This window comes from Pseudomonas sp. PAMC 29040, assembly GCF_003994535.1.
In the GTDB taxonomy this organism is placed as follows: domain Bacteria; phylum Pseudomonadota; class Gammaproteobacteria; order Pseudomonadales; family Pseudomonadaceae; genus Aquipseudomonas; species Aquipseudomonas paraversuta.
Genome location: NZ_RZAA01000001.1, coordinates 634,387 through 688,045 on the forward strand (window position 1 = coordinate 634,387; position 53,659 = coordinate 688,045).

Genomic DNA, 53,659 nt, shown 5'->3' on the forward strand with positions numbered 1-53,659 from the left:
TGAGGATGAGTACGGCGGTTCGCTGGAAAACCGCGCCCGGCTGCTGCTGCAGATCATCGCTGCCGTGCGGGCCAAAGTCGGCTCGCAATTTGCCGTATGGCTGCGTCTGGACGCCGAAGAACTGCATACCCCCGGCGGCATCAGCCTGGACGACGCCAAGGCGGTGGCACGCATGGCCGAAGCGGCAGGCGTGGATGCGGTCAGTGTGTCGGCCAGTGCGCGGATCACCAGCGGCGTGGTGTTTACCGAAGCACCGCTGGTGCATCAAGCCGGCGGCTTCATGGAATGGACTGCGGCGATCAAGCGCAGCGTGCAGGTGCCGGTAATCGCCGTAGGCCGTATCGAACCCCAGGCCGGTGAAGCCGCCCTGAAGCGTGGTGATTGCGACTTTATCGCCATGGCCCGCAAGCTGCTGGCCGATCCCGAACTGCCGAACAAATTGCTCAACGATCAGGAAAGCAGCATCCGCCCGTGCATCTACTGCTACGTGTGCGTGAGCCAGATCTTCGTCAACGAGCGGGTCAAGTGTGCGGTCAACCCCATGACCGGCCACGAATTCGAATACGTCATCAGCCCCACCGCCAGCCCCAGACATATTGCGGTCATCGGTGCCGGGCCTGCCGGCATGGAGGCCGCAAGAATAGCTGCCCTGCGCGGGCATCGGGTGACCCTGATCGAACGCAGCGACCGCCTCGGCGGGACCCTGTTCTTTGCCGGGCTGGCCTATGCCGAAAACGCCCGCTTGCTGGACAACCTCAAGGTTCAGGTGCAGCAATCTTCGATTGATCTGCGCCTCAATACTGAGGCCAGCCCTGCCCTGCTCCGCGACCTGGGCGCAGACCAGGTGCTGGTGGCCGTCGGTGCCGAGCGTGCGGCCCCCGACATCCCCGGTGCAGATCAGGACCATGTCTGGAGCGGTGATGAACTGCGACGCCTGATGACCGGCGACCGGGCGGAGGAAATTGCCAAGCGTAAATTGTCCTTCACCCAGCGCACCCTGATGAAAGCCGGCAACCTGGCGGGGGTCACCGACAGCAGCGAGGCCATGCAAAAACTGTCACGGGTATGGATGCCCTTGGGCAAGCGCGTGACCATCATCGGTGGCGGCCTGGTTGGCCTGGAACTGGCGGAGTTCCTGATCGCCCGCGGACGCCAGGTGACCGTACTGGAAAGCGGTAGCCATCTTGCCCGCGAACTGGCCATCGTGCGCCGCTGGCGGGTGCTGCATGAAATACGCGTGCATGGCGGACAGCTGATCACCGGTGCCAGTGTGATAGCCATTGAAGGCAATCGCGTGCGCTATCAACTGGCAGATGGCAGTTCAGGACAGAGCGAAGCAGACTCCGTGGTACTGGCCATTGGCGCACAACCCGACACCCGTTTGCTGGATGAACTGACCCGCGCAGGGTTATCGGCCAGCAGCATTGGTGACTGTCAGAGCATTGGCTACATCGAAGGGGCAATCAGCGCCGGCCATAAAGCCGGACGCGAGGCCTGAACCCGCCGGGGGCGGCATCCCGCCCCCGGCGTTGACCTGTGTTACTTCCTGAGTGCAGCTATAGTGCTGAGTTTCAAGGAGATAACCATGACTACCGACCCCCGCCATTATCGAATCGACAACATCGAATTCAACGTCCACGACATAGCGCGCAGCAAAGCCTTCTATGGCGCCGTGTTTGGCTGGACGTTCACCGACTATGGCCCTGCCTACACCGAATTCAGCGACGGCCGTTTGAGCGGCGGCTTCACCACTGGCGAGCCGGTGCGCCCGGGTGGCCCGCTGATCATTCTGTACGCCGACGACCTGGCCCTTGCCCGACAGGCCATCCTCCAGGCCGGAGGCAGCATCTCCCGCCCCGAATTCCCCTTCCCGGGCGGCAGCCGCCTGCATTTCACCGACCCGGATGGCTATGAACTGGCGGTCTGGACCCAGGGCTAGAATATAAAACTGCGCCATGACCATCGCTGGCAAGCCAGCTCCCACAGGCTCTGTAACCCCGATCACATATTTCATCCAATTGTGGGAGCTGGCTTGCCAGCGATAAAGGCAACCCGACAGACAGATAATTTCATCTGTAGGAGCGAGCTTGCTCGCGAGCTTCTCAAGCAGTCCACAGTCACCCGGCCTTCAATACGAGCCCGATAAAAAGCTCGCGAGCAAGCTCGCTCCTACAGGGGATATCGCTTGCCGGCGAGAATGTGAAACTGCGCCATGAGCATCGCTGGCAAGCCAGCTCCCACAGGCTCTGTAACCCCAATCACATATTTCATCTGTAGGAGCGAGCTTGCTCGCGAGCTTCTCAAACATTCCGCAGTCACCAGGTGTTCAGTATGAGGCCGATAAAAAGCTCGCGAGCAAGCTCGCTCCTACAGGGGATGTGGCTTGCCGGCGAGAATGTGAAACTGCACCATGACCATCGCTGGCAAGCCAGCTCCTACAGGTTCTGCAACCCCGATCGCATCCCATTGTGGGAGCTGGCTTGCCAGCGATAAAGGCAACCCGACAGACAGATAATTTCATCTGTAGGAGCGAGCTTGCTCGCGAGCTTCTCAAGCAGTCCACAGTCACCAGGTGTTCAATATGAGGCCGATAAAAAGCTCGCGAGCAAGCTCGCTCCTACAAGGGATGTGGCTTGCCGGCGAGAATGTAAAAACTGCGCCATGACCATCGCTGGCAAGCCAGCTCCCACAGGTTCTGCAACCCCCATCACATCCCATTGTGGGAGCTGGCTTGCCAGCGATAAAGACAACCCGGCAACCCGTTACAGCGGTAAAAACAAAAAGCCCCGTCGTTAACCGACAGGGCTCTTGCTGTTACTTGCAGCTGTTAGCTTATGACCACTTGCTTAACGCCCCATCGCCCGCGCAGCATCGGCGGTGTATTGGTCGGGAGTGAATTTGCCTTCATTGAGAATCGGGCCTTTCTTGGCTTCGTTGGTCATGCCGTAGCCGGTGTATTGCCCCGAGTTCAAGTCCATGAAGAACTGGGAACCCGCCTGCCAGCCACTCATGTCAGGGTGGTAGTAGTAGTTGACCATCGCGTGCTTCCACAATTGCCCACGGGCATCGTAGTTGTCCGCCATCACCGCGTTCCAGGTGTCTTCGTCGATGAACAGCACGCGCTTGCCGTACAGGTGGCGATAGCCTTCTTTCAGATCGGCTTCCACCACCCACACACGACGCAGTTCATAACGCATCAGGTCCGGGTTGGGATGGTTGGGGGTCAGCATGTCGGCGTATTTCACCGTCCCCGCGTTCGGCTTGTAGGCGTTGGCCGGGCTGTAGATTTCACGCTTGCCCAGCAGCTTCCAGGTGTAGCGCTCCGGCGAGCCGTTGAACAGGCGGTCTTCATCCACTGTCATGGTGCCGTTGGTGCCGATCATCGGCTGGTCATAGCCATAGCCGGGCAGCAAGCGCACGCGGCGGGTCGAGGGGCTGTAGCTCCAGGCCTGACGCGGGTTGGTCTGAAAGTCGTAGGGTTCGTGGGAGATGCTGATCACACCGTTGTCACGCGCCGGTTTAAGGGTGGTGTTGTTGCCCATGGCCTGAATTTTGTCTTCGGTTTTGGGTTCAACAATCGGTGAGTTGGCCTGCGACAGGCCCCGGGCATAGGCACGCCCCCAGCCAATGCTGCCATTGGGCAGAACCGAGGCCAGATCACTGGTTTTTTCTTCGGTCCAGGCACGGGCCGGCAACTGGTGGTTCCACAACACTTCCATACCGCTTTTAGGGATAGGGAACGGGACCTGGCCCAAACCTTCAATGCCCATGCCATCGTTCACCAGCTTGGCGTTCAGGGCGTTGCTCATGGCGCGCCGGCACACGTAGTCCGGGTAGCGGAAATCACGGTGGCCCGGGTAGATGTTCATCTTGTAAGTGGTCGGATAACGCTTGAACAGCGCTTTCTGGCCTTCGGTGAGTTTGTCTTCGTACTGGGCCATGTTTTGCGCGGTGATCACCACAATCGGCTTTTCAGCGGCATAGGGATCCACTGGCTGGTCACCGGAGAATTTAACGTGGTTCCAACCCGGTACTTCGCCCAGGTATTTGCCGGTGTACGGCGGGATGGTGCCCGCCGCATTACCGGCCTGCTCAGCACCGACACAGGTCAGCTCCTTGCCCAGTTTGGCTGCCTCTGCGCCAGACACCTGGGCAAAAGCCGGACCGATGGCCAGTACGTTGACGGACATGGCGGCTGCGAGCATTACGCCTGTTCTTGTTATTTTCATGTATTGCCTCCTACGCGTAAAAGCTTGCTAAGGGGTATGCGTCCATTCTTCGCCATTTGCCGGCGACTACATCGTCCACAAAGACTACTCAGGGCGTTACCAACAACTCTTTAAGCAAACCTTTGAGCATCTTGCCCGACGCATTGCGGGCAAAAGGGGTGTGCTGGACATGGATCTGCGCCGGCACTTTGAAACTCGCCAGACGCTGGGCGATAAAGCTGCGCACCGCCTCGCTGTCCGGGGTGTCGGACGGGTCACCGCGCACCACCAGAAACACCACTTCCCCCAGCACATCGTCCGGCACCGAAAAGGCGGCGGCTTCGATCACGCCAGGCATTTCACAGGCGCAGGACTCCACTTCGGCTGCGGATATTTTCTCCCCTCCACGGTTGATCAAATCCTTGGCCCGGTCGGTGATATAGAGAAATCCTTCGTCATCCAGCAGGCCGATGTCACCGGTGTCGAGCCAGCCATCGCGCAAGGTCTGGGCGCTGGCCTGGGGCAGGTTCCAGTAACCGCTCATCAAGGTCGGTGAACGGATCCAGATCAGCCCGCTGACGCCATTGGGCAGTGGCCGGTCCGGACTGTCACCGATACGCACATCGACGATCGGCAATGGCCAGCCGGCAGCAGCCGGTTTGTAAACAAACTGATCACCGCCGATGGCCGCGCAAATCCCGTTGCTTTCGGTCAGGCCGTAACCACTGCCACCCACCGCTTCCGGTTTGCGCTGGGTCAGATGCGCCAACAGACTGCTGGACGGCGCCGCGCCCCCCAGCCCCAGGCCGAACAGGCTCTTGGTGTCGGACGTGCCGAAACGTGGCGAGGTCAGCAGTTGCTGCATCATCACCGGCGCGCCGTTGAACTGGGTGCAATGTTCATCGCGGATCAGGTCCAGAGCCTTTTCCACGTCCCACTTGTACATCAGCAACAAGCGGCGACCGCTGCGCAAGGCCAGCAGGAATTGCGCATGCAGGCCGCTGACATGGAACAACGGCACTGCCATCAAGGTGGTTGGGGCATAGCCGCAGTTGATCACCACGCTGATACGCTCCGGCGAGCTCAGGGCACAGAACGCCCCCTGAAACTCCAGTGCCACCAGGGCCTGGCACACCGCGCCATGGGTCGACAGCACGCCCTTGGCCAAGCTGGTGGTGCCTGAGGTATAGAGGATCATGGCCGGGTCATCGGCCGTCACTTTCAGGGCCGGTGCAGTCAGCACCGGGGCCGCCAGCAGATCTTCCAGACGCTGGCAGTGTTCAGCCAGCAACTGGCCGGCGGACAGACCGACCACAATCGTCGCCAACCCCTGTTCGCGCAAGTCGCCATCGAGCAAGTGCAGGCGCGGCTCGTCACACAGCAACAGCCGTGCACCGCTGTCCTGCAGACCATGAAACAGCTCGTCGCGCAGGCCCCAGCTGTTGAGGGGGACGCACACCCCGCCGCAACGCTGAATGGCCGCAAACGCCACCAGCCACGCGGGCTGATTGCGCATGGCAATCGCCACCCGGTCGCCCTGACGCACGCCGAAACGATGCACCAGCTGGCCGGCCAGCCGGTCCACCTGATCGAAAAACTGGCTGAAGGTCAGACGCTGTTGTTCCCACACCAGAAACTCGCGGTCGCCATGCACCCGGCCACTGTCGATTGCAGCCCAGACGTGGGCAGCGGTATGCCGAAAATGTTTCGATCCGCTCCCCGGCTGGGTGACCACTTCAAAAGGTGAGCCGGCACCAGTCAATTGCTGCCAGGCGCTCTGCCACTGTTCAAGCTTCATCTTATTATTCTCCTGACTGGCAATCGGCCTAGGCGTGCGCGGGCATCAGATCTGCGTAGCGCTCGCAGTGGTAATCGGCATCCCCCAGACTCGCCTGGGCTACCCGTATGCGTTTCAGAAACAGCCCCACGTCCAGCTCATCGGTTACGCCAATACCGCCGTGCATTTGCACCGCTTCATTGGCGACATTGAGGGCCATCTGCCCCGCTTTCCACTTCGCCAGACTGGCAAAGCGCTGGCGCTCGGCGGCGCTCAGACGGCTGTCGTCCAGCGCCGCAAGCCCGGCCATCACCGCACTGCGCGCCAGTTGTATCTGCACGTACAGCTCGGCAGAGCGATGCTGCAGTGACTGAAAGGAGCCGATCTTGACGTCAAACTGAACCCGGGTTTTCAGGTAGTCGAGGGTCATGGCGAAGAGCTTCTCGGCCATGCCCAGCATTTCGCCAGCCAGGCACACGCGGCCGCGGTCCAGGGCAATCTCGAGCGCCGGGCCTGCGGATCCGGGTTCACCCAGCAGCGCGTCATGCCCGACCTGGACCTGGTCCAGCTGCAGTCGCGCATGATTGCGCGAGTCGATCAGCGGCAGGGCCTGGACGCTCAGGCCCGGGGCATCAGCGGCCACCAGAAACAGACTAAGGCCCGCTCCTGCGCCCTTGGCGACCACCAGGTAGGCATCCGCACCCACGCCGTCGATGACAAAATATTTGTTGCCGCTCAAGCTGTAGCCGTTTGCATTCGGCACCGCCTGCAACGCCACGTTCGCCGGGTTGTGGCGTGAGCCTTCGTCCAGGGCCAGGGCCAGGCGGCGCTCGCCGCTGATAGACGCCGATAACCAGCGATCCTGTTGCCCGGCGTTACCCTGCAGGTGCAGCAACGAGCCGCTGAGCACCACGCTTGAAAGCAGCGGCGAGGCACTGAGGTTGCTGCCAATGGACTCAAATATCGGCCCCAGGCCCATGCAGCCGAAATCCAGGCCGCCGAGATTTTCCGGGAACGGAATCGCGCTCCAGCCCAGCGCCACAGCGTCCTGCCACAGTTGCGGGTCAAAACCGTTGATACCGCCCTCATCGCGCAGTGCGCGCTGGCGCGATACGGGGCTGCGCGCGGCCAGGAACTCTCGGGCGCTGTCGGCCAACAACCGGTGATCTTCGCTATAAACCAGGTTCATGCTGAGTTCCTTACTTCACGTCAGGCAGGCCAAGGACCCGCTTGGCGATAACATTGAGCTGGATTTCCGACGCACCGCCGGAAATCGTCAGGGCAAAGCTGTTTAACCAGCCGCGGGTGATGGCCTGTTCCTGGGGGCTGAAAGCGCCCTTGTCCCAGCCCAGAGCGTGATACCCCATCACGTCCAGCAACACCTCGAACTTGTCGCGTTCCTGTTCGGTGTGCACCAGTTTCATGATCGACATCAGCCCGCTGACGTCCTGCCCGGCACGGGCCTCCTGGCCCATGCGCTGGACTGTCAGGTTGTAGCTTTGCTCGTTCATGGCGCAGGCCACGGCACGGGCTGCAAGGGCCAACTCGCCCTGGCCGGATGGCTCGGGCAGGTACTCGTTGACCAGTGGCAGCAAGTGGAAATGCGTCGGCAGGCTGAACTCGCCGAATTTGGACATGGCTTTGCGTTCGTGTTGCAACAGGCGCTTGGCCAGGTTCCAGCCACCGTGCAACGGACCGATGAGCTGGCTTTTAGGCACTTTGACTGAGTCGAAAAACACCTGACAGAACGCCGATTTGCCGCTGATCAAATCAATGGGCGCAACGCTGACCCCGGGGCTCTTCATGTCCAGAACAATCAGGCTGATCCCCGTGTGCTTGCTGGCCGCAGGATCAGTGCGCACCAGGGCGTACATCCAGTCCGACTTGTCACCATAGGAGGTCCAGATCTTGCTGCCATCCACCACGAAGTGATCGCCGGCATCCCGGGCCGAGGTTTTCAGGCTCGCCAGATCCGAGCCGGCATTGGGCTCGGAAAAACCCTGACACCAGCGCACTTCGCCACGGGTCATCGGGGTCAGGAGGTTTTTCTTTTGTTCTTCAGTGCCGAATTCCAGCAATACCGGGCCGAGCATCCAGATGCCCAGATTGATTTGCGGCGGCCGGCATTTAAGACGGCGCAGCTCGCTTTCCAGCACCGCGTTGTATTCCTCGCTCAGCCCGGCGCCGCCATACGCCTGTGGCCAGTCCGGACAGAACCAGCCCTTGTCGCGCATGCGTTCGAACCACAGCCGGGCGTCGGCATCGGGAAACTCGACCTCGTTCGCACCCCACACCAGCTCGCCTTCAGGAATGGCTTTACGCTGCGAGGGCGGACAGTTGGCCTCAAGCCAGCTGCGGGTTTGCTCTCTGAACTGATCAATGGCGTTCATGGGTTTCACCTGTAAATGGTCACCTGCTGACACAACACCTGCAGGAACGAGCTATTTGTCGAGAACAGCTCGCTCCTGCGGTTAGGTGATGGGGGTCAGCGTTGGGTACGCGGCATGCCCAGGCCGAACTGGGCAATCAACTCGCGCTGAATCTCGTTGGTGCCGCCACCAAAGGTCAGGGTCACCGAGGCACGTACTTCGTACTCCAACTCGCCTTGCAACAACGACGCCGCCGAGCCGCCTTGAATCAGTCCGTTGGCCCCGACGATGTTGCTCAGCAGCCGCAGAATCTCGATCGCCGACTCCGAGCCGTAAACCTTGGTGGTCGACGCCAGCGCAACGTCCATGCGCTCACGCTCCAGGTCAGCGGCAATCCGCAGGTTGATCAGGCGCATGGCTTCGAGCCGCGCATAACATTGCGCCAGACCGGCCCGCACCCACGCTTTGTCGGTGGCGCGAACACCTTGCTCGTCGGCCTCACGGGCCCACATGAAGACCTTGCGAAACAGCCCTGCCACCTTGTCGGACCATGCCCCCAGGCCCAGCCGCTCATGGTTGAGCTGCGCCGTGATCAACTTCCAGCCACCGTGCAACTCGCCCACCAGCATGTCCCGGGGCACCTGCACGTTGTCGTAGTAAGTGGCGGCGGTCGGGTTGCTGGTGGTCGGGATCACAGTGGTCGTAAAACCTTCAGCCGCTGTGTCCAGAATCAGGATCGATACGCCCTTGTGCCGTGGGCGCTCAGGGTCGGTACGGGCCGCCAGCCAGATGTAATCGGCCGATTCGGCGCCCGAGGTCCAGAGCTTGGTGCCATTGACCACAAACTCGTCGCCTTGCAGCCGGGCGGTGGTTTTCAGCACCGCCAGGTCGCTGCCGGCATCCGGCTCGGAATAGCCGATGGCAAAAATGATTTCGCCCGCGGCGATGCCCGGCAAGAATTTGGCTTTTTGCAGCTCGGTACCGTGGGCCATCAGCGCCGGCCCCACGGTGCTGATGGTCACGAACGGCAGCGGCGCACCGGCAATATTGGCTTCTTCAAAGAAGATGAATTGCTCGGTAGGACCATAACCCTGGCCGCCGTGCTCCTTGGGCCAGCCCACCGCCAGCCAGCCGTCACGGCCCATCTGGCGGATGGTGTCGCGGTATAGCTCGCCGCCCTCTTTGCCGCGCAATTGTTCACGCAGCTGCGGGGTCATCAGGTTCTGGAAATAGTCCCGCACCTTGAGGCGCAGGGCGTGTTGTTCGGGTGTGAGGTCGACGAACATGTGAGCTCCTTAGGCCGTACCAAGAATCAGGCCGCTGGTGGGTACGCCGGTACCGGCGGTCACCAGCACGTTCTCCACGCTGTCGACCTGGTTGACCGCAGTGCCACGCACCTGGCGTACGGCTTCAGCCACGCCGTTCATGCCGTGGATGTAGGCCTCGCCCAATTGTCCGCCGTGGGTATTGATCGGAAACTTGCCGCCGCGGGCATGGTGCCCGGCGCGGATGAATTCCTTGGCTTCGCCGCGTTCGCACAGGCCGAACTCTTCGAGCTGGGGCAGTACAAACGGCGTGAAATGGTCGTAAATGATCGCCGTTTGCAGCGCCTCGGGCCCTAGACCCGACTGGCGATACAACTCTTTGGCAACCACGCCCATTTCCGGCAGGCCGGTAATGTCGTCGCGGTAGAACGAGGTCATGATTTGCTGGCCCGAGGTAATCCCCTGCGAACCGGCCTTGATCGTCACCGGCTTCTGGCGCAGGTCTTTGGCCCGCTCGGCCGAGGTGATCACCATGGCCACGGCACCGTCGGATTCCTGGCAGCAGTCGAGCAAATGCAGCGGCTCGCAAATCCAGCGTGAAGCCTGATGTTCTTCAAGGGTGATCGGCTTGCCGTAAAAGAATGCGGCCGGGTTGGTCGCGGCAAAATCACGTACCGCCACCGCAACCCGACCGAAGTCTTCGGAGGTGGCGCCATAGGTGTGCATGTAGCGCTGGGCAAACATGCCCACCCATGACGCCGGGGTGTGCAGGCCGTGGGGCATGTACCAGCCGTAGTTGACGTTTTCGAAAATCGGCGTCGAGGCGAAACCGTAGCTGCCGCTGCCGAAGCGATACCACGAACGCTCGTTCATGGCGCGGTACACCACCACAACCTTGGCCACACCGGTGGCCACGGCCATGGCCGCGTGCATGATCGGCGCACAGGCGGCCCCCCCGCCATGGGGCACCTGGGAGAAGAACTTGACGTCCTTGCAGCCCAGCAAGCGGGCGATTTCGTATTCAGGGACTTTATCCACCGAGTAAGAGCTGAAACCTTCAACTTCGGACGGGTCGATTCCGGCGTCTTTAAGGGCGGCCAGGGTCGCTTCAAGTGCCAGACGCAGCTCGGTGCGCCCTGAATTTTTCGAGAATTCGGTCGCACCCAGGCCAACAATGGCGGCGCTACCGGAAAGTGACGATTGCGTCATGTGTGCTGTCTCCCGCTATCAGGGCAGAACCAGCGTGACCGTACCGGTCACGTGGTTGCCCATCGAATTTTTGCCGCCAAGGGTTATTTCCACCGTGCGGGTGGCAGCATCCAGTCCGGTGACTGCGCCATTGAAGGTCATGCTGTCGCCGGGGTAATTCGGCGCGCCGAGCTTGATCTTCAGCGAGGCAAAACGCGCCTCGGGGCCCGCCCACTCTTCGACATAACGCTGCACCAGACCGTTGGTGGTAAGGATGTTCATAAAAATGTGCGGCGAGCCCAGGGCCTGGGCAGCGTTCAAATCATGGTGACCCGGGAAGTAGTCACGGGTGGCAATGGCGCCGCCGGTAACCAGACCCACGGTGATCGGGATCGCCAGGGCCGGCAAGGTTTCGCCGGGGCGCACATCGTCAAAGCGCTTGGTGTTCTGCAAGGTCATATTTCCATCCCAGCTTGTCGTTATGGCTCAGCCAGTCGCCGAGGCGTTCCAGGCATGCTGCCGATCCACCCAGGGCACAGCCCAAAGCGCGGCTCCAGTAGAGAAAGCGATGCATCGGGTACGTCAGATCGACGCCAATGCCGCCGTGTACGTGCTGGGCGTTGTGCCCGATCAGATGACCTGCTTCGCAGGCATGCCAGGCGGTGGCCAGGGCCTCGGACGGCGCGGGCAAGCCGGCATCCAGGCGATAGCACAACTGCCACAGATTGCTGCGCAACGCCTCAAGGGCGATGTGCGCGTTGGCCATGCTCATTTGCACCGCCTGAAAACTGCCGATGCTGCGTTCGAACTGACGTCGCTCGCTGACATACTCCACGGTGCGACGGATCTGCTCGGCGCTGACCCCCAGCTGCAATGCCGCCAGTGCCGCGATGCTGCGTGGTTCCAGCCAGTCCAGGGCGCAGGCCGGCAGCAACTGTTGCGAAGTGATAAACAGCCCGTCGATGGACAAGTCAGCCACCGCTTCGCCATGGGTCATACGGCCCGGCACATGGCTGATCGCCGCAGCGCCCAGCTCGACAAATGCCAGCCGCGGCTGACCCTCGACGCTCACCAGCAGCAACGCCGCCTGTGACTGTCCGGCCAGAGCCAGGCCGGCCACCCGACCGTCAAGGCTCCAGCCCTGGCCCTGCGCAGTGGCCTGTAATTGCAGGCCCCGCGCACCGCTCATGCCCCCAAGGTCGAGGGTCAACAAGACGCGACCGGCAGCCGCATCCGTGGCCCATGCCTGCAAGACCGGATCAGCCCAAGCGGCCAGGGTTGCTGCGGCCAGTTGATGGCGCCACAACGGCACTTGCCCCAGAGCCCTGCCCTGGGCCTCGAGCACCGTCAGCAACTCGGTCATGCCCAGCCCGCTGCCGCCATGGCTTTCAGGGATGGCCAGGGCCTGCAGCCCGGTCTCTGTGCACAGTTGCCACAGCGGCTCCATAAAGGCATGTTCGCTGGTGTCGAACTGACGCAAGCGGTCATCGGTGCAGTAGTCGGCAAATACGCTACCGGCCATTTCGGCGATAGCGTGTTGATCTTCGGTGAATTCGAAATCCATGCTCGCTCCTTACTCGGCTGCCGGTAAAGAAAGTGCCCGGAACAACGGCAACGTCAGTTCGCCGTCGAAGGTCTTGAACTCAAGTTGCAAGGGCATGCCGATGCTCAGTTCTTCGCGCTTGACTCCCACCAGTCCGGCCACCAGGCGTACGCCCTCTTCCAGCTCGATCAGGCCGATCGGGTTGGGATGGTCGAACGGCGCGACTTCGGGGTAATGCATGATCACGAACGAATACAGGCTGGCGCGGCCGCTGGCCTGCACGCTGTCCCAGTCGAACGAATGGCACTCGATGCATACCGGCGCCGGTGGATGGCGCAGGGTCTGGCACTGGGTACAGCGCTGGATCAACAACTTGCCCGCATCGCAGCCTTCCCAGAAAAACCGCGTGTCATCGCTCATGCCCGGCTTGGGGCGCTTGACCACAGGGGCGGTTTCAACTTTTGCCGCGGCCGCTTCAGCCGCCTTGGGGTTGGCCGGACGGAATTTGAATACCCGGAACAGCAACTCGCCGACTTCCTCGTCACCGCTTTTGTGCTCAACGAAGTAGCTCATCACCAGGGTGACAAAAAATCCGGTACCAAGACCGGTGGTTTTTTCGTCGCCCACCGAGTCCAGCCGGGTGGTGTAGTAGAGCTTTTCCCCCGGACGGACGTTGCGCTTGAACGTCAGTTCGGAGTTGACCGCCACCACCGAGCCATAGCCATACGACTCAATCAGCTTGAGCACTTCGTAGGGGTTTTCGGTGGTCGAGCCCGGTGCATAGTTGTTCAGGTGAAAGCCTTCCATGCACCACACCTGCAGCATTGCAGGCGGCGCCACCAGCCCGTCCTGCACGCTGTTGGCGGCAAACAGCGGGTCGGTATAAAGCGGGTTGTCCACGCCCATGATCTCGCACCACTGGCGGATCATCGGGGCGTTGACTTCGTCCCAGGCGTAGACGCGACCATATTCACGCCCCACCAGGGCGCGCACGTCGGTTAGCAATTGAGAATCAGCCAAGTTCGTCTCCTGCAAATTGAGAGCGGCAACCCACTGGCCGCCGCTGAAGGTCGATCAGTGAGCAGCGGTTTGCGCCGCACCCAAAAATGCCGGACGTTCGCCGCCGCCGTGCAGCAGCAGATTGCAGCCGCTGGCATACCCCGCCATGGGCGAGGCGATAAACAGACAGGCGTTACCGATGTCCTCGGGCAGCGCCATGCGCCCTGCCGGGATCCCGGCGCTGACTGCGGCAATGCCGTGTTCATCGCCGTAATGCAGATGCGCCTGCTCGGTGCGTACCAGCCCCGGGCTGACCGCCACCACGCGCACTTTGGGCGCCCACTCCACCGCCAGCGATTGCACCAGTGCCAGTATCCCGGCCTTGGCCGCGCCATAGGCCGCGGTCCCCGGGGAAGCGCGCAAGGCGCTGATACTGCCGATAAACACAATGCAACCGCCGCCATCCTGTTGCTGCATCAAGGCATTGGCCTGTTGCGCGACATTCAGCGGGGCGATCAGGTTGAGGCGGATAATGCCTTCGTGAAAACGTGGCGAAGCGCTGCCGGCATCGGCGGACGGACTGCCACCGGCGTTGTTGATGACCACATCGAGGCGACCGAAGTCGGCAGCAATCCCCGCAAACATGGCTTTAAGCGAATCCACATCACGCACGTCGCAAGCCATGAACAGCGCTTGCGCAGAACCTGCCTGCGGCAACGCCTCAGGTGCAGTCCTGCCGCACACGATCACCTGCGCCCCGGCCTCCAGAAAGCTGCGGGCAATGCCTGCACCGATGCCTTTGGTACCGCCGGTGACCAGCACCACTTTGCCGCTGTAGTCCAGCCCTGAGAGTTGGCCCATGACGAGCTCCTTTTTCTACTGATGGAGCCACTCTAGGGGCAATCCGGGGGCTGCTCGTCGTCTGAACGGACGATGAAGCGCCCTCTTGCGAACGCAACAATCCAGCGCACGCTGTGGTGACAGCCCCTGTTAATGAGGAACCCCATGTCAGACCCATCTGCCGCGCCGGTACTGCTTGAATTCCCGGCCCCGGGCGTCGCTTTGCTGCGGCTAAATCGCCCCCAGGCCACTAACGCCCTGAGCCTTGAGCTGCAAGCCTTGCTGTCACGCTATTTCACAGAGCTGGCCGAAAACCCCGAAGTGCGCTGCATCCTGCTGACTGGCGGCGACAAGGTGTTTGCTGCGGGCGGCGATATCAACAGCATGGCCGGTGTCGGCCCGATCGATATTTACCAGCGCCATACCGAGCGGGTCTGGGCCCCCATCCAGCACTGCCCCAAGCCGGTGATCGCGGCGGTGTGCGGTTACGCCTACGGCGGCGGCTGTGAACTGGCGATGCTGGCCGACATTATTGTGGCCGGGCGCAGCGCGAAATTTTGCCAGCCGGAAATCCGCATCGGGATCATGCCGGGAATCGGCGGCACCCAGCGTCTGGTGCGCGCCGTGGGCAAGGCCAAAGCCATGCGCATGGCATTGACCGGGCAGCCGATCACCGCCGAGGAAGCCTGGATCTCCGGGCTGGTCAGCGACCTCGTGGATGATGACCAGGTGCAGGCCCAGGCACTGAAGATGGCGACGTTGATCGCTGCGATGCCGCCACTGGCTGCCGAGCAAATCAAGGAAGTGATTCTGGCCGGGGTCGATGCCCCGCTGGAGACCGGCCTGGCCCTGGAGCGTAAAGCCAATGCGTTGCTGTTTGCTTCACGGGACCAGAAGGAAGGCATGCAGGCGTTTATTGAAAAACGTGCGGCGGTGTTTGAAGGCAAGTAAGGGCGCGCGCTCGCTTCGAAGACAATGCTGGCGATGATCCACGCAATCAGCCAGGTCGCTGCAGGAAACCCGCCGCAGTCTCATGAACTGCGGCAGGTTAGCCCGGCACGCACCAGCCGCTTTATTCCAGAGCGGCCCTAACGTCGTACATTCATGAAATTATTAAAGTAATTTGTCCTGAACGCTCCGCCTATGGTCCAGGCGACTTCGTCTGCAGCAACAGGAACCACATAATCAAAAAACGCCCTGTTGACCGGGTTCATCATAGTTCGAAAGCTGATACCTGCTGCATGCCTTCTGAATTCCGGGGTGAAGGTTCTCAAGCTTTCAGGATCGATCCCGTTGAGGTGCAAATCCACCGGCAGGTTTCTGGCCCGGCCATGGGTTGCGATTACCCTGACCTCACGGACATAAGATGGGTTGTTGGCGAACACAGGTAGATTGACACCGCCGCTGGTAAAGGTGTGACCGGGTACAGTATTGAGTGGCAAGGGTAATGTTGGCCTTGGATGTGCGCCTTGATAATAGGCTCGCACTTCGTTGAATGCCTCCATGCTGCTGATACTGTGGTGATAGGCCGAAACAGGAGCCGCACGGCTCAATGGGTCTGCTGATCCGGCAATGTCCATATGGCGAATTGCGCGCCATGCCTCGCCCTGATCCACGGCCTGGAAAGCCAGAGTTCGCAGGCTCAAGGGCTGGAATCTGCCGGGTGGAAACCCCTGGCCCCTGCCCCCTGCATGTTGCAGTTTGTACTGCCAGCTGCCCACGAACTTGCCGGCACTTTTGACTCCCTTGGCCGCAGCCCCGGCCATCGACGGGGCCGCCGAAGCCAGCCCGGTTGCCATCCCCACCCAGCCCAGAATCCGCCCGGCATTCTCATTGCCACTGGCCAGCAAGGCTATCGAGGCCACGTCCGCTGCCAGTGACACCACACTCAAGGTCGCGGTGGTGACGGCCGTTACATAGCTGGCGGTCAGCGCCGCCGTAGGCGCCGCCAACGCACCCAGGGAGGCCACGGTGCCGACCAGTGCCAGCGCGAGACCGGCCGCCGGTAACAGCCAGTCCAGCCACGAATGACCCGATGGATCGATGCGGTTGACCGGATCCCCGGCGCAGTAGGCATAGCCATTGAGGCCGCCTTCGCCGAAGGGGCTGAGGCTGTCACGGCTGTGAAAACGCATCAGTGCGGGGTTGTAGATGCGGTAATCACCCAGGAAATACCAGCCGCTGTCCTGTTCGCGCAAGGCGCCGGCGTAGCCCAGTCGGCTGGTGCCGGGCTGGCTCTGGCCGTAGGCGCCGTAGACCGGTGTATTGATCCCGTTATAGGCCTCAGTGGTTATCGAGCCCTGGGCATCGGTGCCCAGCAGCATCACTTCGCGCACTGCCGTTGCAAGACGGCTTTCAGCCACCGGGACGTCACCGGCCCGCACCCAGCGGGTCTGGGTGTCTTCACCCATCTCGCAGCTGAGCTGGCCGCCGGTGTGGTAACGCCAGCGCGGGCCATTAGTGTCCTCGGTCTTGATGATGTTGCCCGCCGGGCCGTAGTGCCAGCGGCGTTCGCCGGTAGGCAGGGTTACACCGATCAGTCGGCCCAGGGCGTCGTAGTGCAGTGGATTACCGCGCTCGTCGCGTTTGAGATTGCCCAGCGCGTCGTACTCCAGGGTTACCGGTGCCGGATAATCGGCGCGACTGTGGCTGACGCTGAGTAACTGGGTAAGGTCGGCGGGGTTATAGGTAAATGTACTGATATTGCTGGCGCTGGCGTCGGCAAACACCGTTTCCAGACGCAGGACGTTGTCGAGGGCGTCGTATTGAAAGTGCTGCTCGCGGTAGGTTTTGCCGTGGGCATCTTCGGGCAACGACGGGCCTGCAAGGCGATGGGCAATCATCCGTCCGCGATTGTCGTAGTCGAAGCTTTCACTACGGACCAGAACACCGTCACGGGTCAGTTCACGCTGGGTCAGCTTGCCGTCCTGGCGCCATTGCTGGGTCTGCACTTCTACATGCTGTGCATTCGGCGTTCGGGTAGAGGTTTCTCGGCGGGCCGGGCGGCCAAGGCTGTCGTAGCCAAGGGTTACGGTCATGTCCCGCGAGCCATCGTTTGATTGGGTTCGCTGCTGATGAATCCGCGACGCTGCATCGTAAGTAATGCTGATGCTCACATCGGGACCTTGCTGCACGCTCAAACGCCCGAATTCATCGTACTGGCAGCGTTGTTCGGCACCGTCGGCATCGGTCAGGCGCGTTACTGTGCCCGCCGGTGTGGTGCTTTGCTGTTGCGAGCGCGGCTGATCACCTTGCCAGGCGTAGTCGGCTTTGCTCAGTTGGCCGGACGGTGACCAGTGATCTTTTTGCAGACCCAGATTGCCTTGGGATTCCAGCAAACGGCCGCTTAGCGGATCGTATTTATTGAATACGCTGATCCCGGGCGCTTGCAGCGACAGCAACGCGCCGCCCAGTTCCGGTTGGTGTTCACTCTGCACCCGGGTACCGTCGGGCAGAACCTGGGTATGGGCGTGGATTTCTCCTTCGGCATATTCCCATTTGGAGACACCTTGCCCGACCTTTTCCCACACCAGTCGGCCCAGACCATCGTATTTACGCTCGCCCAGCAGGACTTCATTAGTGCCCAAAGACGGATGAGTGATCGATACCGTGGCCGGTAAATCACTGTCATGGCCTTGGGCATAGGTGCGCTTGATGACACTGCCGTCAGGCAGCGTGGTCGATACCAGCCGGTCAAGGACATCCCACTCTTGCAAGGTTGTGCGGCCCATGGCATCGGACTGGCTGATGCAGCGGCCAAGGCCGTCATAGCTCCAGCTAAGTTCGTGCTGAAGTACGCCATCGGCGCAATAGAGTTGTTCTTTAAGGGGGCGTCCATCGAGGCTATGGGTGGTCACGGTTCTGGCCCCGGCCACACCCTTGGCATCGGTCTGCCAACTGCTGCCGGTCAGGGCTACCGGGTCGGCCAGGGTGTGTTGGGTGACACCGTCCGCGCCGGTTTCAGTCAGCACATTGCCCCAGTCATCAAAAGTGCGTTCGGTGGTCAGGCTCAGGGCCGGGACGTCTTCGTTACCGGGATCGTAAGCCGTTTCACGGAATACTCGACCCAGCACGTCATATTCGGCGGTCCAGGCGGTATAGGTCTCACCGCTGTCGGTTTGTTTTTCACGGCGGATTTCCCGGGCCATGCCATCGAGCCAGACAGTTTCCTTACGTCCGGAAGCGCCGATTCGGGTCTGGCAGCGCTCGCTGGCCGACAACGAATAGGCCCAGTTGACCTCAGCCTCGAACGCCGAATCCGGGGCCGCGACTTCCTGAGTCACACGGCCCAGGGCATCGTGGGCAAAGGCCATGCGCAGCTGCTCGTCGGTCTGCTCGGTGACCATCAGGCCGGAGTACAAATCCTGCGACGATTGCGCAACAGTTGACTGGCCATCGTGACCTGTAATGGTGACCTTTTCCTGCAGGACTGCGCGCTCAAGTGCACGGGCGTTTGGGGCTTGGGTCAGGCTGTAGCTGTAAACCCGGGTAGTGCTTTTACCCTCTACCGTCTGGGTTTCGCTGAGCATGCGAGCGTGATGGGGCGAGGCCGGATCGTTAATGAAACTTTGAGTCGAGCGGCCCAGCTCACTAAATTTTTCACCTTCGACCAGCAGTAGCTGTTCCTCGCTGCTTTGAACAAAGGTAGGCAAGGCAAACCCCGGAGCATCCTGACGCACCGGTAGCGCCTGATAACGGTAGCGGGTCTGTTTGACCGGCCCTTCGGTGCCGGGTGGCGGGCTGACCGTACGACTTTTCAGACGGGCGATGCGGCCCAGAGGGTCGGCCGGGCAGTCGTCGCTCTCACCGGTTACCGGGTAGTACTCCGACTCTTCTACTCCACCCAGGGCATTGCGGTGCCACATCGGGTTACCCAGCTCGTCGTAGCGGGTTTCTTCCTCGGTAACAAGTTCTCGCAGCACCCGTTGGCCATCCAGCTGCGCCTTGCGGGTAATGACTTTATGCGGGAACTGGAAATACGGCAGTTGCCGGGCAATGGGCAGCCAGGGCTCATCGTAATAGGTGGTCTCGGTTTCCTGCAGGGTCTGGCCCTGCAAGGTGCGTTCACGGGTCAGCAGGTGGAAGCGGTTAAAGGTGCGGCTGATGGTTTGCAGGGGCGTGCCCCTAGCATCCATCAGGGTTTCGGTGGAGCCATAGAGAAAATCCCCGGCACCGGTCAGGTGGTAAAGGTTGTCTTCGCGATTACGCCACTGACGTACCGCCGGCCAACCAAAATAGTTGTTGCTGCCGTACAGGCCGTAGTCATAACGAACCAGCTGCACCGGCTGGCCGTCCCCCGGATCCTTGCGGGTCTGACTGACCACCGGCATCCGCGCAAACGGCGCCCCTGCAGGCAGGTTGAGGCCGTTGGCCTCGCTGTAAGTCACTTCCTCGGTGCTGCCGGTGGGCTGGGTGCATTTGTTCAGCAGCAACAGACCTGAATCACTGCGGGTGTATTCAAACTGCCAGCCATTATCGGGCAGGCCGTCCACCGTCACCCGGCGCAACTGCCCGGAGACCCGGTGAAAAGACATCACCACCTGTGCGGGGGTATCCGGCTGTAAGGTCAGATGGGTTGTCACGCCCTCGTAGGCCAGAGCCAGCACAGTGCGGCCTTGGGCATCACTGACTTTTTGCAGGTACGCCGCGTTGCCAACTGAACGCCAGTCAAAATTCAGGGCGCTGCCGTCGGCACCCACCAGGGTGCTGACCACCCACAGGCTGGCATGCCCCGGCAACGGCGCGAGTCGTTCACAAGTGCCCTCGTTATGCCGGACCCACATTTCCTGACGCTGAACGGTCACTGCGATTACCGGCAAACGCACATCCGGGAAACGCATGCTCTGGCCGACAATCTCACCGCGAAAGCGCTCGCCGGAATTGAGTTGCAGTTGCTGGCTGGCTCCATCCCAGGAAGTGGTGCCGAGCATCCAGCCCAGACCAAAGCCCTGATCGGCAGTCATCAACGGGCTATGGCTCAGGCGCAACTGGCTGATGGGCCCGCGCAAATCATTGGCGGCGCCGGTGGGCAGGGTTATCGAGGCAGAGAACGCACCGGTGCGCGCATCGACCCCGGCGCTGATGCTGCTCATAAAGTTGTAGGCCCCGGAATATACGTCGCCACTGCTAAGCAGGCTGGCGGCGGACTGGATATCGGGGGTGTGCTCAGATAAATCAGGCATGTTCGCTACTCCTTGGTTCGCTGAAAGGAGTCGCAAAATAGAATCTCTGACTTGAGGGTAACAATGAGCAAGGGCTGTAAGTGATGCCGCTACAGAAAGAAATGAGAGCCGGATCAGTTCCTCAACGACAGCAGAGTTCAGAACGCTGCACCCACACAAACTTTGAGAGTAATCCTATATAAGCACATTTCCTTACTCGCTAACTTACCAGGCTGCAGACTTGCTACATTGAACAGCAACCGTTCATTTATAGACTTGCCAATAACCCTATTGAAATTTGCCCATGGCATCCAATGAACGGCCACCTGCCACTCACCACAACTAAACAATGACCGATATATTACCCAGGGAGACGGGGATGGGCGGCATCATTTACAGGCATAAATTTGTTTTCATCAAGTCGATCAACCCTGCGGCGGAGCATGCCATTCTCTTCGCTCACGGAGGCATCAGACGCTCTCAGAAGGCCTATGCGACACCGGTGATTGTGCCTAAAGGAAGAAAACTGGTTTATTACGCCTACCACTCTGAAGATACAAACACCGACGTGGGGTGGCGCCTGCTATTGAATAACAGTACTTACAACCCCGCACGCGAACCTAAAAACATTAATCCTAAAGAATTCATCCACGCAGACAACACCACGTTTAACTACACACTGAGCAACGCATTCGAATCAGAGCTGGCATTACCCACTGCTCATCATGATGTAATCGGTGTCATCACAAGAACCTATATGCAAGAGGTTTTTGAAGCGATATCAATTTACCGGCCAGCCATTAAATATATTCACTGCATACATTGCAGGGCCGTTTACAGGCACCGTGGCAGTGAGCGACTGTATTTCGAACAACCTCAGATTTATGACGAGGTGGTTCGAAGTACTCAAACGCAAAAAGGGTATTACGACCGAGCCTGGGAGTACCTGTTCGGTTAATAAAAACCGATCGAAGGTTCTGCTGCCATGACCCGGACATGTATTTCTGCCAAAGCTGATTATTGACCCTGCGGTTTCAAGCGGGGGGACAGGCGCTTGGGAGCAGAGCGCAGGTGCTGTGGTGGTTAGCCCCAAACACCTGCCTGCCAACCGGCCCGGCAGTTGCACGCAACAGCGTAACGGGCAATCGAAATGCGGTTCCTAAACAATCAGGGACCGCAGCTCATTCTTCGCCACCTTGTTCGATGCATTGACCGGCAACGCCTCGTAGAACCTCACCATGCGCGGCACTTTGTAGTTGGCCATATGTTCCCGGGCCCACAGAATCAGACCCGCTTCGTCCAGCCGCTGTTCATGGCGCAGCACCACACAGGCACAGCCCACTTCGCCCATGCGCTCGTCCGGCACGCCAATCACCGCCACCTGGGCGATGGCCGGGTGTTCGATCAGGCCTGCTTCAATTTCCGCCGGGTAGCAGTTGAAACCCCCGACGATAAACATGTCCTTGAGGCGATCGGTGATGCGCAAGTTGCCCGCAGTATCCAGCTGGCCAATGTCGCCGGTGTGCAACCAGCCTTCACTGTCGATGGTTTCGGCAGTGGCCCGGGGATCTTCAAAGTAACCCTGCATCACGTGAAAACCTCGCAGGCAGATTTCTCCGGTATCCCCCGCTGCCAGGGCCCGGTTTTGCGGATCACGGATGCTCACTTCGGTGCCGGCAATGGCCCGCCCGCTGGTGCTGGCAATGGTCTGCGCCGGGTCATCCGGGTTGCAAATGGTGGCCAGGCCGCCGCACTCGGTGAGGCCGTAGGCCGTAGTGACCACCGCAAAGCCCAGTTCGCGACGCATCCGTTCGATCAGGCTCGGGGCAATGGTCGCCGCCCCTGTGACGGCAATGCGCAAGCTCGAGAGGTCGGTTTGCGCCAGTTTGGGGTGCGCCAGCATCGACAGATACAGGGTCGGCGGCCCCGGCAGTACGTTGATATTCTCGGCCGCAATGCGCTGGAAGACGGCTTCGGCGTCAAACACCGGGTGCGGCAAAATGGTTGCCCCGGCCAGCAGGCACGTCAACCAGCCCGCCTTGTAGCCGAAAGCATGGAAAAACGGGTTGATCACCAAATAACGGTCACCGGCCCGCAAACCAATCACCTTCACGTATTCGCTGAATGCCCGGATGTTCTGCCCGTGGGCACTCATTACCCCTTTGGGTTTACCGGTGGTGCCAGAGGTAAACAGCAGGTCGCTCAAATCATCGGCACTGACCCCGGCGGCCCGCTGCCTGGCGTCGGTTTCGCTGACGCCGGCCCCCGATGCCAGAAATTCATTCCAGGCCGGGGCATCTCCCAGCAGCACCAGCCCCTCAAGGCTGTCTGGGCGATGCGGGGCGAGCAAGGCCAGGTAGTCGGTGCCTAAAAACTTCGGCTGGACGAATAACAGCCGGCTGGAACTGCGCTGCAGAATATCCGCTGCCTCGTTGCCTTTCATCCGGGTGTTGACCGGCACCATTACCGCCCCTGCGCAATGAATGCCCAGTGCCGCAATGATCCAGTCCCGGCCATTGGGGGCCCAGATGGCCACCCGGTCACCCTTGCCGATGCCCCGGGCCATCAGGCTGCGGGTCACGGCCAGGGCCAGGCGCGGCAAATCGCGGTAGTCGGTGCACACGCCGTTTTCTTCAATGGCGGTACGTCCTGCGTGTTGCTGCGCGGCGCCAAGCAGTAACTCGGGAATAGTCGTAGGGCTGAAAGTCATCGATCACTCGTCCGGCTGATTATTCGGGGAAGCACACCCGCAGGTGTTCGCTGTTGGGCACGGACTGGCATGCCAGGACCCAGCCGTCATTGAGTTCCTGTTGGTCAAGGGCATCGTTGCGCAGCATCTCGACACTGCCCCGCTCCACGGTGCACATGCAGGTGGCGCAGGACCCCACCAGACAGGAACTGGGGGGTTTCAACCCGGCGCGCAGCATGGCATTGAGCACCGTTTCGCCTTCGGCGCAGGGCACTTCGAACTCCTCGCCATCCAGGCGCACCGAGAGCTGGCTGCCGATTACATCAGTGTTGACCGGGGCCGGGGCTGCGATGCTGCCCTCTTGCGGCAACGAAACAAAACGTTCGACGTGGATGCGCCCATGTTCCATGCCGATGTCATGCAAAGCACTGACAGCGGCATCCATGAACGGCCCCGGACCACAGATAAAGGCCTGGGCATGCACAAACGGCCTGGCCATTTGCGCCAGTTGCGCAACCGAAGGAATCCCTTGTACCGAGTCCAGCCAGTGGATCACCTGCAGGCGCTGCGGGTAGGCGCTGGCCAGGGCCTTGAGTTCGTCGGCAAAAATCACCGAGGCCTCGTCGCGGTTGGCATAGATCAGCAGGACCCGACCGCTGCCGGCGATCAACGCCGAACGCAAAATCGACAGCACCGGGGTTACCCCGCTACCGCCGCCAAACAACAGGAAATCATCATCGAAATGGCGCGGCACAAAGACCCCGGCCGGAACCAGCACCTGCAGTTGGTCGCCTTCGCGCAACTGCTGGCATAACCAGTTGGAAGCGCGACCGTCACGCACCTGCTTGATCGTGACCCGCAGCGGTTCATCCACCAGCGGCGTGCTCGACAACGAATAGCAGCGCGGCAACCAGCCGCCTTCAAACGGCACCCGCAGGGTCAGAAACTGGCCGCTCTTATAGGCAAACTGCTCGCGCAAGTCCTGGGGCACCTCAAACACCAGCGATCTGGAGTCCGCGGTTTCAGTGACGATTTGTGCCACGCGCAGAGAAATATAGGCAGGTGAATTCATATCAAATACTCATTACAAACTGGCCACTGTCGATCCGCAGTTCGATACCGTTGATTGCACGTGACTCGTCGCTGGCAAGAAACAGCACACTGGCAGCGACATCTTCAGGCAGGCACATGCGTCCCATGGGGTCGGCATCGATGGTCAGGCTCCAGGGGTCCAGGCCCGCCGGCAGGGTGGCCGTGGTCATGGGGGTGAGAATGCCGTCCGGGTGCAGGGAGTTGCAGCGGATGCGATATTTGCGACGCCGGCACATCACCGCCACGGTGCGCGACAGCGCTGCTACGGCACCTTTGGAGGCGCTATAGGCGGCGTAGTCATCACGCCCGGCCACACCGGCGATGGAGGACATATTGATGATCGAACCGCCGGCCCCCTGTTTCATCAGGCCAATGGCGGCGCGACACCCCAGAAATACGCTGTCGGAGTTGATCCGCTGCACCCGCTGCCAGTCGCTCAGGCTGGTGTTTTCAATGTCGCCCTTGAGCAGGATTCCGGCATTGTTGAACAGGATGTCCAGCTGGCCATGGCGCTGGCCAATGGTTTCGATGACCCGCGTCCACTGCGCTTCACAGGCCGCATCGTGCTCGATGAACAGCGCCTGGGGGCCGATTTCTTCAGCCAGGGCCAGGCCTGACGCCACATCGATATCACTGATCACCACGCGCGCGCCTTCGCGGGCCAGGAGCAGCGCGCTGGCCCTGCCCACGCCACTGGCGCCGCCAGTGATCAGGGCAACCTTGCCTTCAACTCGTGTGCTCATGCTGCAGTCCTTGTTGGATAGAAGTGCCGGTGGACGCCCGCTGGCCCGCCACCGGTTCATCGCGTTCGAGATCACTGCCAGCGGTGCTGGCCCGCCCTGCCCGGCGTCCCGAAAACACGCAGTCGGCAAGGGACAGGCCACTGATATACAGGTGTGAGGCCACGCCTATTGCGGTACGCCCGGCGCTGTACAACCCGGCAATCGGCTGGCTGTTGTCATCCAGCACCGCGCCCGTGTTTTCATCGACTTTAAGCCCGCCCAGGGTCAAGGCCCCCAGCGGAAATACCGGGTTGTCGACGCTGATATTGCAGGCGTAGAAGGGTCCTTTATCCAGCACCTGGCGACTGCCTTCAGACTTGCCGAAGGGGTCCGCCACTTCGCCCCGGGCAGCGGCGTTATACCCCCGCAGCGAGCTGCTCAATTCACCGGACTGCATGCCGCAGACCTGGGCCAGCCGGTCAGGGTTATCGCCCTTGCGCACCCGCAGCAGCATCAGGGCCAGTGCCGGCAGGCTCTGAAACCACCAGTAACCACCGAACAGGGCCTGGCGGATCGCCTGCTTGCGCAAGCGCGCATCCAGCACCAGCCATGCCTGACCGCCCTGCTCTTCGCACAACGGCTGGCCCAGGGTGGCGCCATAAACTTCCTCATTGCAGAAACGCTGCCCCTGGGCGTTGACCACAATCCCCTTGGGCCAGCAAAACGGCGGGTTGATAAAGCGCCAGGCCGATACCCGGCTCAGGCGTTCGCTTTTGCCCCCCACTGACTGTCCGAGGCGCAGGCCGCTACCATCGCAACCGGTGGCACCGACCTTGAAATTACGGCGGAATTTGGGGGCATGTTCACGGATCAAATCGCGATTGAAGATAAAACCGCCGGTGCTCAGAATCACTCCGCGCCGGGCCCGGACCAGCACAGGTTGCCCATGGTCACGTTCAAGGCGGCTGATCTTTTGCCGCAGGCGATCGCAATAACCGGGGGCAAAGTTTTGCCAGCGCTCGGCACGGGCTGCCAGACGCGCATGTACACGGGCTTCGCGGGTGCCCTCGGGCAAACGCCAAAGCTCGGCACCCAGCACGCGCCCGTTGTCATCCACCACCAGGCGGCGCGCCGCCGATTGCAACAAGGGTTGTACCCCGGCGCGCAGGCAGGCGGCTTGCAAATGGCCATAGAGCACGGCACCGCATTGCCCCTTGCCAACGGTGCGATGCCCGCGGGGTGCCGCGGGGTGCTCGCCACTATGGGACGGCACCAGTTCGTTGCCGGAGTAATACAGAAAATAGCCATCGGCCGGATATGAGGTTTTGCCACCCGGTGGCAGGCTGTGGGCATAGCGTGCGCCATGGCTTTCGAGCCAGCGCAGGTTGTCGGCACTGTCATCGCAAAACTTGCGCAGGGTGTCGTCGCTGATCACGCCCCGGGTTTCGTGCTTGAGGTAGTCAAACATCGCTTGCGGGGTATCGCTGAACCCGGCGTCCTGCTGTTGGCGGGTACCGCCACCGGCATACACCACCCCGCCACTTTTGGCGCTGGCACCGCCGCCGGTAAAACGGTCGGCAACAATCACTTCAGCCCCCTGGCTGCGCGCTTCCAGCGCAGCACAGGCACCGGCGGCGCCCCAACCGATAACCAGGACATCGCAGCTGTAGTCCCAGCCCCGGCCATCCAGGCGGTCGGCCTGTAACGGGGCCAGGATTTTGGTATTGCTGCCGGAACGGGGCCGGCTCATGACAGCGCCTCGGCGATGGCGCCCGCCGCCACCGGTACGTTGCTGCTGGCAATATGGTTGGCGGCGATATAGCCAAAGGTCATGGCCGGGCCAAGGGTGCCGCCGGCACCGGGGTAGCTGGTACCCATGACCGAAGCGGAGCAGTTGCCAATGGCATACAGGCCGCTGATGGGCTGGCCGTCTTCACGTACCACCTGGGCGTAGCGGTTAGTCAGCAATCCGCCCTTGGTGCCAATGTCTCCGGCATCCAGGCGCATGGCGTAATACGGACCTTTGCGCAGCGGCGCCAGGCACGGATTGGGCTTGATATTGCTGTCACCGTAGTAACGGTCAAACACATTGGCGCCGCGCTCGAAGTCAAGGTCGACACCGGTTTTTGCGTATTCATTGACCTTGTTTACGGTGCTGGTCAAGCCGGCACCATCAACGCCAATCTGCAAGGCCAGTTGCTCAAGGCTGTCGGCCTTCCAGTACAGGGTATTGAGCCATTCTTTGCGCAGACGGCTGTCTGGCATCACCTGGGCCGGCATCAGCGGGCCCATGGCGTAATGGAAACGGAAATGGCCATCAAAGATCACCCATGACGGCACCGTGCGGCCGCCGGTTTTCTGGTTGTCCTTGTACATGGCATCAACGAATTCAAGATACGGCGCAGCTTCGTTCACAAAGCGATGGCCCAGGCTGTTGACCACAATGGCCCCCGGAAACGCACGCTCGGCAAACACGCCGCGGGGTTTTTCTTCACCGGGCACGGCAATGGTCGGCGCCCACCACGCCCAGTCCATCAACGCCGTGGCCGCGCCGATATTGAGCCCCGCTTCCAGTGCGGCCCCGGTGTTGTTGCCCGGTGGCGTGGCACTCCAGCCGGCCTTGGTGGGTTGCGGCAGGAATTTTTCCCGCAGGGTCTGATTCTGCTCGAAACCACCCGAGCCAAAGATCACCCCACGCCGGGCCTTGAGTTCGAGAATCTTGCCCCCCGTGGCGACCTTGATCCCGCAAACGCGATCACCGTCCAGCAGCACGTCCTGGAAATCGGTGTTGAGCCACAACGGCACATTGCGATCCATCAGCGAGCGGCGCAGGGACGCCACCAGGGAACTGCCCAGTGCCGCACGACGGTCGTACTTGCTCTTGCGCCGCCACTTGAAGTCCATCTTGTAGCGGGCCATCAGCCTGAAGATCAGCCATTGCCAACCGAAGCTGCGGGCCATGGCCTTGTGTGCATCGCGGGCAGTCCAGGCAATACGCCCCATCAGCAGGGTCGAGGGCGAAGGCTTGCGCAGGTTGGGCAGTTCTTCTTCGAGCAAACTGGTGTCGAACAGCTCGGGGTCAAGGGTCCGCCCGCCCGGCAAGGCGCCGGGCAGTTGCGGGTAATAATCCGGATATTTGTCGGCCACGGCATAGCGCACCCGGCTATTGGCGGTGAGCTTTTTGATCATCGGCGCAGCGTTATCCAGATACGCCTGCAGGCGCACCGGATCGCCGTGTTCGCCGGTAGCGGCCTTGAGGTATTGCATTGACAGCTCAGCGCTGTCCCGCCCGCCGATGGCAGCGAAGTAATGGTTGTTCGGAATCCAGATACCGCCGCCGGAAATTGCCGATGTACCGCCGTATTTGTCGCTCTTCTCGACAATCAGAACTGAAAGGCCCTGATCGGCAGCAAACAGGGCCGAGGTCATCGCCCCCGCACCGGAGCCGACCACGATTACGTCATAGCTGGACTGAGACTGAACTTGAGCCGTCATTATTGTTATGCCATCCGCTGAGGTCAGAAAGTCATTACTCGATCAAACAAAAGGGTCCGAGTTGGGTAAACCCAATTGCACCACGCCATAGCTGCGGCGATAGGCCGCCTCGTTGTTGGCGATATGCCCGCGCGCCTGATGCAGGTCGCGGAAATAACGGGCCACCGGGTTGGTGTTGTACAAACCCGAGGCTGCCATGCAACGCAGCAGGTCGCTGACCCGGTCGGCGCAGACATTGGTCACATGGGATGACTGGTAGCGATACAACAGGCGGGTTTCAACGTCCGGATACTCGCCTGCAGCAGCCAGCGCCATGAGGTGTGCGTAATTGCGCATCAGCACCAGCTTGAGCGAATCAACGGTGATGGTGGCCTCGGCGACTGCCGCCTGGGCTGCCGGGTCTTCGGCGGTTTTGGCGCCATGCTTGCCGATATGCGCAGCGGCGTTGGTCCGGAACTCGTTGATCGCCCCTTGCAATGCACCCAGCGCCGAGGTGGATACCGCGCGGGCAAATACCTGGGCAAACGGGATGGAGTACATCGGGTTGGTGTTGACCAGCCGTCCCGGGGTGGCTTCGATGCTGTAGTTGTTGGTGCGTTGCACCCGGTGTGCAGGGACAAAGGCATCTTCAACGATGATGTCGTGACTGCCGCTGCCGCGCAGGCCCAGTACGTCCCAGTTCTGTTCGATCCGATAGTCAGAAGCCGGGATCAGGAAGGTGCCGTGTTCGGTCGGTCCGGTTTCATCTTGCGGCACGATGCCGCCCAGCAGGCACCATTGCGCATGCTGGCTGCCACTGGAGAAACCCCAGCGCCCGCTGACCCGGTATCCGCCCTTGACCGGAGTCACTTTGGCCACAGGCATATAGGTCGAAGCCACCAGCGTGGAGCTGTCTTCGCCCCAGACATCGCGTTGTGCTTCTACCGGGTAACGCGCCAGTTGCCACGGGTGAACACCGACCACACCAAAGACCCAGGCAGTGGACATGCAGCCCTCGGCCAGGATCATCTGAATTTCAAAGAAGGTGCGCAGATCCACTTCATGACCGCCCCACATCTTCGGCTGCAGGGCACGAAACAAGCCGGCCTCCTGCATGTCGCGAACGGTATCGTCGGGCAGTTTGCAATCCTTGTCCGCCTGGGCTGAACGGCTTTTTAGCGCAGGTATCAGATTGCGCGCGCGTTCCAGCAGCTCAAGCTCTATCGGACTTTTCTCTCGTATCTGATCCATCCGTCTGTTCTCCGTCAGTCTCTCGCTGCGCGAATGCGCGGGCGCTGTATGACGAATAATCCGGCCTGGCGCGCTGCTGATCATCGTCAAAGCGGACTAGGCGTTACGCCACCAACCCCCGCAGGGGTTGAAGAACTGCGCGAGGCTGCGATCGATTGCGCAGCGATGGCGGACCCTGCCAGCCGGGGTTACCGATCGCAGCCTCGCGCTGCTTGTCAGCGACTACAGACACTGCAATGGGTTATCAAACAGTGGGCAATTTCGCCCACGGCCGGTCCTGCTCGATTTGTGCGCTCAGACGCAACAGCACGTCTTCGCCGCCCAATGGCCCGGTAAACATCATGCCGATCGGCAAGCCGTTGTCGCTCATGCCCACCGGCAACGAGATCGCCGGCTGCCCGCTGACGTTGGCCAGTACGGTAAACGCCGCGCTGCCCATGGCGTTGTGGGCGTAGCTTTCCCAGGGCTGGTTGAGGCTGAGCAGGCCCAGTTCCGGGGTGACGTTGGCGGTGACCGGCGACAGGATCACGTCGTAGGTGTCGAACTGCTGCTCCATGTAGCCACCAATGCTTTCAAACGACTGCCGTGCCCGGTACAGGCCCTCGCCCGTGACTTTCTTGCCATTGTCCAGCACCACCTGGGTGATGCGTTCAAAGTCATCGGCAGTGGCCGGCCGGCCCATCGCCTGTTCGCGGTCGTGAACCAGGGTCAGCAAGGCGTCGCCGATCACCGATCCGTGGGCTCCGAACAACTGGCGCGGGTCGATATTCAAACGCAACTCTTCAACGTTGTGCCCCATCGCGCTCAGGCGTCTGGCCGTATCGTCCAGCACCTTTGCAACTGCAGGGTCCAGTGGCGAACCGGTCAGTGAATCCCGTACCAGGCCGATGCGCAAACGCCCGGGGGCGGTGCGCAGCTCTTCGATATACGGGCGTACCAGCGGCTTTGCCCAGTACGGGCTGCCTGGCTCATGACCCTGACCGACATCCAGAAACAATGCCATGTCGCGGATATTGCGCGATACCACGTTGCCGACGCTGGCACCGAACCAGCCTTCATATTTGCCCGGGCCGCTGGGGGTACGGTAACGGGTGGGCTTGAGGCCAACCACACCGCAATAGGAGGCCGGAATACGGATCGAGCCGCCGCCGTCAGTGGCATGGGCCACCGGCACAATGCCGGCCGCCACTGCCGAAGCCGCACCACCGGAGGAGCCCCCTGCGCTTCTGCCCAGGTTCCACGGGTTGCGGGTTTGCCCCCAGAGCAGGGATTCGGTGGTGGTGGTAAGACCAAACTCCGGGCACGCGGTTTTGCCGAAGGGTACAGCGCCAGCCGCCTGATAGCGGGCAATCAGAGTGCTGGTTTGTGGCGCCGGCGGTGCATCCTTGAACAGACGGCAACCATTGGTGGTGCGGGTACCTTCAAGGTAGGTGTTGAGGTCCTTGATCAGGATGGGCACGCCAGCCAGCGCGCCGGTGGCAGGTGCCCCTGCGGCGCGACGGGTCTGGAGCAGCGCACGGGCGTACTCGTCGTGACGCATGTTGACCGCATTGACCTTGGGATTGACCGCATCACAACGGGCCATGGCCGCAGCCAGCAGGTGCTCGGGAGTGAGTTCACCCTTTTGCACGGCCCGGGCCATGTCGGTGGCGTCCATCGCCAGATATTCGTTGGATGATACGGCGCTCGAACCCGCCGCACCGGCATAGCGGCCGAGCAGACCGGCGCCTGCGGCCAGGACACCGGCCTTGAGTACGTGGCGGCGTTGCCAGCCGGCCGGGGTCTGGGTGTCTTCTGGGGTAGCAGCAGGGATTGGCAAAATATCTCTCCGGATCACATCTTGTTGTTATGGGCAGGAGCAACCGCTCGACACTGGATTGCCCGCGATTGCGACACCCCGACCGGTCTGAACCGCCGGGTTGCCGGCATCGCGAGCAAGCACGCTCCTGCAGGGTTGATTTATTTCTGGGTGGAATCAGTCAGGGGTGACCATCGACTGCATGGTCGCCTGGAAGTGTTCGCCATAGGGCGGCAACATGCCCCACTCGCGGCGCGGATCATGGGCCGCAGCCTTGAAAACGGTGCGCATGTGGCTGAACTCGAGGAAGCCTTCACGGCCGTGGTAATGCCCCATGCCGGAGGCACCAATGCCACCAAACGGCGCGTCGTGCATGGCCGCGTGCATCATCACGTCGTTGATGGTCACGCCGCCCGAGATAGTGCGCTGCAGTACATGACGCCGCTCTTCTTCGCTCTGGCCAAAGTAATACAGGGCCAACGGCCGATCCCGTGAATTGATGTCCGCCAGCGCCCGGTCGATCTCATCGTAGGGCAGCACCACCAGCGCCGGCCCAAAGATTTCTTCCTGCATGATCAGGCTGTCACGGGGCGGATCGATCACCACTTGCAGGGGGCGACGCCGCGCCTGGGGATCAGCCTCCAGCTCTCGCGGGAAGCTCTCCACCCGGGCGCCCCGCTGTCGGGCGTCCTGCACGTAGCTTTCTATGCGTTGCAAGTGCCGGGCGTTGACCACGGCCACCACATCCGGATTGTCGGCCACGGTCGGCAACAGCTCGTTGTAAGCCGCACCAAGGGCGCCGATAAAGTCCCCCAATTGCTCTCGGGGCACGTACACCACGTCCGGATTGATACAAATCTGCCCACCGTTGTTGGCTTTGGCCACGGCAATGCTGAATGCAGCCTTGGCCAGATCGGCGCTGCGGGAAATGATCACCGGCGATTTGCCCCCGAGTTCAAGGGTCAGCGGCACCAGATTTTCGGCCGCATTGCGCATCACCGAGCGCGCCACGGCAGTGCTGCCGGTAAATACCAGATGGTCAAAGGGCTGCGAAGTAAACGCCTGGGCCAGGTCTGCATCACCGAGCACCACCGCGACTTCCAGCGAATCGAACAATTCACCGAAGGCCCGGGCCAGCACCTCGGCTGTGCGCGGTACCACTTCCGAGGGTTTGAGAATGGCCCGGTTACCCGCGGCCAGCACGCAGGCCAGCGGACTGAGCAAGGTGAACAGCGGCGCGTTCCAGGTGCCCATGATCCCGATCGAGCCCTTGGGCTGATGCATCACCCAGGCCTTAGCGCCCAACTGGTCATAGGGGGCGAATACCTCGCGCGGCTCGTCCTGCACCCAGTGCGCAACATGGTCGCGGGCATATTTGAGCGATGCCAGTGAACCCAGCACATCATTCATCAACGAAAAACCCTGGGGTCGGCCACCAAAGTCCGCATCCATGGCTTCAACCAACGGCTGCTGATAACGCACCAGCAGCTCTATCACCCGCTGGATCCGTTGCTGACGCTGTTCAACGCTGACCGGACCGGCCTCGATAAAGGCTTTTTTTTGCGCTGCCAACAGGCTGGACAGCTGTTCTGGGGCCGTACTGCTGCATGTCATGGATCAGTCCTCTTGGCATCGTTTTAATGCGCCGACGCTAGACAATTACGACCCACCACGCCTCGTCCGATCGGACGATAATCGGCTGTATTCGTTAGTCCATTAAGACGATGTAGGGCCCCACTGCGAGGGGAATACTGCAAGCACGAAAATTCAATCCATGAGGTTCGTCATGGCAATGCAAAGCAGTTTCGATCCCCAGGCATTCCGTACCGCACTCGGTACCTTCACCACCGGGGTGACCATCATCACCACCCAGGCTGAAGACGGATCACCTATCGGGATCACCGCCAACAGCTTCAACTCGGTGTCGCTCAATCCGCCGCTGGTGCTGTGGAGCCTGGCCAAGTCCGCCCGCAGCCTGCCGGTATTCAGCTCGGGCAAACACTGGAACGTGCACGTGCTGTCGACCGAACAGGAACCTCTGTCCGGGCGCTTTGCCATGCAGGGCGAAAACAAGTTCGCCGAAATCGAACTCGACAGCGGTATCAGCGAAGCCCCGCTGCTACAGGATTGCACTGCTCGCTTTCAGTGCCGTACAGCCTTTCAATATGAAGGCGGCGACCATGTGATTTTTGTCGGTGAGGTACTCGCCTTTGATCACAGCGACCGCGCGCCGCTGGCGTTCCAGAGCGGCCAGTACGCACTGGCAACCCGCAAGCCCCGTAGCGAGCTGCGCCTGGCAACCACCCCGCCACCTCCGGAATGCAGCTACACCGAGGATTTGCTGGGGTATTTGCTGGGCCGCGCCCACTACCAGCTGCTGGACGCCCTGCATCGCCTGTTGAGCAACCAGCAACTGGACGAACATGCGTTTTTCATCCTCTCCGTGCTGTGCATTCGCGACAACCTGACCCTGAACGAGATCAACACCTTCGTCAGCTACACCGGGCACGTGGTCACGCTGGCCAGCATGCGCTTCCTGGAAAAACAGAATCTGGTGGCACTGGAGGGCAGCAACCATGAACCGCGCTACGTCCTGACCGCCACCGGCCGTGAAGCCTCTTTGCAACAGCTGGCCCTGGCCAAGGCGGTTGAGGAGAACGTCTCGGCCAAACTAGGCCCCGGCGATGCCCAGGCGCTCAAGGTGCTGCTCAAGCGACTGATCAGTGTCAGCGACCCGGGACTGCCTGACCTGTGGGCTCCCCGTTAATAAAGGATTATGTATGAGCATTATTTCGCGATTTGACCTGACCGGCAGTGTGGCGGTGATTACCGGCGGCGGCCGCGGCATTGGCCGGGCCATTGCCCTGGCCTACGCCGAAGCCGGCGCCGATGTGGTGCTGGCGGCACGCACCCTGGGCGACGTTGAAGCGGTTGCCCAAGAGGTCCGCCTTTTAGGACGCCGGGCCCTGGCCCTGAGCTGTGACGTGAATGACAGCGAGCAGCGCAGCGCCCTGGTGACCCAGGCGCGTGAACACATGGGCAGCATCACCCACCTGGTGAATAACGCTGGCGGCGCCGGTCCGAACGATCCACTGACCCTGAGCGTCGAGCGTTTTGAAGAGATCATGCGCTTTAACGTGTCCTCGGCTTATCACCTGTGCCAGCTCTGCGTGCCCCATATGCGCGCTGCAGGCGCGGGCAACATTATCAATATCACCTCGGGGGCGGCGCGCTACGCGCAAACCCAGTTCAGCGCCTACGGCACGGCCAAAGCCGCTCTGAGCCACATGACCCGTCTACTGGCCCAGGATTTCGCGCCGCTGGTGCGGGTCAACGGGATTGCCCCCGGACCGATCCTGACCGACGCCCTGAACCGCGTCCTGCCGGTGGCCATGCGCGACGTCATGATCAAGGCCACGCCGCTGCAAAGTCTGGGCGAGGTGGAAGATATTGGTGCCGCCGCACTGTACCTGGCCACCCCGGCGTCGCGCTGGGTGACCGGCAAGATTCTGGAAGTGGACGGCGGTGCCGAGTCCAGCGTCTGGCCGGGCTGACGCTGCACCCATAAACCTGTGGGAGCTGGCTTGCCAGCGCTGCACACGATTGGGTTTTGCAGTCAGAGCACGCGCAATCCATCGCTGGCAAGCCAGCTCCCACAGCGACTCATATATTCCGGATTTTAGAGAGAGTGTTTATGGACCCGAAGTTGATTGAAGCCCTGGGCGATGAACTGTTTCACGCGCTGCTCGAACGCCGCAGCCTGCAGCCGCTGACCCAGCGTTACCCGGACCTGACGCTGGAAACGGCCTATCAGATTTCATTGCGCTTCCTGCAACGGCGCGAAGCCCTCGGTGAACAGGTGATCGGCAAGAAGATCGGGGTCACCAGCCGTGCCGTGCAGGACATGCTCGATGTGCATCAGCCCGACTTCGGCTTTTTGACCAACCGTATGCAGGTCGCCGATAACAGCGATGTCAGCTTCAGCGCCAATCTGCTGGTGCAGCCCCGGGCCGAAGGTGAAATCGCCTTTATTCTCGGCGAGGATCTGCACGGGCCCGGCATTACCGCCGAGGACGTGATGGCGGCCAGCCAATGGGTGGTGCCGTGTTTCGAGATTGTCGATTCGCGCATCGCCGACTGGAAAATCCGCATTCAGGACACCGTGGCCGACAACGCCTCATGTGGCGTGTTTGCCCTGGGCGAGCAGCGAATCGATCCCCGTGATCTGGACCTGGCCAAGGTCGAACTGCACCTGCTGAAAAACGGCCAGCCGGCCGGCAACGGCTTCGGTTCGGCGGTGCAGGGTCACCCCTGCGCGGCAGTGGCCTGGCTGGCCAACACCCTGGGCAAATTCGATATTCCGTTTCGCAAAGGCGAAATCATTCTGTCCGGGGCCCTGGCGCCGCTGGTACCGGTGCTGCCCGGCGACGAGGTCAGCCTGACCCTCAGCGGCCTGGGTTCTGCACGCCTGCGCTTTGTGTCTTAAACCCAGTTCGAGAGGCTTACCATGAGCAATAAAATCAAGTGCGCCCTGATCGGGCCGGGCAACATTGGCACCGACCTGCTGTACAAACTGCTGCGCAGCGAGGTGCTGGAGCCTGTGTGGATGGTCGGTATCGATGCCACCTCCGAAGGCCTGACCCGCGCCCGCGAGTTAGGTCTCAAGACCACCAGTGACGGCGTCGACGGCCTGTTGCCCCACGTCCTGGCGGACAATATCCAGATTGCCTTCGATGCCACTTCCGCTTACGTGCATGCCGAAAACAGCCGCAAGCTCAATGAGCTGGGGGTGTTGATGATCGACCTGACACCTGCGGCCATCGGCCCGTATTGCGTGCCACCGGTCAATCTGCAAGCCAATCTCAAACGCGGCGTGATGAACGTCAACATGGTCACTTGCGGTGGCCAGGCGACGATTCCGCTGGTGGCTGCAGTATCCAGCGTGCAGCCCGTGGCGTATGCCGAGATCGTGGCCACGGCGGCGTCCAAATCGGTCGGCCCGGGCACGCGCAAGAACATCGACGAATTCACCCGCACCACCGCCAGTGCCATCGAGGAGGTCGGCGGCGCGAAAAAAGGCAAGGCGATCATTATCGTCAACCCTGCCGAGCCACCGCTGATCATGCGCGACACCGTGCATTGCCTGACCGAAACTGCGCCGGACAAGACGGCGATTACCCTGGCAATTACCGACATGATCCAGCAGGTACAGAAGTACGTACCGGGCTACAAACTGGTGAACGGCCCGGTATTTGACGGCAATCGGGTCTCGATCTTCATGGAGGTCGAAGGCCTCGGTGACTACCTGCCCAAGTACGCCGGCAACCTCGACATCATGACCGCTGCGGCGGCGCGTACGGCCGAGATGTTTGCCGAGCAAATGCTCAACGGCGAGCTGCAACTCAAGGCCACCGCCCCTCAACCTGCCCTCGCTTAAGGAGCTATCCATGGATCTTCGCGGCAAAAAAATCACCGTGCATGACATGTGCCTGCGCGACGGCATGCACCCCAAGCGTCACCAGATCTCCCTGCAACAAATGAAAGACATCGCCTGCGGCCTGGATGCTGCCGGTGTGCCTTTGATCGAGGTGACCCACGGCGATGGCCTGGGCGGCAGTTCGGTGAACTACGGTTTTCCGGCGCATACCGACGAGCAATACCTGTCGGCGGTAATCCCGATGATGAAGCAGGCCAAGGTTTCAGCCTTGCTGTTGCCGGGTATCGGAACCGTGGATCACCTGCAAATGGCCTACGAGCTGGGGGTCAACACGATCCGGGTCGCCACCCATTGCACCGAGGCAGACGTGTCCGAACAGCACATTTCCTATGCCCGCAAGCTGGGCATGGACACCGTGGGCTTTCTGATGATGGCGCACATGAACAGCCCCGAAGGGCTGGTCAAGCAAGGCAAGCTGATGGAGAGCTTCGGGGCCAACTGCATCTACCTCACCGACTCCGCAGGCTACATGCTGCCCCATGACATCAAGGCCCGGGTAGCGGCCATGCGGGCCGCGCTGCACCCGGACACCGAGATCGGTTTTCACGGCCATCACAACCTGTCGATGGGGGTCTCCAACTCCATCGCCGCAATCGAAGCCGGGGCTACCCGGATCGATGCGGCCGCCGCAGGTCTGGGCGCCGGCGCGGGCAATACGCCGATGGAAATCCTGGTGGCGGTCTGTGACCGCATGGGCATTGAAACCGGAGTCAGCGTGTTTGGCATCCAGGACGTGGCTGAAGACCTGGTCGTGCCGATCATGGACTTCCCGATCCGCAGCGATCGCGACGCCCTGACCATGGGCTATGCCGGTGTGTATGGCTCGTTCCTGCTGTTCGCCAAGCGCGCCGAGAAGAAGTACGGCGTACCGGCACGGGAAATTCTGGTGGAGATGGGCCGACGCGGCATGGTCGGCGGCCAGGAAGACATGATCGAAGATACCGCCATGACCCTGGCTCGCCGCCGGGGCTGAGGCAGGGGTTTGGCAAAGGCGCTGACGCAATGCGGGTCAGCGCCTTTGGCGTTTTTATCTGACAGGAAAACCGATTATGTCCAACCCTAACGTCGGCTGGCGCAGCCATGCTTTGCTGTTGTTGCTGGCTGCGGTGTTTGCCGACAACTTTGTCGGCCGGCAGATCCTGGCGGTCATGATTGAACCGATCAAGCTCGAATTCGGCGTCAGTGACACGGCCATGGGGCTGATTTCCGGGCTGGCATTTGCCGGGGTCTACGCCCTGCTCGGCTTGCCTGCCGGGCGTCTGGCCGATCGCATGTCGCGCACCCGCCTGCTGGCCATGGCGTGCCTGCTGTGGGCCGTGGCGACCATGGTCTGCGGCCTGGCCGTGAGTTTCTGGATGCTGGCCCTGGCGCGCATGGCGGTTGCGGTGAGCGAGTCGCCCACCACCTCGGCGTCGATGTCGATCATTGCCGATTTGTACCCGCCCCAGCGCCGTTCGTTTGCCATCAGTTGCTTCACCGCTGCACCGACCTTCTCGGCGGTGATCGGCTTGAGCCTCGGCGCCTGGGTGGTCGAGCAGTATGGCTGGCGCATGGCGTTTATCGTAATTGGCATGCCGGCGCTGCTGTTTTCCCTGGTGCTGGCCTTCGTGGTCAAGGACCCGGCCCGTGGCCGTTGGGATCTGGCCAGCGCCCATGCCGCGCATCCCCTGCAAAGCCTGAGCCGCGAAGCCCGCGCACTCTGGGCCCTGCCCGCTTACCGCTGCCTGATCATGGCCGGGGGCCTGACCACCCTCAGCTCCTATGCCATCGGCATGTGGAACACCAGTTTTCTGGTGCGCTCCCATGGCTTGTCGTTGCAGCACGCCGGACTCCTGGCCGGGTTTATTTGTGGCGGCTTTGCCGGTATCGGGGCGTTGTTCAGCGGCTGGTTGAGCGACCACCTGACGCCGCGCAATCCGCACTGGCAAGTGGGTATTCCGGTGATCGGGCACGTGGCCGCGATCAGCGCACTGTTCGCCTATTTGTTGTGGCCCGACACGGTCTGGACCCAGGTTGCAGGCGTGCCGATCCCCAGCGCCATGCTGTGGTGCGCGCTGTACAGTTTTTTTGTGGTGTGGTGGGTGGCGCCGTCCTACAACCTGGTCACGCAACTGGTGCCGGCCAATCGCCGGGGCACGGCGATGGCCTTGCAAACCATTATTTCGACACTGCTGGGGGTCGGGGTCGGGCCTTTGCTCGCCGGTTTGTTCAGCGATGCCCTGCTGCCACGTTTTGGCATTGAATCGTTGCGCTACGGCTTGCTGCTGGTGAGCCTGCCGGTGGTCGGTGCGATCATACTTTTAATTCGCACATCCACCCACGCCGCGCAGACCCGCTATTTGCATGTGGAACGCGCGGCGTAGTCAGCGACCAACTTGCGGGTCAGTTCCTCGGACGACAATTGGGCGCTGCGTCCCGGACTCAGTGCGAAGGCCTGACCCGCCCACAGGTTGATGAAATCCCCGGAACCGGCAGGCTCGGTTTTGGCCTTGAGCGGTAGCAGTGCGCCGCCCGCCAACGGAAACTCCGGGGCCTGGGAGTTCATCGGCCCCAGCTCACGCATCACCCGGTTGAGGATGCCGCGGGCCGGTCGACCGGTGAACAGGTTGGTCAGGGCGGTGCTGCCGGGGGCGGCTTCGCGCAAGGCGCGGTAATGGGGCTCGGCAAGTTTGGCCTGCTGGCAGAACAGGTAGGCCGTGCCGATTTGCACGGCACTGGCACCCAGGGCAAAAGCCGCCGCGATACCCCGGGCATCGGCCACGCCACCTGCGGCAATCACCGGCACGGATACCGCATCGACAATTTGCGGCACCAGGGCAAAGGTACCGATCTGGGTCGCCAGCTCATTGCTCAAAAACATCGCGCGGTGGCCACCGGCTTCGTAGCCCATGGCAATGATCGCGTCACAGCCGTTGCGCTCCAGCCACTGCGCTTCTTCAACGGTGGTGGCGGAACTTAAAATCTTCGCCCCGCAGGCTTTGACCCGGGCCAACAGGTGCGGGGCCGGCAGGCCGAAGTGAAAGCTGACCACCGGTGCACGCAGCTCTTCAACCAGGGCGCAGGCGGCCTCATCAAAAGGCGCACGGCTCGACACCGGGGTCGGCGCGTCATAGTCCACTCCCAGTTCGCGGTAATAATCCTTGAACAACGACTTCCACTGCCGGGCCCGGGCCTCGTCGGGTTCCGGGGCCTGATGGCAGAAGAAGTTCAGATTGAACGGTTGATCGCAGGCTTCACGAAAGGCCGCCACTTCGGCGCGTACCCCCTCCAGGGTCAGGGTGGCACAGGCCAGGGAGCCCAGCCCTCCGGCCCTGGCCACGCCAATCATCATTGCTGCCCCCGCCCCCAGCATCGGAGCCTGGATGATCGGATGGGCAATGCCCACCAGGTCGGTAAAACGGGATTGAGTCATTGCAGGTCTCGCAGATCAGTTCAAGGTTGAAACGGACATCAGCGCTTGGCGGCCAGGGCCGATATCAATGCCGGGTCACGATTATAAATGTCCGGTGAGTACACCACCTTGCCGTTCTTGTCGGCATGGGCGGTCCAGTACGTCATGAGGATAGGCACCGGGTTGGACAGCCTGAACTCGGTGGTGCGCCCGGTGGCCAGCAATTCCTCGGTGCGGGCTTTCTCCGCCGGGGTCACCAGCAGGTCGCGCAACTGGAACACCGACTCGACCCGCACGCAGCCTGAACTGAAGGCACGGGGGCCTTTACTGAACAGGGCCTGGCTGGGGGTGTCGTGCAGGTACACGGCGAACGGGTTGGGGAAACGGATGACGATACGCCCCAGCGGGTTGCGCGGCCCGGCACCCTGACGCAGCAGGATGTTGCCCGGACGGTCCCAGTCGATGCTCTGTACCGCCAGCGGCTGCCCGCTGCTGTCGAGTACCTGCAGGTCATGCTTGCTGAGGAAAGACGGATCGCGGCGAATCTGCGGCAGTTTGTCTTCCTTGAAGATGGTCGGCGGGATGGTCCAGGTCGGGTTCAGGGTCAGGCGCGTCACCCGGGACTTGAGCAACGGCGTCTGCCGGTCGGCCCGCCCGACCTGGGTGCGGGTCTGCCATACCGGCTGGCCGTTCTGGAAGACGGTCAACTGTGCAGCCGGAACATTGACCAGCAGGCTGGTGGGTTCGAAGTCCCGGGCCATCCAGCGAAAACGTTCCAGATTGATCCGCAGTTGCTCACGGCGGGTTGCCGGACTGACGTTCAACTCTTTCACGGTGCCCGGCCCGACAACGCCATCGGCCTGTAGCGAGTGATCGAGCTGGAAGCTCTTGACCGCCGAGGCCAGCTCATTGGAGTAGGTGTTGTTGACGATCTGCGGCTCGCCGCTCAGGTAACCCTCGCTGGCCAGACGCCTGGCCAGTGCCGGTACCCGCGCATCCTGCATGCCGGGGCGCAGCAAGGGGCCATCCGCGATCGGCTGCCACTGGGGCAGCGGTTGCTGACGCTCCCGGGCATAGACCCGGCGCAAGTCTTGATATTGCTCAAGGGCGGGACGGGCCTGGGCAAAAGCAGCTGCCACGTTCTGCACCCCGGGCCCGGCGATTGCCAGCAGTTCGGCCTGGGGATCTACCTCTACAGCGTTGGCGTGCCAGACCGGTTCAAAGCGGCTTTGCGTCAGGCGACCAAAATGCAAATCGTGCAGGGCTTGCAGATATTGACGGCTGGTGTCGATGTCGGCACACAGGTCCTGGCCCTCGGGCAAGGGGTAATTGAGCGGGTCGAGCCCGTCGTCGGCCAGCTGTGGCAAGGCGGCCTGCAGAGCGGCCAGACGCCCCTCTTGTGCCCATACCGGCTGGTAGTTCTGGCCTTCATAAAAGGCCTGCAAAAGTGCCTGGGTCTGAGGCGTCAGGCCGGACGCCAGGGTCGGACAGGCCTGGGGCAGTTGTAGCAGGGTCTGCTGCACCGGGTTGGCAGGCTGGTCGGGGGGCATGTCGGCCCATGCGACCAATGGCGACGCGAGCAAGGCAATGCTCAAGTAAAATGCCTGTTTTTTGATCAACTGCTTTACTCCAATCCATGGCCGTCACGTTGGCGGTCACCGTAACAGCCGTCACGGCAACCCTGAAGGCTAGCAGTAAATAAAGGATCGCCATTAACTCGATGGAGTGTCAGGAGCCAATTCAACAGTGGAAACTCTTAATCTATGCTGATTTCTTTGCGACGACTTTTTCTGGTCGCCGCGACCCTGGGAGCCTTGTGCAGCCCAGCGTTCGCCGCCAATACTTCATCACCAGGGCTTTACAACAGCCTCGCCCAGGCCGCTCCGGAACTCAATCCCCAGGTACTTAAAAGTGCCCTCAGTGCCATGCAATGCGCCGTCAGCAGTGGCGCCAGCCCCGCACAAAACCTTGCCGTCATCGACTATTCGCAACCTTCCACGGCCCGCCGCCTGTGGATCTTCGACTTGCGCAAGAAGACCCTGGTGCTGCGTGACCTGGTGGCCCACGGGCAAAAATCCGGGGAAAACTTCGCCACTCAATTCTCCAATAACGAAGGCAGCCATCAATCCAGCCTTGGCCTGTTCCGCACCCAGGAAAGCTACCAGGGTGCCAACGGTTACTCACTGCGCATGGACGGCCTGGAGCCGGGTATCAATGACAGTGCCCGTGAGCGGGCCATCGTGATTCACCCTGCCAGCTATGTGAACCCGTTGTGGAGCCAGACCCAGGGCCGCATCGGCCGCAGTCAGGGCTGCCCTGCCGTACGCCCGCAAGTGGCGCGCCAGGTGGTAGACAAACTCAAGGACGGTCAGTTCATGTTTGCCTGGTACCCCGATCAGCATTGGCTGCAATCGTCGGCTTATCTGAACTGCAAGCCCCGCCTGGTGGCGAGTATCGTCTCCACCAAAGGCGGCTGAGAGGCAGGACGTCGGTGCTGACTACGCCGATGACACTTTTGAAGCGAACCCTTTCACTGACTGCCTCGATAATCGAAAGCATTCTGATGAAATGTCGAGGTTCAGCATGACGAGTGCCATCACCGGGCAGGTCAGCCCCAAAACCCTGAGAAAAGTCATTGCCGCCGCGGCCATCGGGAACTTCGTCGAATGGTTCGACTTCGCGGTTTATGGCTTTCTGGCCACCACCATCGCCCAGCAGTTTTTCCCTAGCGGTGATGCCAGTGCCGCGCTGCTCAAGACCTTCGCCGTATTCGCCGTAGCCTTTGCGTTCCGTCCCCTTGGCGGCATTTTCTTCGGCATGCTGGGTGACCGCATCGGTCGCAAAAGAACCCTGGCGATGACCATTCTGTTGATGGCGGGTGCCACCACACTGATCGGTGTGCTGCCTGTCTATGCCGCCATTGGCGTGATGGCGCCGATCCTGTTGACCCTGATCCGTTGCGCCCAGGGCTTTAGCGCCGGGGGTGAATACGCCGGTGCCTGCGCCTACCTCATGGAACACGCTCCTGATGATAAAAGGGCCTGGTATGGCAGCTTCCTGCCGGTATCGACCTTCTGCGCCTTCGCCGCCGCGGCCGTGGTGGCCTATGCCCTCGAGGCGTCGCTATCGGCACAGGCCATGGCCGACTGGGGCTGGCGCCTGCCGTTCCTGATTGCGGCACCACTGGGTCTGGTGGGGCTTTACATGCGTCTGAAGCTGGATGAAACCCCGGCATTCCAGGCGGTGGCCGAGGAACGTGCGGTGGCCCACTCCCCGCTCAAGGAAACCCTGCGCAACCATGGCGCGGCCATCTGCTGCCTGGGTGCCTTTGTGTCGCTGACGGCGTTGTCCTTCTATATGTTCACCACCTACTTCGCGACCTACCTGCAAGTAGCCGGGGGCCTGAGTCGGGCAACGGCGTTGCTGGTTTCGCTGATTGCCTTGCTGTTTGCCGCCGCGATCTGCCCGCTGGCAGGACTGTATTCAGACCGCGTCGGGCGCAGGGTTACGGTGATGACGGCCTGTGCACTGCTGATGGTCGTGGTCTATCCATCGTTCCTGATGGCCAGTTCCGGCGGCTTCGCAGCGTCCATCGTCGGCGTCATGCTGCTGGCGGTGGGCGCGGTGCTGTGCGGGGTAGTAACCGCCGCCCTGCTCTCGGAAACCTTTCCGACCCGCACTCGCTACACCGCCTCGGCCATTACCTACAACATGGCCTACACCCTCTTCGGCGGTACCGCACCGCTGGTGGCGACATGGCTGATCAGCACCACCGGCAGCAACCTGTCGCCAGCCTTCTACCTGATAGCCGTTGCACTGCTGGCATTGCTCGGTGGCCTGGCGTTACCGGAGACCTCAAAGATTTCCCTGCATGAGGCCGGGGCCGGAACCCCGGGCGCAACAGATCCGCGCAGCAAAATGGCCATTCACTGCGGGATAGGTGACGGGTAGTCAGCACCGGAAAAATGCGCAGCCAGATTGGCCAGGGTCAGGTCGGACATCGCCCTGCGGGTATCCCAGGTGGCACTGGCCATATGCGGCGCCAACAGCACACTGTCCAGCCCCAACAAGCCGGGATGGGGCCGTGGTTCATCCTCGAACACATCCAGCCCGGCCCCCAAAAGACGACCCTCGGCCAGTGCGCTGGCGAGCGCGGCCTCATCAACCACGCTGCCACGCCCCACGTTGATGAGGATGCCTTCACTGCCCAGCGCCGCGAGCACCGTGGCATCCACCAGGTGCCGGGTCGATTCCCCGCCGCCCACGGCAATCACCAGAAAATCCACAGCTGCAGCCAGCTCGGTCAGCGATGAATAGTAAGGATACTCAACCGCCAGCGGACGCCGCCCGTGGTAGCTGATGCGCATGTCAAACGCCGCCGCGCGCCGGGCAATCGCCATGCCGATGCGCCCCAGCCCGACGATGCCCAGACGCGCGCCGCTGACCTTGCGGGTAAAGCCGAACGGACCTTGCTGCCATTGCCCGGACCGCACGAACTGATCGGCCCTGGCAATGCGCCTGGCGGTGCCGAGCATCAAGGTAATGGCGAAATCGGCAACGTCCTCGGTCAGCACGTCCGGGGTGTGGGTCACCACAATGCCCCGGGCCCGGGCGAACGCGACATCGATACCGTCGTAACCGACACCGAACACCACTATCACTTGCAGATCAGGCAGGCGCCCGATCAGTTCGGCCCCCACCCGCGACTCACCATTGGCGACCATGGCACGGATTCCCCGCGCCTTCAGTGCATCGAGTCCGGCACCGCTCTCGCTGCATTCCAGCACCTCATATCGGGCATGTAAACGTTCGCTGAGCATGTCCGGCAGACGCGCCACTTTAAGCACTGTGAACATTTTCGCGGCCCTCCCGTATAGCATCACGTACGACCTGGCGCTTGCGTTGCCCCCCCAGGTACAGCCCCAGCACGCCACCGGCCAGCAAGGCGACGGCGACCATCAACAAGGCGTAGTCATAGCTGAGGGTGGTGTCCTTGATCCAGCCCATGACCGGTGGCAGACCAAGCCCGGCGATGTTGGCAATGGAGTTGATCAAGGCAATCGAAACAGCGGCCGCTGGCCCGGACAGGTACTCGGTAGTCGTGGCCCAGAACACCGGGGTCGCCGCCCAGTTCAGGCCGACCGCCACCACCAGCATCACGTAGGCCAGCCACTGATTGCCGGTAAACACCGCCAACCCCAGCATGCCCCCGGCCAGCAACAGTGGCCCGCCCAGGTGCCAGCCCCGCTCACCGGTGCGGTCGGAATGGCGGCCGTTGGCGTACATGAATACACAGGCAAGGAAAAACGGCATCGCCGACAGCAGGCTGACCACAAACGAACCTTGCTTTGATACCGACTGCACGATCAGCGGCAAAAACAGCGTCACCCCGATAGTGCCGAAAGCCTGAAGTAACCAGAACAGACTCAGCAACCACACCTGGCGACTGCGAAACGCCACATGCCAGGCATCCTTGTGCGAGATGACCGTGGTCGCCTGTTCGGCCTCGATGGTGCGGCTGAGCCAGGCTTTTTGCGCACTGTCCAGCCAGTTGGTAGTGGCGGGAGAATCTGGCATGTAGCGCAGGACCACGATGCCCAGCGCCACTGCAGGAATGCCCTGGAGAAAGAACAGCCAGCGCCAGCCGTTGATGCCCAGCAGACCGTCCAGGTGCAGGAAGGCACCCGACAGCGGCAAGCCGATCACCGACGCCAGCGCCGCGCCGATGTAGAACCATGACATGGCCCGGGCGCGGTCACTGCGCGGATACCACTGGGACAGGTAGTAGATGATCCCGGGGGTGAAACCGGCTTCGGCTGCACCCAGCAACAGGCGCATCACGTAGAGCTGGTTGGCGCTCTGGATCAGGCTCATGCCGGCGGCGATGATGCCCCAGGTGATCATGATCCGCGCAATCCAACGCCGTGCACCGACCCGGGTCAGGATGATGCTGCTGGGCACTTCGAACAGAATGTAGGTGAGGAAGAACAGACCCACGCCGATGCCGTACATGCGCGCGCTGAGCCCGAGGTCGGCGTTCATGGTTAACGCCGCCACCGAAATGTTCGACTTATCAATGTAAGCCACCATGTACAACAACATCAGGAAGGGAATCAGCTTCAGGTTGAGCTTCTTCATGGTGCTGGCATGCAGACAACTGTCCAGCGAAGGACCTGTCATGGGGAAAACCTCTTGTTGTATTTATTTTAGGAACCCGACAGCCGCCTGATCCCTTGGTTATGGCCAGACGATAAACCAGTCGCGACAACAGTTCAATATATGATGACTCATCCCTTTATATGGGATTAATCATTACCCAGTTCGACCCGCTGCCGACATTTGCATGCCGGTGCCGCGGCTCGGGGGTGGCGCCCAAAGGCTATCGCTGGCAAGCCAGCTCCCACAGGGGAGTGGCAGTGCACACCACTGTTCAGCACACAGCTCCCACAGCGGGAGCGGCAACTTTTCAGATCACAGCAAATCTGTAGGAGCTGGCTTGCCAGCGATGCGGGGGGCCGGGTGTCTGTGTTCAATCGCTGGCAAGCCAGCTCCCACAGGGGGAATGGCAACTTTTAAGATCACAGCAAATCTGTAGGAGCCTGGCTTGCCAGCGATGCGGGCGACCGGGTGTCTGTGTTCAATCGCTGGCAAGCCAGCTCCCACAGGGGGAGTGGCAACTTTTCAGCACACAGCAAATCTGTAGGAGCCTGGCTTGCCAGCGATGAGGAGGACCGGGTGTCTGTGTTCAATCGCTGGCAAGCCAGCTCCCACAGGGGGAGTGGCAACTTTTCAGATCACAACAAATCTGTAGGAGCCTGGCTTGCCAGCGATGCGGGTGACCGGGTGTCTCTGTTCAATCGCTGGCAAGCCAGCTCCCACAGGGGAGTGGCAGTGCACACCACTGTTCAGCACACAGCCCCCACAGGGGAATGGCAACTTTTCAGCACATAGCAAATCTGTAGGAGCCTGGCTTGCCAGCGATGAGGGCGACTGGATGTCTGTGTTCAATCGCTGGCAAGCCAGCTCCCACAAAACACAGTGCCCAAAAGGGATTTTCGGGCGGCTTTCAGATCAGAAGTTGGCGGGGGTGTTGGCACTGATGATTTCCGCCTCGTCCGCCCCGATATTTCTGAAGCGATGGGGCAGCGTGGTCGGGAAGTAATAACCGTCCCCGGCATTCAAGATGCTGCTCATTCCATCTACGGTGAGCTCAACCACTCCCCGCGTGACCAGCCCGCACTCCTCCCCTTCGGCGTGCACAATCGCTTCTTCACCCGAGCTTGCGCCAGGCGCATATTGCTCGCGCAACAAACGCATCTGCCGGCCCGGAACCGAAGCGCCAATCAGCAACAGGCGCAAGCCGTCACGGCCCAGATCCGGCTGTTCATTGGCCCGGAACACGTACTGGTGAGCACGGGGCGGCTGGTCGAAGGTGAAGAAGTCGGCCAAAGACATGGGGATGCCTTCCAGCAGTTTCTTCAGAGAGCTGACTGAAGGACTGACGCGATTCTGCTCGATCAGGGAGATGGTGGCATTGGTGACGCCGCTACGTCGGGCCAGCTCGCGCTGGGACATTTTGTAGCTTTCGCGTACTAGTTTGAGTCGTGAGCCCGTGTCCATGACAGCCTTATGTGTGAACTACTTAAGGGTAATGGGGGGGCGACGGATGGCGTAGATCGCACCGTACCCCTGTACCACAAACGTGAAAGGCGGCTATTAAATCACGTTTGCGGGTGTTGCTCAGCAGGTTCGCCAAATGACCGCTAAATATAAGACCTCCGGGAGCGGACTTGCCCGGGATCAGGCCGCTTGCCAGGTGTTCTCAGATACCGAAACGGTCGCGCATTGCGTAGTACGCCGCGCCCATGGCTGTAAGCGGCGCCTGGAAGGTACGGCCGCCAATCATCGGCATGTGCGGCAAGGAGGCAAAAGCGTCGAAACGCTCGGCATCGCCACGGATCATTTCCGAGATCAATTTGCCGGCCAGGTGCGAACAGGTCACCCCGTGGCCGCTGTAACCCTGCATGTAGTAGGCGTTTTTCTCGATACGACCGAATTGCGGCATGCGTGACATGGTCAGCAGGAAGTTGCCGGTCCAGCGATAGTCGATTTTGACGTTCTTCAATTGCGGGAAGGTCTTGAGGATTTTCGGCTTGATCAGTTTTTCGATGTCGTCCGGTTCGCGGGCGCCATAGACCACGCCGCCGCCATACAGCAAACGATTGTCGGCCGTCAGGCGGTAGTAATCCAGCAGGTAGTTGCAGTCTTCAACGCAGTAGTTGTTGGTGATCAGGCTGCGGGCAACCTCTTCGGGCAGCGGTTCGGTCACGGCAATTTGCGACCCGCAAGGCATGCTCTTGGCGGTCACGCGATTGTCGAGGTTCTGCGGTAGATAGGCGTTACCGGCGATCAGCAGGTACTTGGCCCGCACTACGCCCTTGGCGGTGCGCACTGTGATCGGCTCGCCGTAAGTGATGTCCACGGCAGCCGACTGTTCGTAAATTTTACCGCCCAGGCCAATGAACGCCATGGCTTCACCCAGTGCCAGATTCAGCGGATGGATGTGCCCGCCCTGCATGTCCAGCAGACCCCCAACGTAGTTGGCACAGCCTACTTCGCGCTTGATGTCCGCGGCGTCGAGCATTGTCAGTTTCTGGTTGCCATAACCCTCCCAGCTGCTTTTCTGCTCGGCCAGGGCTTTGAGCTGCTTGCTGTTCAGCGCGGCAAAAATTCCGCCCGGACGGTAATCACACTGGATGTCGTACTGGTCGATGCGCTGGCGAATGATATCGGCGCCTTCGAACATCATGCTGCCCAGCACCTGGGCCGTCTTTTCGCCGTAACGGGCCTCGATGACATCGACGTCCCGGCTATAGGAGTTGACCAACTGACCGCCGTTGCGACCGCTGGCACCGAAACCGACCCGGGCCGCTTCAAGTACGGTCACGCTGTAGCCCGCTTCGGCAAGGAACAGGGCCGAGGACAGGCCGGTGTAGCCGGCGCCGATCACACAGACATCGCACTCCACCGATTCCTCGAGCACCGGGAATTCGGCCCTGTGGTTTCGGGTCGCGGCGTAATAGCTGTTTACATGGGTTTGTTTCATGAAATTCTCCGATGGGCACCGCCGGCGTACCGGCAGGTCCGGACGCCGGCGCCACGCATTCGTGGGGGACGCAGGCTCTGCGTCCCCCACCAACTGCGCAATTGTTCTATCTGTGAATGACAGCCGTTGGCCAATCAGACGGTGTGCAAGTACCAGTTGTACTCCAGGTCCGAGATGGAGTTCTCGAACTCGGCCAGCTCGCTTTCCTTGCAGGCGACGAAGACGTCGATGTACATGGGATCGATATATTTGGCCATGACTTCGCTGTCATCCAGCTCGCGCAGGGCATCGCGCAAGTTGTTCGGCAAGCTCTGTTCATTTTGCTCGTAGCTGTTGCCTTCCACCGGTGGGCCCGGTTCGATTTCGTTGGTCAGACCGTGGTGAATACCGGCCAGTACCGAAGCCATCAGCAAGTACGGGTTGGCATCGGCGCCGGCAACCCGGTGTTCGATGCGTACCGAATCGGCAGAGCCTGTGGGGACGCGAACCGCTACGGTGCGGTTGTCGATGCCCCAGCTCGGTGAGTTAGGCACATAGAACTGGGCACCGAAACGGCGGTACGAGTTGACGTTCGGGCAGAGAAAGGCCATCTGCGCCGGCAGGGTCTCGAGCACACCGCCGATCGCGTGACGCAGTGCGGCGTTCTGCTCGGGATCCTCGCTGGCAAAGATGTTATTGCCCTGCTTGTCGAGAATCGAAATGTGCACGTGCAGACCATTGCCCGCCTGGCCCGGGTACGGCTTGGCCATGAAGGTGGTGTCCATCTCATGGTCGTAGGCAATGTTCTTCACCAGACGCTTGAGCAACACCGCGTAATCGCACGCCTTGATCGGGTCGTTGACGTGATGCAGGTTGACTTCGAACTGCGCCGGGGCGCTTTCCTTGACGATCGCATCAGCCGGGATGCCCTGCTCTTTTGCACCTTCCAGAATGTCCTGCAGGCAGTCGACGTATTCGTCGAGATCATCAATCAGGTACACCTGGGTCGACATCGGGCGCTTGCCGGACACCGGCGAACGCGGGGACTGCGGACGACCGTTTACGTTGTCCTGATCGATCAGGTAGAACTCGAGTTCAAAGGCGGCGCAAATGGTCAGGCCCATGTCATCGAACTTGCTGACCACCTGACGCAACACTTCCCTCGGGTCAGCGAAGAACGGCTGGCCTTCAAGTTCGTGCATGGTCATTAACAGCTGGGCCGTCGGGCGCTTCTGCCAGGGCTCGATGCACAGCGTATCGGGGATGGGGTAGCAGATGCGGTCCGAATCACCGATGTCCAGGCCCAGGCCGGTGCTTTCCACCGTAGAACCATTGATGTCCAGTGCAAACAATGATGCCGGCAGGTTTATGCCTTTTTCGTAGACCTTGTGCAGACTGGTGCGTTCGATGCGCTTGCCGCGCACCACGCCGTTCATATCCGCAATGAGAAGGTCGACGTACAAAACCTCAGGATATTTCTTAAGGAATGCGTTCGCTTCATTGAGCTGAATGGCACGCAGGGGGACCGACATGAGGCACCTATTATGTTAATTATTATGTTCACAGCCGTTTCTGAAACCCAGTCAATCCGAAAGGCAAAGTGAAGTCAATAGCGAACACCCGGGCCTTCATCGTTATTTTTCAGGCAAAAATTAGCTCATATTGTGCCAACGGAGCTTTGGCATAGCGGCGAATTATGACGATCCGAAGCTGCGTGTTTAGAATTTTTTACATAGAAGTTGTTAATTAAAATCAACAAGGCTAAGCTCCGAAAAAGCTCTTCAAGTGTCAAACTTCGAGGTGATAAAAATGGCAATCAAGCCATTGATCGGCGTTACAGCGTGCGTCAAACAGATTGGCCTGCACCCCTACCACGTCAGCGGCGACAAGTACCTGCGGGCTGTAAGTGTCGCGGCGCAAGGGCTCCCGGTGATCATTCCCAGCCTGGCCGAACTGACAGAAACAGATGAACTGCTGGCCCGTCTGGACGGCCTGCTGCTCACCGGCTCACCGTCGAACGTACAACCAGTCCACTATGATGGCCCCGCCAGTGCACCCGGCACGGAGCACGATCCGGCGCGCGATGCCACCACCCTCCCTCTATTGCAAGCAGCCATTGCGGCGGGGATTCCGGTGCTCGGCATTTGCCGAGGCTTTCAGGAAATGAACGTGGCGTTTGGTGGCAGCCTGCATCAGAAGGTGCATGAGCTCCCCGGTGCCCTCGACCACCGCGAAGCGGATCACCCGGATCTGTCCGTGCAGTACGCCCCGGCCCATGCCGTTCACGTGCAACCGGGTGGTGTATTCCAGGCGCTGGATCTGCCCACGGTGTTTGAGGTCAACTCGATCCACGCCCAGGGCATCGACCGCCTGGCCCCGGGTCTGCGCGCCGAAGCCATTGCACCGGACGGCTTGATCGAGGCGATTTCTGTCGAGCACAGCGAGGCGTTTGCCGTCGGCGTGCAATGGCACCCGGAATGGCAGGTCATGAACAACCCTGTCTACTTGAGTATTTTCCAGGCGTTTGGCGATGCATGCCGACAACGTGCAGCGCTTCGTGAGAGCCGCTGACTGACAAGTCCGATACCTGTTTGAACCCTGAACTGCCCCCGTGAATCAGGAGGGCGTGTCTTGGCACGCCCGTCCTTCACCACAACAACAAACCGCAATAACAACAAGTACTACCGACAGCCCGTCCACAGCTGTCTTGCAATCAACTCTTATGTCGGGCCCTTCTGGCCTGACGACTGAAATCTGTTGGGAGTTTCACATGGCAAACGCCTCCAGCCTTTACAGGAAGGTTCTTGAAGGCCAGCAGACACCGAAAAAGGTGCTGGTAAAATTCGATCGGGTCACGAAAAAATTCGACGAGACGATTGCCGTGGACGATGTGTCCCTGGAGATCCATCAGGGCGAAATCTTTGCCCTTCTCGGCGGTTCCGGTTCCGGCAAGTCGACCCTGCTGCGCATGCTGGCCGGCTTCGAGCGACCGACTGAAGGACGGATTTATCTCGACGGGGTCGACATCACCGACATGCCGCCCTACGAGCGGCCGATCAACATGATGTTCCAGTCCTACGCCCTGTTTCCGCACATGACCGTGGCCCAGAACATTGCCTTCGGCCTCAAGCAGGACCGTTTGCCTGCCAGCGAAATCGACGCCCGGGTTGAAGAAATGCTCAAGCTGGTGCACATGACCCCGTACGCCAGGCGCAAGCCCCATCAATTGTCCGGCGGTCAGCGTCAGCGTGTGGCCCTGGCCCGTTCGCTAGCCAAGCGTCCGAAGCTGCTGCTGCTCGATGAGCCGATGGGCGCACTGGACAAAAAACTGCGTTCGCAAATGCAGCTCGAGCTGGTGGAAATCATCGAGCGCGTCGGCGTGACCTGCGTCATGGTGACCCACGATCAGGAAGAGGCCATGACCATGGCCCAGCGCATCGCAATCATGCACCTGGGCTGGATCGCCCAGATCGGCAGCCCGGTGGATATCTATGAAGCACCGGTCAGCCGCATGGTGTGTGAGTTCATCGGTAACGTGAACGCCTTTGACGGCGATGTGATCGAAGACGAAGAAGGTTTCGCGATCATTCACTGCCCGGAACTGGAGCGTAATATCTACGTCGGCCACGGGGTCACTACGTCACTGGAAGACAAGTCGACCACCTACGCTATTCGCCCGGAAAAAATGCTGGTCACCACAGTCAAGCCGGTCTTCGAGTACAACTGGTCGCGGGGCAAGGTGCATGACATTGCCTACCTGGGTGGCCATTCGGTGTTCTACGTCGAACTGCCCGGCGGCAAGATCGTGCAGTCGTTCATGGCCAACGCCGAGCGCCGTGGTGCACGACCGACCTGGGACGACGAAGTTTACGTCTGGTGGGAAGACGACAGCGGCGTGGTACTGCGCTCATGAACCTTCGAAAATTCAAACGCCGTCTGCAACGAATAACCCCCGGTGGCCGCCAAATGGTCATCGGGATTCCATTCCTGTGGCTGTTCCTGTTTTTCATGCTGCCGTTCTTTATCGTCCTGAAGATCAGCTTTGCCGAAGCCGACGTGGCGATTCCGCCGTATACCGAGATCTACAGCTACGTTGACCAAAAGATTCAGCTGCTGCTGAACCTGGGCAATTTCGCAATGCTGGGTGACGACGAGCTGTATATCGCCGCTTACCTGGGCTCGTTGAAGATGGCTTTCTTCAGCACCGCGTTGTGCCTGCTGATCGGCTATCCGATGGCCTATGCCATTGCCAATGCGCGCAAAGAGATGCAGACCGTGCTGGTGCTGCTGATCATGATGCCGACCTGGAC

Annotated in this window: 40 protein-coding genes and 1 pseudogene (1 of these 41 cut by a window edge); 15 read left to right on the plus strand and 26 right to left on the minus strand. The window is 61.0% G+C overall.

Going from position 1 to position 53,659, the window contains the following annotated elements; all coding sequences use genetic code 11:
- On the plus strand, nt 1-1,498 hold the 3' portion of the coding sequence (locus tag WG29040_RS02720) for an FAD-dependent oxidoreductase (RefSeq protein WP_127195619.1). Its footprint begins 632 nt before the window's first position; the window shows 1,498 of its 2,130 coding nt (coding positions 633-2,130); the start codon falls outside the window, past its left edge; the stop codon is at nt 1,496-1,498.
- Between the two features lie 87 nt (nt 1,499-1,585).
- The gene (locus WG29040_RS02725) at nt 1,586-1,939 is read left to right on the plus strand and encodes a VOC family protein (RefSeq protein ID WP_003445097.1); all 354 of its coding nucleotides are present in this window, start codon (nt 1,586-1,588) and stop codon (nt 1,937-1,939) included.
- A gap of 907 nt (nt 1,940-2,846) precedes the next feature.
- On the opposite strand, the gene WG29040_RS02730 is transcribed toward WG29040_RS02725, so the two are convergent.
- From WG29040_RS02730 to WG29040_RS02775, 10 genes are all read right to left on the minus strand, one after another.
- Nucleotides 2,847-4,229 carry a DUF1329 domain-containing protein gene (locus WG29040_RS02730; protein WP_369826385.1) on the minus strand — a complete coding sequence of 461 codons (1,383 nt, stop codon included), beginning with the start codon at nt 4,227-4,229 and terminating at the stop codon, nt 2,847-2,849.
- A gap of 88 nt (nt 4,230-4,317) precedes the next feature.
- Complete coding sequence (locus WG29040_RS02735) at nt 4,318-6,006, minus strand: class I adenylate-forming enzyme family protein (RefSeq protein WP_127195620.1); 1,689 nt, start codon at nt 6,004-6,006, stop codon at nt 4,318-4,320.
- Between the two features lie 28 nt (nt 6,007-6,034).
- Entirely contained in the window at nt 6,035-7,174 is a 1,140-nt protein-coding gene (locus tag WG29040_RS02740) for an acyl-CoA dehydrogenase family protein (RefSeq protein ID WP_127195621.1), read from the minus strand.
- Nucleotides 7,175-7,184: 10 nt separating this feature from the next.
- Nucleotides 7,185-8,375 carry an acyl-CoA dehydrogenase family protein gene (locus WG29040_RS02745; RefSeq protein WP_010656629.1) on the minus strand — a complete coding sequence of 397 codons (1,191 nt, stop codon included), beginning with the start codon at nt 8,373-8,375 and terminating at the stop codon, nt 7,185-7,187.
- A gap of 95 nt (nt 8,376-8,470) precedes the next feature.
- Nucleotides 8,471-9,640, minus strand: a complete 1,170-nt coding sequence (locus WG29040_RS02750) for an acyl-CoA dehydrogenase family protein (RefSeq protein ID WP_003445092.1) — start codon at nt 9,638-9,640, stop codon at nt 8,471-8,473.
- Between the two features lie 9 nt (nt 9,641-9,649).
- Nucleotides 9,650-10,828 carry a lipid-transfer protein gene (locus tag WG29040_RS02755; RefSeq protein WP_003445091.1) on the minus strand — a complete coding sequence of 393 codons (1,179 nt, stop codon included), beginning with the start codon at nt 10,826-10,828 and terminating at the stop codon, nt 9,650-9,652.
- 18 nt (nt 10,829-10,846) lie between these two features.
- Entirely contained in the window at nt 10,847-11,266 is a 420-nt protein-coding gene (locus WG29040_RS02760) for a MaoC family dehydratase (RefSeq protein ID WP_003445078.1), read from the minus strand.
- A complete protein-coding gene (locus tag WG29040_RS02765; protein ID WP_127195622.1) occupies nt 11,238-12,371 on the minus strand; it encodes an acyl-CoA dehydrogenase family protein in 1,134 nt (377 codons plus the stop codon). Before WG29040_RS02765 ends, WG29040_RS02760 begins: the two co-directional genes overlap by 29 nt.
- Before the next feature lie 9 nt (nt 12,372-12,380).
- Nucleotides 12,381-13,370 (minus strand): bifunctional MaoC family dehydratase N-terminal/OB-fold nucleic acid binding domain-containing protein, encoded by a 990-nt coding sequence (locus WG29040_RS02770; protein WP_127195623.1) that lies wholly within the window; start codon nt 13,368-13,370, stop codon nt 12,381-12,383.
- 54 nt (nt 13,371-13,424) lie between these two features.
- On the minus strand, nt 13,425-14,210 hold the full coding sequence (locus WG29040_RS02775; protein ID WP_003445071.1) for an SDR family oxidoreductase: 786 nt from the start codon (nt 14,208-14,210) through the stop codon (nt 13,425-13,427).
- A 144-nt stretch (nt 14,211-14,354) separates the two neighbouring features.
- Between WG29040_RS02775 and WG29040_RS02780 the strand changes: the two genes are divergently transcribed.
- Nucleotides 14,355-15,140 (plus strand): enoyl-CoA hydratase, encoded by a 786-nt coding sequence (locus WG29040_RS02780; RefSeq protein ID WP_003445069.1) that lies wholly within the window; start codon nt 14,355-14,357, stop codon nt 15,138-15,140.
- Between the two features lie 137 nt (nt 15,141-15,277).
- Here the strand turns inward: WG29040_RS02780 and WG29040_RS02785 are convergent, their stop codons facing one another.
- Complete coding sequence (locus tag WG29040_RS02785) at nt 15,278-20,371, minus strand: RHS repeat-associated core domain-containing protein (RefSeq protein WP_127195624.1); 5,094 nt, start codon at nt 20,369-20,371, stop codon at nt 15,278-15,280.
- A 358-nt stretch (nt 20,372-20,729) separates the two neighbouring features.
- Here WG29040_RS02785 and WG29040_RS02790 point away from each other — a divergent pair, with 358 nt between their 5' ends.
- On the plus strand, nt 20,730-21,308 hold the full coding sequence (locus WG29040_RS02790; RefSeq protein WP_127195625.1) for a putative adhesin: 579 nt from the start codon (nt 20,730-20,732) through the stop codon (nt 21,306-21,308).
- 201 nt (nt 21,309-21,509) lie between these two features.
- On the opposite strand, the gene WG29040_RS02795 is transcribed toward WG29040_RS02790, so the two are convergent.
- The 8 genes from WG29040_RS02795 to WG29040_RS02830 form a co-directional block, all read right to left on the minus strand.
- Nucleotides 21,510-23,060, minus strand: coding sequence for a FadD3 family acyl-CoA ligase (locus tag WG29040_RS02795; RefSeq protein ID WP_127195626.1), 1,551 nt, complete (start codon nt 23,058-23,060; stop codon nt 21,510-21,512).
- Nucleotides 23,061-23,079: 19 nt separating this feature from the next.
- Complete coding sequence (locus WG29040_RS02800) at nt 23,080-24,111, minus strand: ferredoxin--NADP reductase (RefSeq protein WP_010657404.1); 1,032 nt, start codon at nt 24,109-24,111, stop codon at nt 23,080-23,082.
- Between the two features lies 1 nt (nt 24,112).
- Nucleotides 24,113-24,874: an SDR family oxidoreductase gene (locus WG29040_RS02805; protein ID WP_003447740.1), complete on the minus strand. Its 762-nt coding sequence runs from the start codon at nt 24,872-24,874 to the stop codon at nt 24,113-24,115.
- Nucleotides 24,858-26,603 (minus strand): FAD-binding protein, encoded by a 1,746-nt coding sequence (locus WG29040_RS02810; RefSeq protein WP_010657406.1) that lies wholly within the window; start codon nt 26,601-26,603, stop codon nt 24,858-24,860. Before WG29040_RS02810 ends, WG29040_RS02805 begins: the two co-directional genes overlap by 17 nt.
- Nucleotides 26,600-28,348: an FAD-binding protein gene (locus WG29040_RS02815; RefSeq protein ID WP_003447744.1), complete on the minus strand. Its 1,749-nt coding sequence runs from the start codon at nt 28,346-28,348 to the stop codon at nt 26,600-26,602. Before WG29040_RS02815 ends, WG29040_RS02810 begins: the two co-directional genes overlap by 4 nt.
- Before the next feature lie 42 nt (nt 28,349-28,390).
- Entirely contained in the window at nt 28,391-29,578 is a 1,188-nt protein-coding gene (locus tag WG29040_RS02820; protein WP_003447746.1) for an acyl-CoA dehydrogenase family protein, read from the minus strand.
- A 244-nt stretch (nt 29,579-29,822) separates the two neighbouring features.
- The gene (locus WG29040_RS02825) at nt 29,823-31,397 is read right to left on the minus strand and encodes an amidase (RefSeq protein WP_003447748.1); all 1,575 of its coding nucleotides are present in this window, start codon (nt 31,395-31,397) and stop codon (nt 29,823-29,825) included.
- A gap of 156 nt (nt 31,398-31,553) precedes the next feature.
- Nucleotides 31,554-32,990 (minus strand): coniferyl aldehyde dehydrogenase, encoded by a 1,437-nt coding sequence (locus tag WG29040_RS02830; protein ID WP_127195627.1) that lies wholly within the window; start codon nt 32,988-32,990, stop codon nt 31,554-31,556.
- Between the two features lie 172 nt (nt 32,991-33,162).
- On the opposite strand from WG29040_RS02830, the gene WG29040_RS02835 reads away from it, so the two are divergent.
- The 6 genes from WG29040_RS02835 to WG29040_RS02860 all read left to right on the plus strand — a co-directional run bounded on the left by WG29040_RS02835 (nt 33,163) and on the right by WG29040_RS02860 (nt 39,236).
- The gene (locus WG29040_RS02835) at nt 33,163-34,143 is read left to right on the plus strand and encodes a flavin reductase family protein (RefSeq protein ID WP_003447751.1); all 981 of its coding nucleotides are present in this window, start codon (nt 33,163-33,165) and stop codon (nt 34,141-34,143) included.
- 13 nt (nt 34,144-34,156) lie between these two features.
- Nucleotides 34,157-34,930 (plus strand): glucose 1-dehydrogenase, encoded by a 774-nt coding sequence (locus WG29040_RS02840; RefSeq protein WP_003447753.1) that lies wholly within the window; start codon nt 34,157-34,159, stop codon nt 34,928-34,930.
- Between the two features lie 140 nt (nt 34,931-35,070).
- The gene (locus WG29040_RS02845; protein ID WP_003447755.1) at nt 35,071-35,862 is read left to right on the plus strand and encodes a fumarylacetoacetate hydrolase family protein; all 792 of its coding nucleotides are present in this window, start codon (nt 35,071-35,073) and stop codon (nt 35,860-35,862) included.
- 21 nt (nt 35,863-35,883) lie between these two features.
- On the plus strand, nt 35,884-36,813 hold the full coding sequence (locus WG29040_RS02850) for an acetaldehyde dehydrogenase (acetylating) (protein WP_127195628.1): 930 nt from the start codon (nt 35,884-35,886) through the stop codon (nt 36,811-36,813).
- Between the two features lie 10 nt (nt 36,814-36,823).
- Nucleotides 36,824-37,846 carry a 4-hydroxy-2-oxovalerate aldolase gene (gene dmpG, locus WG29040_RS02855; RefSeq protein ID WP_003447759.1) on the plus strand — a complete coding sequence of 341 codons (1,023 nt, stop codon included), beginning with the start codon at nt 36,824-36,826 and terminating at the stop codon, nt 37,844-37,846.
- Nucleotides 37,847-37,922: 76 nt separating this feature from the next.
- On the plus strand, nt 37,923-39,236 hold the full coding sequence (locus WG29040_RS02860; protein ID WP_010657409.1) for an MFS transporter: 1,314 nt from the start codon (nt 37,923-37,925) through the stop codon (nt 39,234-39,236).
- Here the strand turns inward: WG29040_RS02860 and WG29040_RS02865 are convergent.
- Together WG29040_RS02865 and WG29040_RS02870 are read right to left on the minus strand one after the other, a co-directional pair.
- Nucleotides 39,209-40,285: a nitronate monooxygenase family protein gene (locus WG29040_RS02865; RefSeq protein WP_127195629.1), complete on the minus strand. Its 1,077-nt coding sequence runs from the start codon at nt 40,283-40,285 to the stop codon at nt 39,209-39,211. The genes WG29040_RS02860 and WG29040_RS02865 overlap by 28 nt on opposite strands.
- Nucleotides 40,286-40,323: 38 nt before the next feature.
- Nucleotides 40,324-41,883: a murein L,D-transpeptidase gene (locus WG29040_RS02870; RefSeq protein ID WP_127195630.1), complete on the minus strand. Its 1,560-nt coding sequence runs from the start codon at nt 41,881-41,883 to the stop codon at nt 40,324-40,326.
- Nucleotides 41,884-42,027: 144 nt separating this feature from the next.
- Between WG29040_RS02870 and WG29040_RS02875 the strand changes: the two genes are divergently transcribed.
- Both WG29040_RS02875 and WG29040_RS02880 read left to right on the plus strand, forming a co-directional pair.
- Nucleotides 42,028-42,741 (plus strand): murein L,D-transpeptidase catalytic domain family protein, encoded by a 714-nt coding sequence (locus WG29040_RS02875; RefSeq protein ID WP_003447781.1) that lies wholly within the window; start codon nt 42,028-42,030, stop codon nt 42,739-42,741.
- Nucleotides 42,742-42,847: 106 nt separating this feature from the next.
- Complete coding sequence (locus WG29040_RS02880) at nt 42,848-44,215, plus strand: MFS transporter (protein ID WP_127195631.1); 1,368 nt, start codon at nt 42,848-42,850, stop codon at nt 44,213-44,215.
- Here WG29040_RS02880 and WG29040_RS02885 read toward each other — a convergent pair.
- The 5 genes from WG29040_RS02885 to WG29040_RS02905 all read right to left on the minus strand — a co-directional run bounded on the left by WG29040_RS02885 (nt 44,191) and on the right by WG29040_RS02905 (nt 50,881).
- On the minus strand, nt 44,191-45,120 hold the full coding sequence (locus tag WG29040_RS02885; protein ID WP_010657413.1) for a 2-hydroxyacid dehydrogenase: 930 nt from the start codon (nt 45,118-45,120) through the stop codon (nt 44,191-44,193). The two genes, WG29040_RS02880 and WG29040_RS02885, sit on opposite strands and share 25 nt — an antisense overlap.
- A complete protein-coding gene (locus WG29040_RS02890; protein WP_003447785.1) occupies nt 45,104-46,444 on the minus strand; it encodes an MFS transporter in 1,341 nt (446 codons plus the stop codon). The genes WG29040_RS02885 and WG29040_RS02890 overlap by 17 nt, the downstream gene beginning before the upstream one ends.
- A gap of 891 nt (nt 46,445-47,335) precedes the next feature.
- The gene (locus WG29040_RS02895; protein ID WP_003447789.1) at nt 47,336-47,884 is read right to left on the minus strand and encodes a cupin domain-containing protein; all 549 of its coding nucleotides are present in this window, start codon (nt 47,882-47,884) and stop codon (nt 47,336-47,338) included.
- Between the two features lie 202 nt (nt 47,885-48,086).
- Complete coding sequence (locus tag WG29040_RS02900) at nt 48,087-49,370, minus strand: FAD-binding oxidoreductase (RefSeq protein ID WP_127195632.1); 1,284 nt, start codon at nt 49,368-49,370, stop codon at nt 48,087-48,089.
- A 134-nt stretch (nt 49,371-49,504) separates the two neighbouring features.
- Nucleotides 49,505-50,881: a glutamine synthetase family protein gene (locus tag WG29040_RS02905; RefSeq protein ID WP_003447791.1), complete on the minus strand. Its 1,377-nt coding sequence runs from the start codon at nt 50,879-50,881 to the stop codon at nt 49,505-49,507.
- A 277-nt stretch (nt 50,882-51,158) separates the two neighbouring features.
- On the opposite strand from WG29040_RS02905, the gene WG29040_RS02910 reads away from it, so the two are divergent.
- From WG29040_RS02910 to WG29040_RS02920, 3 genes and pseudogenes are all read left to right on the plus strand, one after another.
- Nucleotides 51,159-51,920: a gamma-glutamyl-gamma-aminobutyrate hydrolase family protein gene (locus WG29040_RS02910; RefSeq protein WP_127195633.1), complete on the plus strand. Its 762-nt coding sequence runs from the start codon at nt 51,159-51,161 to the stop codon at nt 51,918-51,920.
- Nucleotides 51,921-52,119: 199 nt separating this feature from the next.
- A complete protein-coding gene (locus WG29040_RS02915) occupies nt 52,120-53,262 on the plus strand; it encodes an ABC transporter ATP-binding protein (RefSeq protein ID WP_003447793.1) in 1,143 nt (380 codons plus the stop codon).
- A pseudogene (locus WG29040_RS02920) lies at nt 53,259-53,659 on the plus strand (putrescine ABC transporter permease PotH); the annotation flags it as partial. The gene WG29040_RS02915 and the pseudogene WG29040_RS02920, both read left to right, overlap by 4 nt.

What these genes read in the sequence shown, in the direction of transcription:
- WG29040_RS02885 (WP_010657413.1), bottom strand. Translation starts at nt 45,120, where the DNA reads ATGTTCACAGTGCTTAAAGTGGCGCGTCTGCCGGACATGCTCAGCGAA.
- WG29040_RS02845 (WP_003447755.1), top strand. Translation starts at nt 35,071, where the DNA reads ATGGACCCGAAGTTGATTGAAGCCCTGGGCGATGAACTGTTTCACGCG.
- WG29040_RS02725 (WP_003445097.1), top strand. Translation starts at nt 1,586, where the DNA reads ATGACTACCGACCCCCGCCATTATCGAATCGACAACATCGAATTCAAC.
- WG29040_RS02840 (WP_003447753.1), top strand. Translation starts at nt 34,157, where the DNA reads ATGAGCATTATTTCGCGATTTGACCTGACCGGCAGTGTGGCGGTGATT.
- WG29040_RS02730 (WP_369826385.1), bottom strand. Translation starts at nt 4,229, where the DNA reads ATGAAAATAACAAGAACAGGCGTAATGCTCGCAGCCGCCATGTCCGTC.
- WG29040_RS02880 (WP_127195631.1), top strand. Translation starts at nt 42,848, where the DNA reads ATGACGAGTGCCATCACCGGGCAGGTCAGCCCCAAAACCCTGAGAAAA.
- WG29040_RS02805 (WP_003447740.1), bottom strand. Translation starts at nt 24,874, where the DNA reads ATGAGCACACGAGTTGAAGGCAAGGTTGCCCTGATCACTGGCGGCGCC.
- WG29040_RS02785 (WP_127195624.1), bottom strand. Translation starts at nt 20,371, where the DNA reads ATGCCTGATTTATCTGAGCACACCCCCGATATCCAGTCCGCCGCCAGC.
- dmpG (WP_003447759.1), top strand. Translation starts at nt 36,824, where the DNA reads ATGGATCTTCGCGGCAAAAAAATCACCGTGCATGACATGTGCCTGCGC.
- WG29040_RS02795 (WP_127195626.1), bottom strand. Translation starts at nt 23,060, where the DNA reads ATGACTTTCAGCCCTACGACTATTCCCGAGTTACTGCTTGGCGCCGCG.
- WG29040_RS02735 (WP_127195620.1), bottom strand. Translation starts at nt 6,006, where the DNA reads ATGAAGCTTGAACAGTGGCAGAGCGCCTGGCAGCAATTGACTGGTGCC.
- WG29040_RS02740 (WP_127195621.1), bottom strand. Translation starts at nt 7,174, where the DNA reads ATGAACCTGGTTTATAGCGAAGATCACCGGTTGTTGGCCGACAGCGCC.
- WG29040_RS02820 (WP_003447746.1), bottom strand. Translation starts at nt 29,578, where the DNA reads ATGGATCAGATACGAGAGAAAAGTCCGATAGAGCTTGAGCTGCTGGAA.
- WG29040_RS02790 (WP_127195625.1), top strand. Translation starts at nt 20,730, where the DNA reads ATGGGCGGCATCATTTACAGGCATAAATTTGTTTTCATCAAGTCGATC.
- WG29040_RS02865 (WP_127195629.1), bottom strand. Translation starts at nt 40,285, where the DNA reads ATGACTCAATCCCGTTTTACCGACCTGGTGGGCATTGCCCATCCGATC.
- WG29040_RS02750 (WP_003445092.1), bottom strand. Translation starts at nt 9,640, where the DNA reads ATGTTCGTCGACCTCACACCCGAACAACACGCCCTGCGCCTCAAGGTG.
- WG29040_RS02830 (WP_127195627.1), bottom strand. Translation starts at nt 32,990, where the DNA reads ATGACATGCAGCAGTACGGCCCCAGAACAGCTGTCCAGCCTGTTGGCA.
- WG29040_RS02775 (WP_003445071.1), bottom strand. Translation starts at nt 14,210, where the DNA reads ATGGGCCAACTCTCAGGGCTGGACTACAGCGGCAAAGTGGTGCTGGTC.
- WG29040_RS02860 (WP_010657409.1), top strand. Translation starts at nt 37,923, where the DNA reads ATGTCCAACCCTAACGTCGGCTGGCGCAGCCATGCTTTGCTGTTGTTG.
- WG29040_RS02745 (WP_010656629.1), bottom strand. Translation starts at nt 8,375, where the DNA reads ATGAACGCCATTGATCAGTTCAGAGAGCAAACCCGCAGCTGGCTTGAG.
- WG29040_RS02810 (WP_010657406.1), bottom strand. Translation starts at nt 26,603, where the DNA reads ATGAGCCGGCCCCGTTCCGGCAGCAATACCAAAATCCTGGCCCCGTTA.
- WG29040_RS02875 (WP_003447781.1), top strand. Translation starts at nt 42,028, where the DNA reads ATGCTGATTTCTTTGCGACGACTTTTTCTGGTCGCCGCGACCCTGGGA.
- WG29040_RS02910 (WP_127195633.1), top strand. Translation starts at nt 51,159, where the DNA reads ATGGCAATCAAGCCATTGATCGGCGTTACAGCGTGCGTCAAACAGATT.
- WG29040_RS02850 (WP_127195628.1), top strand. Translation starts at nt 35,884, where the DNA reads ATGAGCAATAAAATCAAGTGCGCCCTGATCGGGCCGGGCAACATTGGC.
- WG29040_RS02905 (WP_003447791.1), bottom strand. Translation starts at nt 50,881, where the DNA reads ATGTCGGTCCCCCTGCGTGCCATTCAGCTCAATGAAGCGAACGCATTC.
- WG29040_RS02780 (WP_003445069.1), top strand. Translation starts at nt 14,355, where the DNA reads ATGTCAGACCCATCTGCCGCGCCGGTACTGCTTGAATTCCCGGCCCCG.
- WG29040_RS02755 (WP_003445091.1), bottom strand. Translation starts at nt 10,828, where the DNA reads ATGACGCAATCGTCACTTTCCGGTAGCGCCGCCATTGTTGGCCTGGGT.
- WG29040_RS02765 (WP_127195622.1), bottom strand. Translation starts at nt 12,371, where the DNA reads ATGGATTTCGAATTCACCGAAGATCAACACGCTATCGCCGAAATGGCC.
- WG29040_RS02895 (WP_003447789.1), bottom strand. Translation starts at nt 47,884, where the DNA reads ATGGACACGGGCTCACGACTCAAACTAGTACGCGAAAGCTACAAAATG.
- WG29040_RS02815 (WP_003447744.1), bottom strand. Translation starts at nt 28,348, where the DNA reads ATGACGGCTCAAGTTCAGTCTCAGTCCAGCTATGACGTAATCGTGGTC.
- WG29040_RS02890 (WP_003447785.1), bottom strand. Translation starts at nt 46,444, where the DNA reads ATGACAGGTCCTTCGCTGGACAGTTGTCTGCATGCCAGCACCATGAAG.
- WG29040_RS02915 (WP_003447793.1), top strand. Translation starts at nt 52,120, where the DNA reads ATGGCAAACGCCTCCAGCCTTTACAGGAAGGTTCTTGAAGGCCAGCAG.
- WG29040_RS02800 (WP_010657404.1), bottom strand. Translation starts at nt 24,111, where the DNA reads ATGAATTCACCTGCCTATATTTCTCTGCGCGTGGCACAAATCGTCACT.
- WG29040_RS02835 (WP_003447751.1), top strand. Translation starts at nt 33,163, where the DNA reads ATGGCAATGCAAAGCAGTTTCGATCCCCAGGCATTCCGTACCGCACTC.
- WG29040_RS02900 (WP_127195632.1), bottom strand. Translation starts at nt 49,370, where the DNA reads ATGAAACAAACCCATGTAAACAGCTATTACGCCGCGACCCGAAACCAC.
- WG29040_RS02760 (WP_003445078.1), bottom strand. Translation starts at nt 11,266, where the DNA reads ATGACCTTGCAGAACACCAAGCGCTTTGACGATGTGCGCCCCGGCGAA.